Here is a 56533-nt window from a genome sequence, read left to right on the forward strand (position 1 = left end):
GTGGTCGTTCTTCTACTTCAGCGACGACACCCGCGGTTACAAGCCCGTGGACACCACGGTCGCGATCAAGCAGATCGACACCGACAACGTCAAGAGTGCCCGCATCGACGACCGCGAGCAGCAGCTGCGGCTGGACCTGAAGGCGGCGAACGGCGATACCGAAGGCAAGGACAAGGTCATCACCAAGTACCCGACCGGGTACGGGGTGCCGCTGCTGGAGAAGCTGAACGGCAAGGGCGCCACCGTCAACACGACGGTGAACCAGGGCAGCATCCTGGGATCGCTGCTGCTGTACCTGCTGCCGGTGATCCTGCTGGTGGTGCTGTTCTTCGCCTTCAGCCGTATGCAGTCCGGCGGCCGGGGCATGGGCTTCGGTTTCGGTAAGTCCCGTGCCAAGCAGCTGTCCAAGGACATGCCCAAGACCACCTTCGCCGATGTCGCTGGGGTCGACGAGGCAGTCGAAGAGCTCTACGAGATCAAGGACTTCCTGCAGAACCCGTCGCGTTACCAGGCGCTCGGCGCCAAGATCCCGCGCGGCGTGCTGCTCTACGGTCCGCCCGGAACCGGTAAGACCCTGCTGGCCCGCGCGGTGGCAGGCGAGGCCGGCGTGCCCTTCTTCACCATTTCCGGTTCCGACTTCGTGGAAATGTTTGTGGGTGTTGGTGCTTCGCGTGTGCGCGACCTGTTCGAGCAGGCCAAGCAGAACAGCCCCTGCATCATCTTCGTCGACGAGATCGATGCCGTCGGGCGCCAGCGCGGCGCCGGCCTGGGCGGTGGGCACGACGAGCGCGAGCAGACGCTCAACCAGTTGTTGGTGGAGATGGACGGCTTCGGTGACCGGCAGGGCGTCATCTTGATCGCCGCCACCAACCGCCCCGACATCCTGGATCCGGCGCTTTTGCGCCCCGGCCGTTTCGACCGGCAGATCCCGGTATCGAGCCCCGACCTCGCGGGCCGCAAGGCCGTGCTCAAGGTCCACTCGGCGGGCAAGCCGTTCGGACCCGATGTCGATTTCGACGGACTGGCCAAGCGCACCGTGGGCATGTCGGGCGCCGACCTGGCCAATGTCATCAACGAGGCCGCGCTGCTCACCGCGCGCGAAAACGGCACCGTCATCACGGCCGCCGCGTTGGAAGAATCGGTCGACCGGGTGGTCGGCGGTCCCCGCCGCAAGGGCCGCATCATCAGCGAGCACGAGAAGAAGATCACCGCGTACCACGAGGCCGGACACACCCTCGCTGCCTGGGCCATGCCCGATATCGAGCGGGTGTACAAGGTGACCATCTTGGCGCGCGGACGCACCGGCGGGCACGCCATCGCGGTGCCCGAGGACGACAAGGGTCTGGCCACCAGGTCGGAGATGATCGCCCAGCTGGTGTTCGCCATGGGTGGGCGCGCCGCCGAAGAGCTTGTGTTCCGGGAGCCGACCACCGGCGCGGTATCCGATATCGAGCAGGCGACGAAGAAGGCCCGCGCCATGGTCACCGAGTTCGGCATGAGCGCCAAGCTCGGCGCCGTGCGGTACGGCACCGAGCACGGTGATCCGTTCCTCGGTCGAACCATGGGCACGCAGGCCGACTATTCGCATGAGGTCGCACGCGAAATCGATGAGGAGGTGCGCAACCTCATCGAAGCGGCACACACCGAGGCCTGGGCCATCCTCACCGAATATCGCGACGTGTTGGACACGTTGGCCGGTGCGTTGCTGGAGAAGGAAACCGTGGTCCGCAAGGAACTCGAGGAGATCTTCAAGGACGTTCAGCGCCGTCCGCGTTTGACGATGTTCGACGACTTCGGAGGCCGTATCCCGTCCGACAAGCCCCCGATCAAGACCCCGGGTGAGCTGGCCATCGAGCGCGGCGAGCCCTGGCCCCCGCCGGTTCCGGAGCCCGCGTTCAAGAAGGCCATCGCAGAGCAGGCGGGCGCCGCCGTACCCGCGAACGGCGTTCCTGCCGGTCCGCATGGGTCCGTACCCAATGGTCAAGGTGGACAACCTGTTCCGTCAGGTGTTCACCAGGGTCCGCCTCCGGGAACCAACTACGGTGCACCTGCCGGTTGGTACGCGCCGGGCTGGCCCCCGCCGGGTCAGGCCGCGTATCCGCCGCCGGGCTACCAGCCGTATCCGCCGCAGCCATACCCATATCCGGTGCCGACTCCGCATCAGCAGCCGGGCCCGGCTCCGGACGAGGGCAGCGAGAGCAAGAGCTGATATGAACTCGCCCGAGACGGCCGAGTACAACGGCCAGCAGACCGGCCACGTCTTCGACCAGGCGCGTGCTGAGGCAGCGGTGCGTGAGCTGCTCTACGCCGTTGGTGAAGACCCGGACCGGCACGGGCTGGTGGATACCCCGGCGCGTGTGGCGCGCGCCTACAAGGAGATATTCGCCGGGCTGTACACCGACCCGGACACGGTGCTGAACACCACCTTCGACGAACAGCACGATGAGCTGGTGCTGGTGAAGTCGATACCGATGTACTCCACGTGTGAACATCACCTGGTGTCGTTTCACGGCGTCGCGCACGTGGGATACATCCCCGGCGAGCACGGCCGGGTGACCGGATTGTCGAAAATCGCCCGGCTGGTTGACCTTTACGCAAAGCGGCCGCAGGTGCAGGAGCGGCTGACGGCGCAGATCGCCGACGCACTGGTGCGCAAGCTGGAACCGCGTGGAGCGATCGTCGTGATCGAGGCCGAGCATCTGTGCATGGCCATGCGTGGTGTCCGCAAGCCCGGGGCGACGACGACCACATCTGCGGTGCGGGGACAGTTCAAACGCGACGCGGCCTCGCGGGCGGAGGTTCTCGACCTGATGATGAGGGCATGATCGCCGGCGTGACGGATACTCCTGCTCTCACTCACATTCTGGGAGTCGTCAATGTCACCGACGACTCCTTCTCTGACGGTGGGCAATTCGTCAGGCAATCGGACGCGGTGGCGCACGGTTTGGCGCTCGCCTCCGCGGGCGCCGACATCATCGATGTCGGCGGTCAGTCGACTCGGCCGGGCGCGACGCCCATCAGGCAGAAGATCGAAATGCAACGGGTCATCCCGGTGATCAAAGAACTTGCCAGCCATGGGATCAACGTCAGTGTGGACACCATGCGAGCCGAGGTCGCGGCCGCCGCGGTGGAAGCGGGCGCGAACATGGTCAACGACGTCTCGGGTGGCCGTGCGGACCCGGAGATGGCACCGCTGCTCGCGGATCTGGGCCTGCCTTGGATTCTGATGCACTGGCGTTCAAAGGATTTCATCCACAAGCCAACCGCCAGAAACTACGGCGATGTGGTGGCGGATGTCTCGCGTGAGCTGATGGAGTCGGTGGAGGTGGCGGTGAAGGCCGGTGTCTCCCAGGACAAGATCATTCTCGACCCCGGTTTGGGTTTCGCCAAGACCGCACACCACAACTGGCTGCTTCTACAGGCGATCCCGGATCTGCAGGAGCTGGGATATCCGATTCTCATCGGCGCCTCACGGAAACGATTCCTCGGATCGCTGCTTACCGACCTCAAGGGCGTGGAACGACCGGCAGACGGGCGTGAAACGGCAACCGCCGTTATCACCGCACTCGGTGCACTGCACGAGGTATGGGGTGTGCGTGTCCACGACGTCACGGCATCCATGGATGCGCTGAAGGTGGTGCGTGCCTGGGAGACCGGCGGCATCGAGACCCTCGAAGAGGGCGAAGAAGAGAGCCAAGACACGCCGCGGGAGACGCGGACAGAGCCCGAGCCCGGGCCGGCGGTCGACCCCCAGCACGACGAGGTGACTACCGAGGTGACGGTGCGGACCCAGCGCCCCGAGCCCAGCAAGACCGCGGGTGGCAGGTGGCGCCGTGAGGTGGCGCAGCGCGGCGCCAAGGGCGGCAACAAATGACCGACCGCATCGAGCTGCGCGGCCTGAAAGTCTTTGGATATCACGGAGTGTTCGAGCACGAGCGTCGCGACGGCCAGGAATTCTCGGTGGATGTCACCGTTTGGATGGACCTCGACACCGCGGCGGCCACCGACCAGCTGGTCGACACGCTCGATTACGGAGAACTGGCTCAGCGGGCCGCCGCGATCGTGTCCGGGCCCCCACGCAATCTCATCGAGTCGGTCGCGGGTGCGATCGCCGATGACGTGATGACCGACGCGCGCGTGCATGCCGTGGAGGCAGTGGTACACAAGCCCAATGCGCCAATTCCATTGACGTTCAGCGACGTGGCGGTGGTTGCCCGCCGCTCCCGGCGATCTCGCGGTGGGGGATTGTCAGGGACGTCCCAGTGACCCGCGCGGTGCTGTCCATCGGATCCAATCTTGGTGACAGGCTCACGCACCTGCAATCGGTCGTGGACGCGCTGGGCTCGGACGTTGTCGGGATATCACCGGTGTACCGGACCGCCCCGTGGGGCCACGTCCCGCAGTCGGACTTCCTCAACGCCATCGTCATCGCCACGGGGCGCGAGCCGCAGGAGTGGCTTGAGCAGGCGCAGCGCCTGGAGCGGTCCGCGCAGCGCGTACGCCGGGAACGTTGGGGCCCGCGCACTCTGGACGTCGACGTGATCAGCTGCCGACCCGAGGCTCTCGCCGGAGCCGGCGCTCCCGAGATTCTTTCCGACGATGTGGTTCTCACCTTGCCGCATCCGCGTGCACATCAGCGCGCGTTCGTGCTGGTGCCCTGGCTGGCACTCGATCCAGAAGCGGTGCTGACGGTCGAGGGACGGGCGCGCAGGGTGGCAGACCTGATCGAGGAATTAGACCCCGCCGAACGCGACGGTGTGCGACGGGTGGATGACACGCTGACCGGTCCGGTGACCTAGTGGGCCCCACCAGGATCCGCGATCTGCTGGTCGCGGGCGCAGCCACCGCGATCCTCGGCTACTTCTTTGTGTTGGCGTCCTATGGTTCCCTGCCGCCGATCCCGTTGCTCGGCGGCGTCTCGCTGCTGGTTTTGGCGATCGCCGAAGGCGGCTGGGCGTTCTACATCCGCAACAAGGTCAACGACGGTCAGATCGGGGTCGGCACGGGGCGTATACCTGCCCTTCTGGTGGCGCGTTCGGTGGTGGTCGCGAAGGCGTCGGCGTGGCTTGGCACGTTGATGACCGGGTGGTGGATGGCGATGCTCGTCTACATCCTGCCGCGACGGGCACATTTGGCCGCCGCGGCGGCAGACACCTTCGGTGTGGTGATCGCGACCGGATGTGCGTTGGCGCTCGTGGTCGCCGGGCTGTGGCTTCAGCATTGCTGTAAGTCGCCACCGGACCCGCCCGCGACTCCCGCGCGATAGCACTCATGCACCTCGAATCGCCGATTCGAGGTCGGCCAGCACACTGCACTGTCCAGGTACAGTCACCTCCATGACCATGCCCACCCGAGCGGCGAAGCCCCGGCGTGGCAGCCGACGCCCTGGTTGGGCGTTGCTGACCGCGTTGCTGGTGCTGGCGATCGGGTCTGGGATTGCTTTGGTTTTCACCGATAAGGCCATCTATTTGCGCGTGGGCTTGTTGCTGGCGCTCTGGGCTGCCGTCATCGCGTCATTCGCCGCGCTGACCTACCGCCGGCAGAGCGATACCGATCAGGCCAAGGTTCGCGACCAGAAACTCGTGTACGACCTGCAGCTGGAGCGGGAAATCTCGGCGCGTCGGGAGTACGAGCTGACGGTTGAGAGCAGGTTGCGTCAGCAGCTGGCGGGGGAGATCGAGGCGCAGGCCGCCGATGAGATCGCGACCTTGCGGGCCGAGCTTGCCGCGTTGCGGACCAATCTGGAGATCCTGTTCAACACCGATCTGAGCGATCGGCCGGCCATCGAGCACGACCCGATCCGCGCGCTGGGGCCCTGGCCCGGCGCGGAGCCACAGCCGGTTCCGGAAGCAAGTGCTCCCGCGGCCGCGTTCACCCATTCGGTTCGGGAGAGCGAGCCCACCGCAGCATCCCAGTACCAGGACGTGACCGCGGTCGAGGAAGACAACCGGACATCGGAGTACCCGATCATCGATGTCGCCGAAGATCCCCATCACGTGGATGAGAATGAGGCGCCTCCGACACCGCCCTACCCGGCGCCTCCGTATTACGGGGCGGCGCAACCCCACGAGCCCGAGCCGTATCAGCAGCCGGTCTCGTCGGGCACGCATTGGCGTCCGCAACCCGAACCCCACGTGACACAGCCGCCGGTGCCGGCGCAGGAGCCCGAATCCCCCGCGGCCGCCGATTCGGTGCAGCCAGCGTATTGGGCTGCCAAACAAGAGGATTGGGACGCGGCGGCAGACGGTGAAGACTGGGATCCGGTACCTGCGCCCATGGCTCCGCCGGAACAGCCCGCCCCGCAGCCCGCGTGGAACACGGCCGCGCCGGACTGGAACGCGCCGCCGCCACCGGCGCCCCCCAGTTCCTGGGCACCGGCACCCGCGGAAGGCCAGTGGTTGCCGCCCGGAACCGCGGGCAGCAATTGGGCCTCCAACGAGCCTGTGCCACCGCCCCCGAGTCCCTACCAGGCCGAACCGGCCCCGGGACGCCACTCTGGAACAGCGTCACGGCATCAGGCGCCGGCCGCGCCGGACACCGGCGGCGGAGGACACTGGGCTCCGGAGCCGTCCTACCCGCCGCCCCCGCCGGCGCCAGAGCAGTCGGGTGGAGGACGTCGCAGGGCTCCCGAACCCGAGGAATCGGGCGGTAAGCGCAGGGCCCCGGAGCCGGAGGAATCCGAAGAGACCCGTGGTCGTCGCCGAGCCGAGGAGACGGGCGGGTTCTCGGTCGCCGACCTGCTGGGACGGATTCAGTCCGATCCTTCGGAATCGGCGGAGTCCGGCGGTGGTCGTCGTCGCAGGCGCGAGGACTGATTCAGCCGATTTCGTCATCGTGCGCGAAAGTGAGCAATCTAACGGTCGGCACCCCTGCCGGTAGCGCCGTGGTGGGATTACCCTGCTGATGACCGTCCGGTACCTGCACGGCAGGACTGGAACGTATCTAGTCTGCGAGGTGTCTCCTTCAGCATGTCTGAGGCTTTCAATGTCGAAGGCCACGCCGACGGACCGCTAGACGGCTTGCGGCCCGCCCGGCTGGCTGTCGGAATCATCTCTGCCGGTCGAGTCGGCACGGCCATGGGCGTCGCCCTGGAAGCGGCGGGCCACTTCGTGGTCGCGTGCAGCGCGGTGTCCGATGCTTCGCGACGGCGTGCCGAGGAGCGGCTGCCGGAAAGCCAGGTGCTGCCCGCCCAAGAGGTGGCCCCGCGTGCCGAGCTCTTGATCCTCTCCGTGCCGGATCACGAGCTGGCGGCGCTGGTCTCGGGGCTTGCCACCACTGGTTCGGTGCGACCCGGAACGATCGTGGTGCACAGTTCGGGTGCCAACGGCGTCGCGATCCTGGAACCGTTGACGTCGCTCGGATGTGTTCCGCTGGCCATCCATCCGGCCATGACCTTTGTCGGCGGCGACGAAGATATCGAACGACTTCCCAACTGTTGCTTTGGAATTACCGCGGCCGACGAGACGGGTTACGCCATCGGTACGGCACTGGTACTGGAGATCGGGGGCGAACCGGTACGCGTGCGCGAGGACGCTCGCACTCTCTACCACGCGGCGCTGGCGCACGGAAGCAACCATGTGGTGACGCTGGTGCTGGATGCGGTTGAAGCACTGCGCTCGGCACTCTGGGGACAGGAGTTGTTGGGACAGGAGATGATTGGTGACGGACCGGGCGGGCTGCCCGAGCGGGTCTTGGCGCCGTTGATACGCGCTGCCGTCACGAACGCGCTGGATCGCGGGCAGGCGGCGCTGACCGGCCCCGTGGCGCGGGGAGACGGCGCCGCCATCGAACGTCACCTCGGCGCACTCGCCGAGGCGGACCCGGCGTTGGCCGAGGCCTATCGCGCGGATGCGCGCAGAACCGCCCAGCGTGCCCACGCCCCCAAATCGGTTTTCGCCGCACTGGAACCCCGGACGAGATAAGGCACCGTGATGACGAGTTTGTATGGGCCCAAGGGCCCGCAGGGCTACCTTCGTGGAGAACTCACCGTCCACCACGATCCGGACACGATGTATGACGTATCGAAGGCATTGCGGCACACCGGCCGACGGATCGTGTTGGTGCCGACCATGGGTGCGCTGCATGAGGGCCATCTGACGTTGGTCCGGCATGCCCGTAAGGTGCCGGGCGCCGTGGTTGTGGTGTCCATCTTCGTCAACCCCCTGCAGTTCGGCCCCGGCGAGGACCTCGACGCGTACCCGCGGACGCTGGACTCCGACGTCGAGAAGCTGCGTGACGAGGGCGTGGAGCTGGTGTTCGCGCCCACCGCCGAGGCGATGTATCCCCATGGGCAGCGCACCACCGTGCAGCCCGGGCCGCTCGGGGCCGAGCTTGAGGGTGCTTCACGGCCAACGCATTTCGCCGGAATGCTGACCGTGGTGCTCAAACTCTTACAGATTGTGGCGCCCGACCGGGCATATTTCGGGGAGAAGGACTACCAGCAGCTGGTGCTCATCCGGCAGATGGTCGCCGATCTCAACGTCAAGACCCGGATCGTGCCGGTGCCTATCGTCCGCGAGGCGGACGGGCTGGCCATGTCCTCGCGAAATGTGTATCTGAGCGATGAGCACCGCGAGCAGGCCGGTGCCTTGTCGGCAGCTCTTCTTGCCGGAATCTATTCGGCCTCAGGGGGTTCGGAAGCGGCTCTGGATGCGGCCCGCGCTGTGCTCGACGAGGTGCCCGCAATCGAGGTGGACTATCTGGAGGTGCGCGGCACCGATCTCGGTCCTGCCCCCGCGCATGGACCCGGCCGCATGCTGGTGGCGGCCAGGCTGGGGACCACCCGGCTGTTGGACAACGTTCCCATCGAGATCGGACCGGCGGGGCCGTCGGAGCCCGATCACGAACTACCCTGGCGAAATTAACTGGAGGACCTGATGTTCCGCACGATGATGAAGTCGAAGATCCATCGCGCCACGGTGACGCACGCCGATCTGCACTACGTCGGCTCGGTCACCATCGACCCCGACCTCATGGAGGCCGCAGACCTGCTGGAGGGTGAGCAGGTCACCATCGTCGACATCGACAACGGGGCTCGACTGGAGACCTACGCGATCACCGGTACGCGCGGCAGCGGCGTCATAGGAATCAACGGCGCCGCAGCGCATCTGGTGCACCCGGGAGACCTGGTGATCATCATCGCCTACGGCGTGATGAGCGACCAGGAGGCCCGCGCCTTCAAGCCCCGGGTGGTGTTCGTCGATTCGGACAACAAGCAGGTCGAGCTGGGCGAGCACTCCGATGATCCGGCTTACGTGCCCGACAACTTCGGCCTGGTGTCGCCCCGCGGTCTGGTGTAGCCGTGCTGCTGGCAATCGACGTACGCAACACCCATACAGTGCTCGGATTGGTTTCCGGGACGGGGGAGCACGCCAAGGTGGTTCAGCATTGGCGGATTCGTACGGAACCCGAGATCACCGCCGACGAACTGGCGCTCACCATCGACGGACTGATCGGCGATGACAGTGAGACCCTCACCGGGGTCGCGGCGCTCTCCACCGTACCGTCGGTGCTGCACGAGATGCGGGGGATGTTCGACCAGTACTGGTCCGCGGTTCCGCAAGTCCTCATCGAACCGGGTGTGCGCACGGGTCTGCCGCTGCTGGTGGACAACCCGAAAGAGGTGGGCGCCGACCGGATCGTCAATTGCCTTGCCGCTCATCATAGGTTCGGTTCGGCGTGCATCGTGGTGGACTTCGGGTCCTCGATCTGTGTAGATGTGGTGTCGGCCAAGGGCGAATTCCTCGGAGGGGCGATCGCGCCGGGCGTGCAGGTGTCCTCGGATGCCGCCGCCGCGCGCAGCGCCGCCCTGCGCCGGGTCGAGCTGACCCGTCCGCGCTCGGTCGTCGGCAAGAACACGGTCGAGTGCATGCAGTCCGGAGCGGTCTTCGGGTTCGCCGGACTGGTGGACGGGCTGGTGGAGCGGGTGCGGCGAGACATCGACGGTTTCGGTGGCGCCGGCGTCACGGTGGTGGCCACGGGCCACACCGCGCCGCTGATCCTGCCCGAGACTCACACCGTCGACCGTTACGAGGAACACCTCACACTCGACGGTCTGCGGCTGGTGTACGAGCGCAACCGTGCTGACCAGCGCGGCAAGGCACGTACGGCGAAATAGATACCCACACGTCGGAATCGACAGCGCAGTCACGGCGCAGCACTACCGCTAAGCTGCCGAGACGTGACTGATCCTGACGCGCAGACCAGCTTGCCGGAACAATTTCGCATCCGGCAGGCCAAGCGCGAGAAGCTGCTCGCCGAAGGCATCCAGCCGTATCCGGTGGAGGTTCCCCGAACCCATAGCCTCAAGCAGATTCGCGAGGCGTACGCGGATTTGGAGACCGACACCGGCACCGGTGATCAGGTGGGCGTTTCGGGCCGTGTCATCTTCTCCCGCAACACCGGCAAGCTCTGTTTCGCGACGCTGCAGGAGGGGGACGGCACTTCCCTGCAGGTGATGATCAGTCTGGCGGGTGTCGGTGAACAGTCACTCGCCGACTGGAAGACCGATGTCGACCTCGGCGACATCATATTCGTGCACGGAGAGGTCATCAGCTCGCGGCGCGGTGAGTTGAGCGTCATGGCGGACAGCTGGCAGATGGCATCCAAGTCCCTGCGCCCGCTTCCCGTTGCTCACAAGGAGATGTCCGAAGAGACCAGAGTGCGCCAGCGATACGTGGATCTCATCGTGCGGCCGGAGGCCCGTCAGATCGCGCGTCAGCGTGTCGCGGTGATGCGCGCTATTCGTGACGCTCTGCATCGGCGCGGTTTCTCAGAGCTGGAGACGCCGATCCTGCAGACCCTCGCCGGAGGTGCTGCGGCGCGCCCGTTCATTACGCATTCCAACGCGCTCGATATCGACCTGTATCTGCGTATTGCACCGGAACTTTTCCTGAAAAGGGCGCTTGTCGGCGGCTTCGACAAGATTTTTGAACTGAACCGCGTTTTTCGAAATGAAGGTGCGGATTCCACACATTCACCCGAATTCGTGATGTTGGAAACATATGAGACCTACGGCACATACGACACCGCCGCAACAATGATCCGTGAGCTCATCCAGGAGGTAGCGGACGACGCAATGGGCAGCAGGCAGGTGACGTTGCCCGATGGATCGTCCTATGACCTGGACGGAGAGTGGACGACGGTGGAAATGTATCCGTCGTTGTCGGCGGCTCTTGGTGAGGAGATCACGCCTGATACGCCGGTTGCCGCGCTATGGAAGATCGCGGATCGGGTGGGCGCGGAGATTCCCACCGATCGCGGTTACGGACACGGAAAACTCATTGAAGAACTTTGGGAACACCAGGTCGGCGATAAAATGGACGCCCCGACTTTTGTCAGGGATTTCCCAGTGGAGACCTCACCGCTGACCCGTCAACACCGGAGCATCGCGGGTGTGACCGAGAAGTGGGATTTGTATGTTCGCGGCTTTGAATTGGCCACCGGGTACTCGGAGCTGACCGATCCGGTGATTCAGCGCGAAAGGTTTGTTGACCAGGCACGATTGGCGGCTGCCGGTGATGACGAGGCAATGAGTCTCGACGAGGATTTCCTTGGCGCGATGGAGCACGCGATGCCGCCGGCGGCAGGAACCGGGATGGGTATCGACCGGTTGTTGATGGCACTTACCGGGCTGGGAATTCGCGAAACGATCCTGTTCCCGATTGTTCGGCCCACACTTTGATCTGCACGTCCGAATTTTGTCGAACTTTTCAACTATGAGTGTAGTGAAAGGCTTGCCTTGAGCCGAACACGCGCAGCCTTACGCGTATGTTGAACTTTGCGGCAATCCGTGGCATGTTTGAGATGGACCAACGGGGGTTCCGCTTTTGGAAGGACAAAAGGAATGGCTAAGAAGGTCACGGTCACGCTTGTCGACGACGTCGACGGCGAAGCTCCTGCCGACGAGACCGTTGAATTCGGTATTGACGGTGTGACTTACGAGATCGACCTTTCTTCTAAAAATGCGGAGAAGCTGCGCAACCAGCTCTCTACATGGGTCGAACACGCGCGCCGTGTCAGCGGTCGTCGTCGTGGGCGGGGGAGTTCGGGCTCGGGTCGCGGGCGTGCCAGCATCGATCGTGAGCAGAGCGCGGCGATCCGGGAGTGGGCACGCAAGAACGGACACAATGTGTCGTCGCGCGGCCGGATTCCCGCTGAAGTCGTCGACGCGTTCAACGCGGCCAACTAGTACTGCCGACTGGACCTCCCGGGCAATTTCGCTTACGGCGAAGCCGGGTCGATATCGGAAACGTTTTCACCGCATCTGGCGTTGTTCGGTTGCCTAACAAGCACCGCCGGGTGCGGTGATTTCGCGTACTGGGGCCATCTCCAGGTATGCGAACACCGCACCGACTACGGCTGACCACTAGAGTGGCGATTAGGTCCTAGTGCCAGCGGGGATGAGCCGTTTGGGGGAGAGCCCCGAGCGGCACGACGAACCGCTTGCGCAACGGCCGGACGAGGAAGCGAGGGAGACCGATGTTCGAGAGATTTACTGACCGCGCGAGGCGGGTGGTTGTGCTGGCCCAAGAAGAGGCCCGCATGCTCAACCACAACTACATCGGCACCGAGCACATCCTGCTGGGTCTGATCCACGAGGGCGAGGGCGTTGCCGCCAAGTCGCTGGAGTCGCTGGGCATTTCCCTGGAAGGGGTGCGCAGCCAGGTCGAGGAGATCATCGGCCAGGGCCAGCAGGCGCCGTCCGGGCACATTCCCTTCACGCCGCGCGCCAAGAAGGTTCTGGAGCTGAGCCTGCGCGAGGCGCTGCAGCTCGGCCACAACTACATCGGCACCGAGCACATCCTGCTGGGCCTCATCCGTGAGGGTGAAGGCGTCGCGGCTCAGGTGCTGGTCAAGTTGGGCGCCGAGCTGACCCGCGTGCGTCAGCAGGTCATTCAGCTGCTGAGCGGCTACCAGGGCAAGGAGACCGCCGAGTCCGGCACGGGTGGCCGTGGCGGCGAGGCGGGCACCCCGTCGACCTCGCTGGTGCTCGACCAGTTCGGCCGTAACCTGACGGCCGCCGCCATGGAAGGCAAGCTCGATCCGGTCATCGGCCGTGAGAAGGAAATCGAGCGGGTCATGCAGGTGCTGAGCCGTCGCACCAAGAACAACCCGGTGCTGATCGGCGAGCCCGGTGTCGGTAAGACCGCCGTCGTGGAGGGCCTGGCGCAGGCCATCGTGCATGGCGAGGTTCCGGAGACCCTGAAGAACAAGCAGCTGTACACCCTGGACCTGGGGTCCCTGGTGGCCGGCAGCCGCTACCGCGGTGACTTCGAGGAGCGCCTCAAGAAGGTGCTCAAGGAGATCAACACCCGCGGCGACATCATCCTGTTCATCGACGAGCTACACACACTGGTCGGTGCGGGCGCGGCCGAGGGCGCGATCGACGCGGCCTCGATCCTCAAGCCGAAGCTGGCCCGTGGCGAGCTGCAGACGATCGGTGCGACCACCCTCGACGAGTACCGCAAGTACATCGAGAAGGATGCCGCCCTGGAGCGCCGTTTCCAGCCGGTACAGGTAGGCGAGCCGACCGTCGAGCACACCATCGAGATCCTCAAGGGTCTGCGCGACCGCTACGAGGCACACCACCGGGTCTCCATCACCGACGGCGCGCTGGTCGCGGCGGCCACTCTGGCCGACCGGTACATCAACGACAGGTTCTTGCCCGACAAGGCGATCGACCTGATCGACGAGGCCGGTGCCCGCATGCGCATCCGCCGGATGACCGCTCCGCCAGACCTGCGCGAGTTCGACGAGAAGATCGCCGACGCGCGCCGGGAGAAGGAATCGGCCATCGACGCCCAGGACTTCGAGAAGGCCGCGCGGCTGCGTGACTCCGAGAAGCAGCTGGTGGCACAGCGTGCCGATCGCGAAAAGCAGTGGCGTTCAGGTGATCTCGATGTCGTGGCCGAGGTCGACGACGAGCAGATCGCCGAGGTGCTGGGCAACTGGACCGGTATCCCCGTGTTCAAGCTGACCGAGGAGGAAACCACTCGGCTGCTGCGCATGGAAGAGGAGCTGCATAAGCGGATCATCGGTCAGGAGGATGCCGTCAAGGCCGTCTCCAAGGCCATCCGCCGCACCCGCGCCGGTCTGAAGGACCCGCGGCGCCCTTCGGGCTCGTTCATCTTCGCCGGCCCGTCCGGTGTCGGTAAGACCGAGCTGTCCAAGGCGCTGGCCAACTTCCTGTTCGGCGACGACGACGCGCTCATCCAGATCGACATGGGCGAGTTCCACGACCGCTTCACCGCCTCAAGGCTTTTCGGTGCTCCTCCGGGATACGTCGGCTACGAGGAGGGCGGACAGCTCACCGAGAAGGTGCGTCGCAAGCCGTTCAGTGTCGTGTTGTTCGACGAGATCGAGAAGGCTCACCAGGAGATCTACAACACCCTGTTGCAGGTCCTGGAGGACGGACGTCTCACCGACGGTCAGGGCCGCACAGTCGATTTCAAGAACACGGTGCTGATCTTCACCTCGAACCTGGGTACGTCGGATATCTCGAAGGCCGTCGGCCTCGGGTTCTCCGAGGGCGGCAGCGGCTCGAATTACGAGCGGATGAAGCAGAAGGTCCACGACGAGCTCAAGAAGCACTTCCGGCCCGAGTTCCTCAACCGCATCGACGACATCATCGTCTTCGAGCAGTTGACGCAGGAGCAGATCATCGAGATGGTCGACCTGATGATCGGCCGGGTGGGCAAGCAGCTCAAGACCAAGGACATGGCCATGGAGCTCACCGACAAGGCCAAGGCGCTGTTGGCCAAGCGCGGGTTCGACCCCGTGCTGGGTGCTCGCCCGCTGCGTCGGACGATCCAGCGCGAGATCGAGGACGCACTCTCGGAGAAGATCCTCTTCAACGAGGTCGGCCCCGGCGAGCTGGTCACCGTCGACGTCGAGAACTGGGACGGCGAGGGCGCCGGCGAGGACGCGAAGTTCACCTTCGCGGGTCGTCCGAAGCCCGCGCTGGTCACCGGTGACGAGCCCGCCGCCGACCTGGCGGCCTCGGCCTCGGAGTAGATCTGATCGAGCGCCCGGCTGTCGCATTACGCGGCGGCCGGGCGTTCGGCGTTTCCGGAGGAGCCCTCCGCGCCGATACGCCGTGTTCGTCTCTGTGTCTCGCGCGATGCGTCGAAAACCGTAGTCTTGCCGCGGCGGCAGCAGGCTCAGAACCCCTTGCCGCGCAGATAGTCGGCAACCGTGACGATGGCGTCAGGGTTGCGCGGGCCCTCGACGAGGGCCGCATACGGCAGCACGATGAAGTTCCCGTCGCGCACCGCCTGGGTGTGTTTCATCAGCGGTTGCGCCTTGAGCAGGTTGATCTTGGCGTCGGCTGTGTTGTTGGGGCCCACCCCGTAGTCGCAGATGATGATCACCTGCGGGTCGCGCTGTGCGGCGGTCTCCCATGCGGTGGTGGTCCAGCTGTCGTCCAGGTCTGAGAAGACGTTGCGGCCGCCGGCCTTCTCGATGATCTGCTGCGGTGCGGCATTCCTTCCCGCGGTGAACGGTTGGGCCTCCCCGCTGTCGTACAGAAACACCCGTGCCGGTGGCTGCCCGTGCGGGATGCGGGACTGCACGCCGTCGATCGTCGTGCGGTACCGGGCAATCAGATCCCGGGACCTGTCCTGGACACCGAAGATGGCTCCTAGGTTGGTGAGGTCTTCATACAGGGCATCGAGAGGCGGTTTGATGCCGCGGCGTACGGTTCCGGGCTGACGGCACGCTTCGGTCAGCTGGTAGGGCACCGCCCCGATGGACCGCACCCAATCCGGGGTCAGTCCCGAGGTTTCGTTGAATCCGTAACTCCACCCGGCGAACACAAGATCGGGGCGAGCGGCCTGCACGGCTTCGCGGGTGAATCCCTGACCCAAGTTGGTGGTCGACTCGAATTGCGCCTTCCATGGAGAGGTCGTGACGTCCCGATCCTGCCCAGGGTCGATGAAGTAGCCGGCCATCCGGTCTTGCAGACCCAAGGCGAACAAGAGCTCGGTGACTCCGGTGTCGTTACTGACGGCCCGGGTCACCGGCACCGGAACATCAAGAGGTGCAACACAATTTTCCACGGACACCCGCTGGGATCCCGGGCTCTGCGCCTCGATCGTCGCGCAGCTCGCCGAGAGCACCGACAGCGCGATCATCACACCGGTGAGTGTCTTCATTCCTTTTCCTGCCTTTCGGGATGAGCGTCGAAGATGACCTGCGGGACGCCGGTGCGTGGATGCGCGATGACATGGCAGCCGATGCCGAACCACCGCCCGATGGACTCGGTGGTGATGACCTCATGCGGTGATCCGGACAGCACCACCCGACCGTCGGTCATGACGTGGATCGTGTCGCAGTATTGTGCTGCGAGATTGAGGTCGTGTAGGGCTGCGATGACCGTAATCCCCAGTGTCCGAGCTGAACTGAGTATCGAGTACTGGTGGCGTACGTCCAGGTGGTTGGTCGGCTCGTCGAGCACCAGGACCCGCGGCTGCTGCGCAAGGGCACGGGCGATGAGAACTCGCTGGCGCTCGCCACCCGACAGTGAACTGAACCTGCGCCCGACGAGTGCCGTCACGTCCGCGGTTTCGGTGGCCCGCGCGCAGATCTGCCTGTCCAGATCGGAGGTGCCGCGCAGGGATGTGCCATGCGGCAACCGGCCGGTGGCGATCACCTCGGCGGCGGTGAAATCGAAATCCAGCGACATGTCCTGGGTCAGTGCGGCCACCCGACGGGCGTTCTCCCGCATGCTGATTGCCCGAACAGACACACCGTCGACCGCGACATCGCCGGTGGCAGGAGTGAGGGCGCGGTACAGACAACGCAGGGTCGTCGATTTGCCGCTGCCATTGGGCCCGACGATACCGACGAAACCACCGGCCGCGATCTCCAGATCGATATCGGAGACAATCCGTGTGCCTGCGATATCGACCGATACGCCTCGGTAGGTGATGTCCATCAGCCGACGGCTCCCGCCGACATCGCGCGGCGACGCATCAGTCCGACGAACACGGGCACCCCGACCGCCGCGGTGATCGCGCCGAGCGGAAGCTCCTGCGGCGGAATCGCGGTCCGTGCGATCAGATCGGCTGCCACCAGGAAGCACGCTCCCAACACCGGAGCCACGATCAACACCCGGCGATGGTCCGCGCCGACCAGCAGTCGTGCCGCGTGCGGAATGACCAAGCCCACGAATCCGATTGCTCCGCAGATGGATACAAAGCATCCGGTCATGGCGGCCGACAGCACGAACAGTGCCAACCGGAACCGTCCGGCGTGCAGGCCCAGCGACGCGCTCACCTCGTCACCCATGGCCAGGGCATTGAGCTGGCGCGCCAGCCCCGCGACGCAGACGATTCCGATCACTGTCGCGGCGAGCGCCACCGGCACCTTGTCCCAGGACGATGCGCCGAGGCTGCCGAGGAGCCAGAACATGACGCTGCGCGCTGCCTCGCCGTTGGGCGCCAAGAACACCAACACCGTTGTCACGGCCGACAAGCCATATCCCACCGCGGTGCCTACCAGCACCAGTCGCAGCGGCACCAAACCCTGCGGGGTACGCGCGATTTGGTAGACGAGGGCCGTCGCGGCCAGGGCGCCGAGCGATGCGGACAGCGACAGTGCGTAGGTGCCGAGGGTGCCGAGCACGCCGTAGACCACCACGGCGGTCGCACCGACGGAGGCTCCCGATGAGATCCCGAGAACGTACGGGTCGGCCAGCGCATTGCGGACCATCGCCTGGACGACCACACCCACCACACTGAGCCCTGCGCCGACGAGGATCGCCAGGATCACCCGCGGCAGTCTGGACTCGACAACGATCCGGTAGTCGGCGGCTTCGGTGGCCGGCACCGTTCCGCCGGTTGCTCCCACCCAGAGGAAATGCAGGCAGTCGCGCCAGGGCACGTCGGCGGTGCCGAAGGCGAGTGCGGTCACCGCTAGGAGGGCCAGCGCAGCCAGGCCCCCAAGGGTGGCGAGGACCACGGACCTTCCGTGCTGTGCTGCGGGCATCGACATTCCTGCGTCGTCGGATCGGCGGCACGGGATGTGGATACGCCTGACACGCACGCGTGGTCCACCAGCTGGTCCCTCGGCGCCGGCGAAGACCGCACCGGGTGGTGCGGCCGCGTTGGCAGGTCTTCGGACTCGTGGACAGGAGGCCCTGGTCGGGCCTCACCTACTGGCGGCTGCTTCCCGGGCGAGCCCAGTGCTTATCGTGCCGCTGTCGTTTCCACTTACCGCTGCGGGGCAGTTCCGGATTCACACCGGATTCCCTCTTGCGATCTCCGCAAGCGCTCCCAGGCGCCCTCGGAGAAACCAATGCGAGGCCAAAACTATCACTCGAACGCGCAGCCCAGCCGCATCGACTAAACTCAGCTCGTCCTTCGACAAGACGGGAACCTGGTGTGATTCCAGGACGGTCGCGCCACTGTGAGAGTCAGACCCCGCTGTCGACAAGAACAGATCGGGACGCGGAATCCCGTAAAGGAGCACCATGGCACACACGACGTCCGCCAGCCATCCGGTTGCGGTATCGATTCCCCAGGCTGCGCTGTGGTTGAGCGTGACCACTCTCTTCGGGCTGCTTGCCTACTACTTCATCGGCATCGATCAGGGTGCGGTGTCGATCTTCGGCAGCGATATGCACGTTCACGAGTTCGTGCATGACGCGCGCCACCTGCTGGGTTTCCCCTGCCACTGAGCAGCCGGGACTAGCGAATCTCATGGAAAAGTCAATAATCCTGCGCGGCTTGGGCTTCGGCGCACTGGGTGGGCTGCTGTCTTTCATCTTCGGGTGGATATTCGTCGAGCCCGTCATCAACAGGGCCATCTCCTACGAAGAAGGCAGGGGTGAGGCACAGGTCGCACTCGACGAGGCGGCAGGTATTCATGCCCATCACGAGGGCGCGGAATTGTTCAGCCGTTTCGCACAGGCCAACGCCGGGCTGGCCCTTGGTGTCATCGGCTTCGGAATAGCGATGGGCGCACTGTTCGCGGTGGCCTACGTGGTGGCGATCGGACGGGTGGGAAATCTCAGTCCGCGCGCACTGGCGCTTTCGGTCGCCGGCGGCCTGTTCCTGGTGCTGTACGTCGTGCCGTTCCTGAAGTTCCCGGCCAATCCGCCGGCGGCAAGTGCCGACGGCACCATCAAGGAACGCACCGGGTACTTCGTGCTGATGATCGTGGTCGCCGCCGTTGCGTTGGCGGTGGCGCTATGGGTGGGCCGGAAGCTCACCGAGCGAACAGACACCTGGACGGCCACACTCGTGGCCGCCGCGGTGTTCGTAGTGTTGGTCGGGCTCGTCATGGCGGTCACGCCAGGGTTCGTCGAGGCACCCCAGCCGCTGATCGACGCGGACGGGAAGATCGTCTACCCGGGGTTCCCGGCACACGACCTGTATCTGTTCCGGCTGTACTCGTTCACCACGCAGGCCATCATGTGGCTGACCATCGGGATCGGGTTCGCCACGGTGATCGGGCGCAAGCCGGTCAATGCCGAGGCGGCCATCAACGGCTAGCGCTCATCCCGAGTTGATGGTCTTCGCGCTGGCGCTCATCCCGAGTTGATGGTCTTCGCGCTGGCGCTCATCCCAGTTTCTTGAAGACGCCCTTGGCCAGGCCGATAACCCAGCCCGCGGCGCCCGGGCCGAACGCGCGGTCCCAATTCAACTGGAAGCTCACGACATACGGCTGGCGGTTGTGGTCTTCGGCGTACCAGCTGAATGTCAGATCGCCGGGCAGATTGCCGCCCTTGGCGCCGATGTAGCGCCAGTTTTCGCTGTGCAGATCGATACCGGGTTCCGCGGACAGAATGTCGCGGACGGGGGCAGCCGGTCCGACGGCGACCTTCTGCAAGGCCGCGTGTACCCGGCAGATGTCCTCGGCGCTGCCGTACCACTCGATGCCGTACTTCGAGGCGGGCGTGGTGGTCCGGTCGGGGTCCAGCTTGTAGTCGTGGGTATCTGCCTCGGCCAGCATCTGCTCGCGCTGCGCCGGTGTGGTGGCGTCCTTCCATTGCTGGCGGACATCGGGTATGCCCCAGCCGATGTTGAACAGCTCATGCATGGTGGGGAAGGGCGTCATCGACGCTGGGTCATGATGGCCGCCGTCGGCGAGGGCCTTTTCGATTGCGTGCCGTCCGAGGCGGTTGATCAGCATGTCGGTGCCCATGTTGTCGCTCACCGAGATCATCTTCTGGGCGGCGGTACGCACCGAGACCGTCGAGCCGGTCGGGAGTTTGTCCATGGAGCTGCCGAGTGCCTTGCCGCGATCGGTGACGGTCAGCTGGTCATCCCATTTGAGGGTGCCCGCGTTGATCGCGGTACCGGTGGCCAACAGCACGTAGAGCTTGAAAACCGAAGCGAGCGGCATGGATTCGGAGGTATTGGTGCCGGCGACCTGCTCGCATTGACCGTTGACGATCTTGGAGGCGCGGAAGGAGTACCGGCCACCGGATGCCGAGAGCGCGGTGTCGACATCGGACCAATCGGCGATCGTCGGGGGCTGCTGATAAGGGACCAGCCTGTCGACGTCGCCCTTGTCGTTGGTGCGCAGACCGATGTCCACGTTGGCGCCGTAGGGAGCTATCAGGTGCACGGTGGAGCTGTTCGCGGCGAGGTCCACCGAGCTGACCTTGTACGGCCGGTCGACCCACAGTTTGGTCATGATCTCGGTGTAGTCGTCGACCTTGTTGGCGGCGGCCAACGTCGCCACACCTTGCTTGCCGATGGGCCAGTTCGAGTTCAGCATGTCGATCAGCTGTTGCGAACGCAGGCCCGGAGGCGTGCTGGTATCCACGTCACCGTGCGGCACCTGCCGCAGCTTGATGCCACAACCAGACACGGCGACCGCGGCCACCGTGCACACTGAAAGCGCGCGCGTCATGCGCGCGCGTAGCGAACTCCCGTTCACGCCTTGGCGGCGGCCCCGGTCACGTCGAGCACAACCTCGAACTCCAGCAAGTGTGCGCCCTTGGCCACGGGCTTGGCCTGCTGGCCGGCATGTGCTTCGACCGCCGGACCGGTGGCCCAGGCCTGGAAGGCCTCCTCGGACTCCCATTGGGTGACCACGAAGTAGCGGTCTTCGCCCTTGACGGGGCGTAGCAGCTGAAAGCCCAGGAATCCGGGCTGGTTCTCGACTGCTCCGGCACGGTGAGCGAACCGCTTCTCCAGCTCCGGACCTGCACCCTCGGGGATCTCGATTGCGTTGATCTTCACCACGGACATGGCTTCAGGCTACCCGGCAGCCGGGCTTATGTTGACAGGGCGATGATGAGAGACATGGACCCTGACCGCCTGCGGAACGAAGGCGGTCTGTCGTCGGGTCCGCCGCTGGTGCTTGTGCACGGTCTGATGGGCCGCGGCAGCACGTGGTCGCGGCAGCTGCCCTGGTTGCGTCAGCTGGGGCGGGTGTACACCTACGATGCGCCTTGGCATCGGGGGCGTGACGTCCTTGATTCCCAACCGATTTCGACGGAGCGGTATGTCCAAGCTCTGGCGAGTGCGCTGGAAGGGCTAGACGAACCTGCCGTGCTCATCGGGCACTCCATGGGCGGGTTGCACTCGTGGTGTCTGGCGGCCGAGCATCCCGAGCTGGTGTCGGCCCTGGTGGTGGAGGATATGGCTCCCGATTTCGTCGGCGGGACCACCGGCCCGTGGGAACCGTGGTTGTATTCGTGGCCCGAGGTGTTCACTTCGGTCGACGATCTCATCGGCAGGTTTGGACCCGTTGCGGGACAGTACTTCTTGGAGGCATTCGACCGGGTTCCCGGTGGATGGCGCTTGCACGGACCTATCGACAAATGGATCGACACCGCCGCCGAATGGGGAGTCCGCGAATTCTGGGATCAGTGGCGTGCGGTGCGTTGCCCGTCGTTACTTCTGGAGGCGTCTGTCACTGTGGCGCCGACGGGCCAGATGCGCAAGATGGCCGAGATAGGCTGGAAGACAACCTATCTCCAGGTCGAAGGCGCCGGCCATCTGATTCACGACGACGCTCCGGAACGGTATCGATCCGCGGTCTCGGAGTTCATCGGGTCGGTCGTCGGATAGTGCCGCGAGCGGATGGCGTCCAGCTCGTGCAGCTGGCGCTCTAGATCTCGATCGTCGGCGAAGGTTCCACCCAACGGCGCGGCGACCCGGAACTGGTCCAGGTGAATGCGGAAGGTCTCGTGCCGGCGGGCGATCCAACTCAGTGCCATTGCCAGGGCGAACGGGGCCAACAGGACGAGGGCGGCGGTTAGGGTGGCCATGGCAAGAATTATTTCCTGATAAATATCATGCCAACAGTGGCGGAATTGACTCCCTTCGATAATATTCAGCCATGTTGCGCACGGTCGCGGCACTGGTCCTCGATCGGGTTGCCGTTTTCGAGTTCGGTGTCATCTGCGAGGTCTTTGGCCTGGACCGCACTCGCGACGGCGTTCCCAACTTCGACTTCCGGGTCTGTGGAGTGGAGGCCGGAGTGCCGCTGCGGACCACGGTCGGAGCAGAATTGATCCCCAGTCGGGGCCTGGACGGGCTGGCGGATGCCGATCTGGTGGCGCTTCCCGCGCGGCCGCTTGGCCACGGCTATCCACCGGAGGCCCTGGAAGCGGTACGGGCCGCGTGGGAGCGTGGAGCCACGGTGCTCACCGTTTGCTCGGGAGTCTTCATCGCGGGCGCCGCAGGGCTGCTCGATGGCCGCCGCTGCACCACGCACTGGATGTACACCGACGAGCTGGCGCGCAGGTATCCGACGGCCACGGTGGATCGCGACGTGTTGTTCGTCGACGACGGTGACCTCATCACCAGTGCGGGTACCGCCGCGGGAATCGATGCCTGCCTGCATCTGGTGCGCCGCGAATTGGGTAGTGAGATCACCAACAAGATCGCGCGGCGCATGGTGGTGCCTCCGCAGCGTGCCGGTGGTCAGCGTCAATTCATTCCGCAACCGGTGCCCGACGTGGACACCAATGGCTTTGGCGGACTGTTCGATTGGTTGGTCGAGAACATCGATCGGACCCATACCGTCGCGGATCTTGCTGAGCGCGTGCATATGTCGACCCGTACGTTCGCACGCAAGTTCAGCGATCAGACCGGGGTGACGCCGATGCGCTGGATCATCGACCAGCGGGTGCTCCTGGCCCGGCGCCTGTTGGAGGAGACGGATCTGGATATCGACAGCGTCGCGGCGCGCAGCGGCTTCGGCACGGCGATCCTGTTGCGCCATCACTTCCGGCGCGGCGTCGGGATAACGCCCACCGACTATCGCAAGACCTTCGCGATGTCGGCGGGTTAGCCGCCCTCGCCGGCCAAGGCGAAACGGCCGTCCGCTGTCTGTTCGACCAATCCGTCGACCAGCAGCGAATCCAGCGCCCGGTCGCGCTGCGCGACATCGGAGAGCCACACCACGTCGAGCTGCGCCCGCGTCACCGGAATATCGCTGCCGCGCAACACGTCCAAGAGTCGGCCGCGCACCTGGCGATCGGTACCGGCGTACTTCTGCACCGGCCGTGCCGGTGCATCCAACTCGGGTCGCCCCGCCTCGTGCCACGCGCAGGAGCTCAACGGACAGATCGGGCATTGTGGCGCCCGGGCGGTGCACACCAGCGCGCCTAGCTCCATGAGTGCTGCCGAGAACCGGGCGCCGTTCTCCACCGGCAGCAGCGCCTCGGCGTCTCGCAGATCCCGTGCCGATGGTGCCGAGTCGGCGACGCCATGCACTACTCGGGCGATTACCCGGCGAACATTGGTGTCCACGACGGGAACTCGCTGTCCATATCCGAAACAGGCGATGGCGCGCGCCGTGTACGCACCGACACCGGGCAGTGTCAGGAGTGTCTCCACGTCGTCGGGCACCCGGTCACCGTAATCTCGGGCCAGCACCGTCGCGCACTCATGCAATCGCATGGCACGTCGCGGATAGCCGAGCTTGCCCCACGCGCGTAATACTTCTGCCACAGAGGTTTTCGCCATCGCCGACGGAACCGGCCAGCGAGCTACCCATTCACGCCACACCGGCTCCACCCGGGACACCGGGGTCTGCTGAAGCATCACCTCGCTGATGAGGATGTGCCACGGTGTCGCCTCGGGGTGGCGCCACGGCAGATCCCTTTCGGCGATGTCGAACCAGTTCAAAAGTTCGTCAGGGCACAATGGCGGGTATGTCGTCTGATCCGAAGTCCGCCTGGAAGGCACTCAAAGAGGGTAACCAGCGTTTTGTCGGTGGTTCTCCGCAGCATCCAAGTCAGAGCATTGCCCGGCGAGCCGAGCTGGCGAACGGTCAGAACCCGGATGTGCTGCTGTTCGGGTGTTCGGATTCTCGGGTGGCTGCTGAGATCATCTTTGACCAGGGCTTGGGCGACATGTTCATCGTGCGCACTGCCGGTCAGGTGATCGACTCCGCGGTGCTCGGTTCCATCGAGTACGCGGTGGCGGTCCTGGGCGTGCCGCTGATCGCGATCCTGGGCCACGACTCCTGCGGTGCGGTCGGGGCCACGGTATCGGCGCTGGATACCGGTGAGGTGCCCGGCGGGTACATCCGGGATCTGGTGGTGCGGGTGATGCCTTCGATCCTGAGCGGCCGCAAGGATGGCTTGTCGCGGATCGACGAGTTCGAGGCGCGCCACGTCGAGGAGACCGGCACCAAGTTGTTGCAGCGCTCCCAGGTGGTCGCCGACGCGGTCAAGTCCAAGAAGCTGGCCATTGTGTATCTGACCTACAAACTCGCCGACGGACGCGTCGTTCTGCACGGCCACGTCGGCGATATCGGCGAGTAACGACCGTAAATCCCCAGTTCAGGGGCCATTCGGCAAACATCACATGGCATCTCGGTGTCGGTAATGGGAGAATTGGACCGAATGCAGATTTCTCTGGGGGAGGGATGGGTAGTTCAGTGTGTAGGTTGCTGCCACGCGGGGGTGGCGACAGATGAGCCGCGACAGTGGTCGCAGGCAGCCAAAGCACGCACTGCCCAAATCGAATAATCGCTGGTCAGTAAGCAAAACCGCCGCGGGTCGGGCCATCTTCGCACTGCTGGCCTGCGGCAGCCTGGTGGTAACCGGTGCCGGCTGGCAGGTGTTCTACAAGGCCTTCAGCCATGTCCCCACATCGGGAGCCGAGGCCGAGGGCGGCAAGTCGAGCGACGGCTCCATGAACATGCTGCTGATCGGTCTGGACTCGCGGAAGGATCAGGACGGAAACGACCTGCCGAAGGCGGTCCTGAGCCAGTTGCACGCGGGTGATTCGGATGCCGGTGGCTACAACACCAACACCCTGATCCTGGTGCACGTCGGCGCCGACAACAAGGTCACCGCGTTCTCGATCCCGCGTGACGACTGGGTTCCGGCGGAGAACATCCCCGGCTACAAGCACATCAAGATCAAGGAAGCCTATGGCCTGACCAAGGCCAACGAGGCGGACAAGCTCGTCAACGAGGGCATCACCGACCAGGCGACACTGGAGCAGCAGAGCCGCGAGGCCGGCCGCCGTGCCACCCTCAACGCCGTTCACCGGCTCACCGGCCAGCCCATCGACTACTTCGCCGAGGTCAACCTGGTCGGCTTCTACGATCTGGCCTCCGAGCTCGGCGGGGTCACCGTCTGCCTGAACAATGCCGTCTACGACAGCTATTCGGGGGCGAACTTCCAGGCCGGAGAGCAAACCCTCAACGCCTCACAGGCGCTCGCCTTCGTGCGTCAACGTCACGGTCTGGAAAACGGTGATCTCGACCGCACACACCGCCAGCAGGCGTTCCTGATCTCGGTGATGCAGCAGCTGCGCAGCGCGGGGACCCTCACCGACATCACCAAACTGAACGGGCTGATGAACGTCGTCCACAAGGACATCGTGTTGTCGAAGGGCTGGACCGAGAAGCAATTCCAGCGTCTTGGGCAGATCGCCGACGGCAACGTGAACTTCCAGACGCTGCCCGTGGTGCGGTACGACAACATAAACGGAGCCGACGTCAACATCGTCGATCCCGTCGCGATCCGGGCCAAGGTGGCCGCCGCCTTCAAGGGTGAGGATTCTGCGCCCGCCTCCGCCCCGGCGACGCCCACCAGCACCGTCGACGTTGTGAACGCCACCTCGACTTCCGGCCTGGCATCGACAATTTCGTCCGCGCTGGTGAGCCGCGGCTACACCAAGGGTGAGGTGCGTGATCCGCTGAGCGGCGAATCGACCAGCACCATCATCGATTACGGCGCCGGCGCCGATGCGGACGCCAAGGTCATGTCCACGATGCTGGGTATCGACGCGCAGCCCAGTGCGGATCCGATGTTGGCGCCCGGGCGGATTCGCGTCATGTTGGGTGACGGGTACTCCGCGCCGAGCGACGTCTTGAGTACCGAGGACAGCGGCACCGCGAGCTCGATGTCGAGCTCCTCGAGTTCGGGCTCCTCCGGCGACTACGCACCGCCGGACTCGGGCAAGCCGGTGGTCGGTAGCAGCGGTGTGCCCTGCGTGAACTAGGGCTTGCGCGCGCCCGACGGATCCTCGACTGGCACCTCAAATGGCCCCCAAATAGCACTGTGAAGTCTGCATAGCTCGCCGACACGCCGGGCGAGGTCGACGATCCCGTGGTGACCTGCGCTTACCGTTGAATCGTGATTGACATGCATCCTTCAGGCCCGCTGCCTTCTGAGATCTATTGGCGGCGCCGCGCCCTGGCGATCGGCGTGGTGGTGGTCGTGGTCGCCATCGTCGCGGCCGTGATCTTCGCGCTGGTCGGCGGCAGTGCCGGAGCCGACACGAAGGCTGCCGAGAAGCCTGCCGAATCTGCCCCGGCCGGTAAGCCGGTCATCTTGCCGCCCAACGAGATCAACAAGCCGGCTGACAAGCCCGTGGAAGCTCCGGTGCACGACGGGCCGCCCATCGCCAAGCCCGAGCTGGTGCCTCCGGTGGCGTTGAACCCCGGAGACGACTGCCCGGACGCGACACTCGCGGTGAAGGCCTCCACCGACAAGCCGAGCTACTTGGCCGGAGAGCAGCCCAAGTTCACCATGGTGGTCACGAATATCGGCCTGGTGCAATGCAAGCGGGATGTGGGCGCCGCAGTGCTCGCTGCGTCCGTTTTCAGCGTGGACAACAAGCGGATCTGGGCCAACCTGGACTGCGCCCCGTCACAGGAGTCGTCGATCAAGAGCTTCAACCCCGGCGAGCAGGTGACCACCGAGGTCACCTGGACCGGAATGGGTTCCGCGCCCAACTGCCCGCTGCCGCGTCCGGCTATCGGCCCGGGAACCTATTCGTTGGTGGTGCAGCTGGGTGATCTACGCAGTGCGCCAGTGCCATTCATCATCGGCGAGAAGCCTGCGGATGCGCCGCCGCCTGCCGCGCCGCCGGCCTAGCCGGTCTGTTCGGTAAGCGTCGACTCGGCCAGCCGGGATAGACCCTCCCGGATGTGTCGGGCCCACATCGCGCCGATGCCCTCCACCGATTGCAGGTCTGTCGCGCTGGCGGCCAGCAGTCCCTGTAGTGACCCGAAGGCCCTGACCAGTCTGTCGATGTGTGCGAACTGGAGCCGTGGGATGTGCGTCATGGCCCGGTAGCCGCGCGAACTCATCGCGGTGTCCTGTGCCTCGACGGTGGACGGGTATCCGAACGTCCGCGAGAGCACCGTCAGGTCCAGAAGATCAGTGTCGGAGAGTGCGTCCAGATCCTCGAGAGTCGATGCGATCTGTGCCTGCGACGGCGGCTCGGGGTTGGCGTGATAGTCCCGGACCAGCAGCTCGCGTTCAGTGTCGTTATCGCCGACAAGCTCACCGATCTGCAGTTTGAGCTGTCGGCCGTCGGTGCCAAGCTCGATGACGTCCAGTTCGATGTCCTGGCTGATCCGGCGCACGAGTTCGAGGCGCTGCGCGACGGTCATGACATCGCGCAGGGTCACGAAGTCCTCGATCTCCGCGGTGGACAACGACGAGGTCACCTCGTCCAGGCGGGTCTTGTAGCGCTCCAGCGTGGACACCGCCTGGTTGACGCGGGACATGACGGTCGCCGAGTCCATGACCACGTGGCGGATTCCTGCGGTGTAAACACTCACGATGTTCATCGAATGGCTCACCGAAACAACGGGGTAGTCCGTCTGGATGGCGGTGCGCTCCGCGGAACGATGCCGGGTGCCGGACTCGTCGGTCGGAATTGACGGGTCGGGCACCAGTTGCACATTGGCGCGCACGATGCGCGATCCGTCGGTGGACAGCACCACGGCTCCGTCCATCTTCGACAGCTCGCGAAGCCGGGTGGGGGCGAATGCGACATCCAATGAGAAGCCGCCGTCACAGATGCTCTCGACCTTGTCGTCGTAGCCGAGGACGATCAGAGCTCCGGTACGACCACGGAGTATGCGTTCCAGCCCGTCCCGCAGGGGTGTGCCCGGCGCCAATCGGGCCAGGGTTTCCCGCATTCGTGCGTTGGCTTCCGCGTTATCCATCGCGCCCCTCCTCTCCAGGCTCGGTTCGCCGCAGTTAGATTACGTGGTCATGTCGACGTGGACGTTGCCCGAGGGGCTAGAGCCGGTTAGCCGTGGTCCCGAAGCCCCCGCTGCGGGCCTGGAATTGAATCCGGGTTGGCCGCGCAGGTTCAGTTATCCGGGAGCCGATGAGGACCTTTGGGGGACACGGTTCTTTGCCGGTGATGGTGCCAGCGTGACGGGTCGATTCGAGGTGCTCCCGGAGCTTGAGGGCGGACCGGGTGTCATCCACGGTGGGGTGATGGCCGCTATTTTCGACGAGCTCCAGGGCGTCTTGGGCATCGTCACTCAATTGGTGGCTGTGACAGCGCATCTGGAGGTCGATTATCGCAAGCCGATCCCTGTCGGAGCGACGGTAGAGCTGGCCTCCTCGGTGGAGGGCCGGGCCGGGCGAAAGCTGTATACCACGGCGAGTGCACGGATCGACGGCGACCTGGTGGCCAGTTCGCAGGGCATTTTCGTGATCATCGATCCCGATGCGCACTATGGCGAGGGTGCTTCGCGGACGCTGGGCATCAGTCCGTAAGTCGTTGTGCCAGACGTAGGTTCGGGCGGGCCTCGGGCTCGGCTCGGCGGGCCTCGGACAGCACCTGCAGCGCCCTGCCCACATTCGGGCAACGCAGCAAGTGCATGCCGGCGGGGTGTAGGTCGTCGCCCTCGGGCGGAATCACCGCGTGGGTGTACCCGAGGCGCGCGGCCTCGGCGATGCGCTTGCCCACGGCGGCGGTGCGGCGGATGTCGCCGGCCAGTCCTACCTCGCCGATGAACACCATGTTGGCGGGCAGCGCTATGTCTGTGTAGGCGGAGGCCACCGCCATCAGAATGGCCAAGTCCGCCGATGGGTCGCTCATCCGCATACCACCGACGGTAGCCATGTAGATATCGTTGTTGCCCAGTGGAATTCGTCCGTGCCGCTCTAGCACGGCGGTGACCATGGCCGAGCGTGCGTGATCGAGCCCGCTGACCGCGCGCCGCGGTGAGGGGTTGGTCGAGGTGGTGACCAGTGACTGGACCTCGCCGAGTAGTGGGCGCTTACCGTCGAGGGTGACTGTCACCGCGGTCCCGGGTGCGGCTTTGTCGCGATGCTCGAGGAACAGCCCGGACGGGTCGGAGACACACTCGATTCCCTTGTCGCGCAACTGGAAACACCCGACCTCGTCGGCGGCGCCGAAGCGATTCTTGATACCGCGCACCATTCGCAATGCCGAGTGCTTGTCGCCCTCGAAATGCAACACCACATCGACCAGGTGTTCCAGTGACCGCGGCCCCGCGATCGCGCCGTCCTTGGTCACATGCCCGACCAACACCATCGCCACCCCCGACGACTTGGCCGCCATGGTCAGGGCCGTCGTCACCGCTCGCACCTGAGTGACGCCGCCGGTCACCCCGTCGGCGTCGGTTGTGGACATGGTCTGCACCGAATCGATAATCGCCAGTGTGGGTTTGACGGCTTCGATGTGTCCGAGCACGCTATGCAGATCCGACTCCGAGGCAAGATACACCTCGTCGTGAACGCACCCGGTGCGTTCGGCCCGCAGTCGAACCTGTGCGGCGGACTCCTCGCCGCTGATGTAGAGGGCTCGTCCGCCCGAGGCGGCCCACTGGTGGACCACCTTCAGTAGCAGCGTCGACTTCCCGACGCCGGGCTCGCCGGCGAGCAGGTTCACCGAGCCTGGAATGACGCCGCCGCCGAGCACCCGGTCGAGCTCGGATACACCCGTGGGCTGGTGCTTGGTGGCGTCGGTCGTAATTCTGGTGATGGGTACCGCCGCCGATGCGGGAGCAACCGCGCGTACCGCGCCGAGGCCGCCGATGGAGGACAGCACCGCCGTTTCGCTCACGCTGCCCCAGGTACCGCAATCGGGGCAGCGGCCCACCCATTTGGCGGTGGTGTGCTGGCATTCCGAACAGCGATACTGCGCGCGGGGTTTGGCCACACCGCGACGTTAGCCGTCGGGTGTGACAAAACCGGACATCGGGCCGAGGCGCCCTAGTCGGGCGGCAGCGGGACGATGCGGTCCTGGCAGTTCACGGTCTTCTCACCGTCATTGGACAGGACCGTCTGCCCGTCCACCAGAATCCGGCAGTGGATGTGCCCCGAGCTCCAGATCGCCGTCACCTGCTTGACGGTGTCCTTGTAGGGCCAGGCCACGGTTACCGACCACGGCAACTTGACGTCATTGACGGCCTGCGGCGTTCCGGAATAGTCGCCGTAACTGATGGTGCCTGCTTGTGGTGTCTTGCCCGCAGCCCAGACCAGGTAGGTCACCTTGGGGGGCGCGGCCTGCGCCGTTCCGGGAAGGAGCAGGCCGATCGCCGCCGTTGCCGCAGTGGCCGCTGCCAACGTTCGCTTCACGGTGTCCTCCTGGTTCAGGCTTTGCGCCGGAAGTTATCACGGAGGCGTGGGCAAATGGGGCGAATGGTCACACCGTCGGCGTCACTGAGCCCGACTGCAGGGGTCACCGTCCACCTTGGTCAAGATGCCGACGATGGAACCGGAGTTGCCGCGCTGGCAATGCTCGCGAGGCAGGCCGTCGGTGGCGTAGCTGCAGGTGGCCAGTTCCACACGATCGTCTTGGTCGACTACCTGCCCGTCGATGAGGATCTCGCAGAAGATGCGCGGGCCGTCGCCGGTGTTGTATCCGGTGACATTGATGAGGGGATGCTTGGTGTCGTCGGTCCAGGTGATGTCCTTGCCCCACGGCAACTGCGGATTCATCGCACCACGTCGGGCGCCATCGGCATCGTTGTAGCCGATGGTTGCCGCGACGAGAGGTCCGTACTCGGCCCACACCCGGTAGGTGACCGTGCGAGGCGCCGCATGCGCGGGCGGTGCGGTGAGCACCACGCTCATCATGACCACCGCCGCTGCGCAGGTGAAGAGCCGTTTCATGGGCGCAAGCTAGCACGAAAAAAGCGAGGGCCCGGTACGGCAGATCGCCGGCCCGGGCCCTCGCTACGAGACTGTGTTAGTGTTCGCCACCCTCATGGCCGCCACTGTTCTCGATGTGCTGGCGCGGTGCGCTCGGACCGGCGTCGATGGGCACCGTGACGGTGACCTCCCCGGCCTTTTCGAACGTGAAGGTGAATCGATACGTCAGGCCGTCCGCCAGATCCTTGGTCAGCTGCAGTTGGGCCTTGCCGTGCTTGATGGCCGGGTCAGAAGAGGCCTGCGCCTTGGCTTCTGGGGCCTTGGTCTCGGGGGCCACCGGAACAGCGGTCTCGGTCTCGGTGGCGACCTCGGGGGCCTTGGCTTCGGCGGCTGGCTCCTGACCCTCAGCTGCACCGACGAAGAGACGTCCGGTGGCGGGGATCTCGGTGTCTCCGGTCAGCGTCACCTTGCCGATGTCGTCGGGGGACGTGATGGTGGTGAGCTTGTCGTTGACATCGGCGGATTCATTCGTGATGACCAGAACCAGCTCGGCTTTCTGGCCGGCACGCTGCTTCACCGGGTCAGGGCTGCCGACCAGGTGCACGTTGCGCAGCGCCAGCTTGCCGAGGTTGGCGCTGCCGCCGTTGATCGCCGACGACTGGTTCGCGGTCTGCGAGATCTGTCCGGCACCGCAGCCGGTCAGGGCAGTCGCGAGAACAGCGGCACCAAGAAATGCGGTAGCGCGAGCGGTGCTGCGCTGGGACCGAGTGCGAAACACAGGCATCTCCCTGATTCGAAAGCGGCTCCGGACGTGTCCGAAATCCACCTGCGGCCGATATCTCCTATAGACAGTAGTAGGTGCCTTGTGCGGACGAAAACAGCGGGGCACTCGCGTCGTTCTCGGGATGATCCACGTGTGCGAAGGCCATCCGTATCCGGTGTCCCAGTTCGCCGCCTGGGAACCGATGTGACCTGGATTACCGCTCGTGAGGGCTGGTTTATGGCCGCGTCGGCGAGGCCTCCACAGGGTGCTGGATGCACGAAAACGTCACCCTGTCAACCCCGAGGGTTCACCTGCAATGCCCCTGACCTGCACCGTTGGTGGGCAGGTCGAGATACGCCGTGTTAGAATTGGGTATCGAAAGGGGCACGAAACAAGATGATATTTAAGGTCGGCGACACCGTTGTCTATCCACATCACGGTGCAGCGCTCATCGAGGCGATCGAGACCCGAACCATCAAAGGCGAGCAGAAAGAGTATCTCGTCCTGAAGGTTGCCCAGGGAGACCTCACGGTTCGTGTGCCTGCAGAAAATGCCGAATATGTCGGTGTCCGTGACGTGGTGGGCCGCGAGGGCCTGGACACGGTCTTCCAGGTACTGCGGGCGCCGCACACCGAAGAGCCGACCAACTGGTCTCGTCGATTCAAGGCCAACCAGGAGAAGCTGGCTTCCGGTGACGTGAAGAAGGTTGCCGAGGTCGTTCGCGATCTGTGGCGTCGTGAGCAGGAGCGCGGCCTGTCCGCCGGCGAGAAGCGCATGCTGGCCAAGGCCCGTCAGATCCTGGTCGGTGAGCTCGCGCTTGCCGAGAACACCAACGCCGCCAAGGCCGACACCATCCTCGACGAGGTGCTCGCAGCTGCCTCGTAGGACGGCGGCGATAGTTCCGGCCGCCGGTCTCGGTGTGCGGCTGGGTGCAGATGTTCCGAAAGCCTTCGTGACCGTCGGTGGCCGGACAATGCTTGAACGTTGTGTCGACGGCCTGCTCTCATCGGGGGCCGTTGACGACGTAGTCGTCGTAGTCGGGGCTGATCAGCTCGAGAGGGCCGCAGCCCTGGTGGGCGCCGCGGCCACCGTGGTGCCGGGTGGCGCCGAGCGCACCGATTCGGTGCGAGCCGGTCTGGCCGCCGTGGCTGCGGCCGACTGGATCTTGGTTCACGATGCCGCCCGTCCGTTGACCCCTCCGGACATGATCGCCCGCATCGTCGCAGAACTGCGTGAAGGGCGTGGGGCGGTCATCCCGGCTATCGCGGTAACCGACACCATCAAGTCGATCGATGCGCAGGGCACGGTGAGCGGTACGCCCGATCGCGCCAGTCTGCGTGCCGTGCAGACACCTCAAGGGTTTGCGGCCGACGTGCTCAGGCGTGCGTACGCGGCCGCCGGAGACGTCGCCACCGACGACGCCGCTCTTGTCGAGCAGATGGGCGAGGGCGTTCATGTGGTGGAGGGCGACCGGCTGGCCTTCAAGATCACCACGGCACTGGATATGACGCTGGCCGAGGCGATTCTGAGCACCAGGGAGGGTGACCGATGAGCGTATTGCCCCGAGTGGGTATCGGAACCGATGTGCACCCCATCGAGCAGGGCAAGCCCTGCTGGCTGCTCGGGCTGCTCTTTCCCGACGAGAACGGATGCGAAGGGCACTCGGATGGCGATGTCGCCGCCCACGCGCTGTGTGACGCGCTGCTTTCGGCCGCCGGGCTCGGCGATGTGGGGGCGGTGTTCGGCACGGGTAGGCCCGAATGGGCGAATGTCAGCGGCGCCAAGATGCTGACGCATGTGCGAGAGCTGCTGCACGACAACGGTTTCCAGATCGGCAATGCCGCGGTGCAGGTGATCGGTAATCGGCCGAAGGTCGGTCCGCGCCGCAGCGAGGCCCAGCAGCTGTTGTCTGGTCTTGTCGGGGCGCCGGTGTCGGTGTCGGCGACGACGACCGACGGGTTGGGCCTGACCGGGCGGGGCGAGGGGTTGGCCGCGGTGGCAACGGCGCTCGTCGTCCGATGAGCAGCTAGTGCGAAGAGAATCAGGCACAGCGCTGTAAGCTCGCTGGTCGTGACCGGTCACGCTCCGCTTAGGCTTTACGACACCCGTGTGGGTGCCGTGCGTGACTTCGTGCCGCTGCAGCCCGGGTCCGTTTCCATCTACCTGTGCGGGGCGACCGTGCAGGGTCTGCCCCATATCGGGCATGTGCGCAGCGGCGTGGCTTTCGACGTATTGCGCCGCTGGCTCAGTGCCCGCGCCTATGACGTCCTGTTCGTCCGGAACGTCACCGATATCGACGACAAGATCCTCACCAAGGCCGCCGACGCGGGCCGGCCCTGGTGGGAATGGGCCGCCACGTACGAGCGCGCCTTCGACGAGGCTTACGACGCCCTCGGCGTGCTGCCGCCTTCGGTCTCCCCTCGCGCGACGGGGCACATCACCCAGATGATCGAGCTGATCGAGCGGCTCATCGACACCGGGCATGCCTACGCCAGCGGCGGCGACGTCTACTTCGATGTGTTGAGCTACCCGGAGTATGGGCAGCTGTCCGGGCACAAGATCGACGACGTGCATCAAGGCGAGGGTGTGGCCACCGGAAAACGCGATCCGCGCGATTTCACCCTATGGAAGGGGGCCAAGCCCGGCGAGCCGTCTTGGCCCACTCCGTGGGGGCCGGGACGTCCGGGTTGGCACACCGAATGCGTCGCGATGTGCGAGGCCTACCTGGGGCCGGAGTTCGATATCCATGCCGGCGGAATGGATCTGGTCTTTCCGCATCACGAAAACGAGATCGCGCAGGGCCGTGCCGCCGGTGACGGCTTCGCCAGGTATTGGCTGCACAACGGCTGGGTCACCATGGGTGGCGAGAAGATGAGCAAGTCGCTGGGCAACGTGTTGTCCATTCCGGCTGTGCTGCAACGTGTCCGGGCCGTCGAGCTGCGCTACTACCTCGGCAGCGCGCACTACCGCTCGATGCTCGAATACTCCGAGACCGCGCTCGCCGACGCGGTCAAGGCGTACTGTGGCATCGAGGACTTCCTGCACCGGGTGCGTGTCCGGGTCGGCGAGGTGCCGGTGGGCACCTGGACTCCCGCATTCGCGGCTGCGCTCGATGACGACCTGTCGGTGCCGATCGCGCTCGCCGAGGTGCATTCGACGCGCGCCAACGGCAATCGGGCGCTGGATGCCGGCGACCACGAGGGAGCGCTTTCGGCGGCCTCGAGCATCCGCGCCATGATGTCGATTCTCGGATGCGATCCGCTCAACGAGCGCTGGGAAACGCGCGATGAGACATCTGCCGCGCTGAACGCCGTCGACGTGCTGGTGACCGCGGAGCTGCAGCGGCGAGAAACGGCACGGACAGAAAAGAACTGGGCCCTGGCAGACGAGATCAGGGACCGGCTCAAAAGGGCGGGTCTGGAGATCACCGATACCGCCGACGGCCCACAATGGACCCTTACCAGTAGCGACGAAGAGCAGTAGCAATGGCAGGTAATTCTCAGCGCCGAGGCGCGGTACGTAAGCCCGGTACCAAGAAGGGCCCCACCGTCGGTTCCGGCGGTGTGCGCCGCCGCGGCCTGGAGGGCAAGGGCGCGACGCCTCCGGCAGAGCAGCGGACCAAGCATCCGGCGGCCAAACGTGCCGCTGTCCAACGAAAGGTCGCCGACGCCAAGCAGCGTCGCCTCAAGCAGGGCGACGAATCCGAGATGGTGTTGGGCCGCAATCCGGTGCTGGAATGCTTGCGTACCGGCGTGCCGGCGACCGCGCTGTACGTGGCCGTCGGTGCCGATAACGACGAGCGGCTGACCGAGTCGGTGTCGTTGGCTGCCGACGCCGGGATCGCGATTCTGGAGGTGCCGCGCCCCGATCTGGACCGTATGAGCACCAACGGATTGCATCAGGGTCTGGCGCTGCAGGTTCCGCCGTACAAGTACGCGCATCCCGATGATCTGCTGGCTCGGGCCCGCGCAGAGGCACAGCCCGCGCTGCTGGTTGCACTGGACAACATCTCCGATCCGCGCAATTTGGGCGCCATCGTGCGCTCAGTGGCGGCCTTCGGCGGGCATGGCGTCGTCATTCCGCAGCGCCGCAGCGCGTCGGTGACCGCGGTCGCGTGGCGCACCAGTGCGGGCGCGGCGGCGCGTCTTCCCGTCGCGCGCGCCACGAATCTGACGCGCACCCTGAAGGATTGGCAAGACAAGGGCCTTACGATTGTCGGCCTCGATGCCGGTGGCGATACCGAGCTCGACGATCTGGACGGCGCGGGCGATATCGCCGTGGTCGTCGGTTCGGAAGGCAAGGGACTGTCTCAGCTGGTCCGCAAGACCTGCGACGCCGTGGTCTCGATCCCGATGGCCGGGCCGGTGGAATCGTTGAACGCCTCGGTGGCCGCGGGTGTCGTACTCGCGGACATCGCTCGCCAGCGCCGCTAGTCCTCCCAGTTCTCCGCGCCGAGATGACATTCATGTAGGTGTCTTCTGGTGTTTCTCTCGCATGGATGTCATCTCGGGCACAATGTGCAGCCATGAAGCGCCTTGTTCTCGTTCTTGCCGCCACTTTGTCCCTGGCATCCTGTGGCAATAAGGAAGCGACATCCTTCGACCTGCAGGCGCATCGGGGTGGACGTGGTGAAACCACCGAGGAATCCTTGCGTGCCTTCACCAAATCTCTTGAGCTCGGGGTCAGCACTCTCGAACTCGACATCGTCATCTCCAAGGACCGCAAACCGATGGTCTGGCACGACCCGGTGATCGAACCCACGAAGTGTTCCGACACCGGACCGGTGACACCCGGCGACCCGCAGTTTCCCTACGTCGGAAAGCTGGTGAAGGACCTGACTTCCGAGCAGCTGCACACCCTGGACTGCGGCAAGCTGCTCAAGGACTTCCCTCAAGCAGAGGTGGTCAAGAATGACAAGATCGCGCTGCTGTCAGATGTTTTCGCTCTCGCCGACTCCTACCACGCCGATGTGCGGTACAACATCGAGACCAAGGTGGAGGCAGCCGAGCCGCAGAAATCCGCGGAGCCGCAGGTGTTTGTCGACATCATCCTGGATGCGGTCCGGGCGGCGGGCAAGACCGACAAGGTGGAAATCCAGAGCTTCGATTGGCGCACGCTGCCGATGACCAAGCGGGCCGAACCCGGCATCCCGCTAGTGGCGCTCTGGGACGAAACCACTTGGTACCCAGGCTCTCCGTGGTTGGGCGGCGTGGACCCCGCCCTCGTCAAGGATCCGATCGACGGGGCCAAGCAGATAGGTGCCACCATCTTGTCGCCCGGATACACGGTGCCCTATGGAGGTAAGGTGGGCGACCCGGGTTTCACGTTGGTTGCCGACAAGAAATTCATCGACAAGGCCCACTCTTTGGGGCTCAAGGTCATTCCCTGGACCATCAATGACGCCGAAACCATGAAGGCGCAGATCGACGCCGGTGCTGACGGGATAATCAGCGACTACCCGACCACGCTGCGGAAGGTCGTGGCGGAGAAGGGCCTGCCGCTGCCGCCCGCCTATCACCGCTAGACGAACGGGGCCAGCTCGATTCCATCGGCGAGCAGTGCCGTGCGCACCGCTTGGGCGATCGTCACCGCGCCCGGTGAATCGCCGTGCACGCATAGCGATTCAGCCGTGCGGCTGAGAGCGGGAACACGCGCTGCCACCGCGGCGGGGTCATGCAACACCGCTCCCGGTTCGCCGCGCGGCACCAGGGTGCCATCCTCGCGGTAGGCCCGGTCGGCGAAGGCCTCGGCGACCACCCGCAGCCCCAATTCACGTGCGCGGTCGCCGAATGCACTATGCGGCAGCGTCAGCACCGGGAAATCGGCGTTGACATCCCGCACTGCGCGCGCGACTGCGTCAGCCTGCGCTTCGTGGTGCACGATGGTGTTGTACAGCGCCCCATGCGGTTTCACATAGGTCACCGACGATCCGACGGTGCGAGCCAGCGCGTCGAGCGCACCGATCTGATACACGATGTCGGCATACAGATCGTCCGCGGCGATGTCGATGAACCGGCGCCCGAATCCCGCGAGATCGCGATAGCCCACCTGCGCGCCGATGCGGATACCGCGCGCGGCAGCGGCGTGGCAGGTGCGATGCAGTGTCGCGGGGTCGCCCGCGTGGAAGCCGCAGGCGAGGTTGGCGCTGGTGACCACGTCGAGCATGGCCTCGTCGTCACCGAGGCGCCACACACCGAAACCCTCGCCCAGGTCGGCGTTCAGGTCGATACTGGTCATGGTTGATGTTCTTCGCGCCAGCGGCTCATCACCCTGCGAGCCTAGCTCGCTCAAGCGTGCCGGTACCGTCCGATGACGCGGCAGAGCAGATAGATCGCGACGGCGATCATGGTGACGAACACCGAGATCGGCACTCCGGGCGCCAGCGACAGCACGATGCCGCCGACCGCGGCGATCTCGGCGAAGACGATCGACAAGCCGATGGCGCGTGCGGGGGACGAGGTGATCCGTGCCGCGGCCGCCGCCGGAGTGATGAGCAGCGACATCACCAGCAGTGCCCCGACGATCTGCACGCCCTGTGCGGCGGTGAGGCCGACGAGAGCGGCGAACACGATCCCCAAGGTACGCACCGGGACTCCGCGCGCCTCGGCGACGTCGGGATCGACGGTGGCGAACAGCATCGGCCGGTAGGTGACGGCCAGCACGGCGCCTACCACCACACTCACCACCACGAGCATCAGCAGCCCGCTGTACCCGACGCCGACGATCTGTCCGGTGAGCAGAGCGAAGTTGGTGCCGGTGCGCCCGGGGTACAGGTGGATGAACAACACCGCCAATCCGAGCCCGAAGGCCATGACGACACCGATCGACGAGTCGCGATCCTTGGTCCGCTGTCCGAGGACACCGAAAAGGATTGCCGCCATCACGCTTCCGAGTAATGCGCCGGTCCCGATGTTGGCCCCGGCCAGCAGCGCTGCCGCGGCACCGGTCAGCGACAGCTCACTGGAACCGTGCACGGCGAAGGACATCTGCCGCATCACCACGAACGGTCCGATGAGTCCCGACAGCAGGCCCAGCAGTACGGCGGCAAGGATGGCCTGTTGCACGAAGTCGCGGCCCAGCAGATCGGCGGTGAGTGAGAGGTTGAAGAAGTTACTCATGGGCGTGCTCGGCACATTCATTGGTCTCGCCCACGACCACGTACTGTCCACGTACCTTCACGACGTCGATCTGGGTGCGGTACAGCTCGGACAATGTCTCGGACGTCATCACCTCGTCGACGGTGCCGATTCGGAAGCGCCCGTCCACCAGGTACAGGATCCGGTCCACATACGGCAGGATCGGATTGATCTCGTGCGTCACGAACAGCACGGCTGTCTGTGCGTTACGCCGGCGCTTGTCGATCAGAGCGCAAATCTGTTGTGCACTTGCCGGATCCAAGTTCAACAGTGGCTCATCACAGAGCAGGAGCGCGGGATCTCCCGCCAGGGCCTGCGCGATGCGCACCCGCTGCAGCTCGCCGCCGGACAGCGACGAGATCGCCTTGGTGGCCAGATGACTCGCGTCGACCTGCTGTAGCGCGAGATCGATCGTGGCGCGCCGGCTCGCGCGGTGGGCGGGGTTGAATGCCGCCAAACCCCAACGATGCCCGTCTATTCCGAGACCCACGAGATCTTCCGCGCGCAGGATCAGCGCATTGTCGGCGAGTCGGTGCTGGGGGACGTAGCCGAGGTCACCGCTGATGCTCATGGTGCCTCGGGTGAGCGGTACCTGACCCAGCAGCAGGCGCAGCAGCGAGGTCTTGCCGGAACCGTTGGGGCCCAACACCGCGATGAATTCGCCGGGCTCGACCGTGAGATCCAGGTCCTCCCACAGGGTGCGTCCACCACGATTCAGCGATGCGCTGCGCAGCGTCGCAGTACTCATTCGGCCATTATCTCAGGGCGGTGGCGAGCTGCTCGGTGGTGTGCCGTTGCCAGGTGATGTAGTCGGTGCCGTCGGGCAGGGTCTCGGTCACCGTCACCACGGGAATGCCGTGGGATTCGGCGGCCTGCTTGATCCGGTTGGTGACCGATCCGGCCGTTTGCGGGTTGAATAGCAGGGCCGCAATCTGTTTGGTGTTGATCAGGTCCAACGCGGTGGCGACGTCCGCGGGCGAGGGGTCCTGGCCCTGCTCGGCCGCCTCGGCGAAGTCGTGGGGTGTGCGATCCACCAGCGCGCAATGGGAGACCAGGTGACTGGCCACGGGTTCGGTCGCCAGGATTGCCTTGCCACGGTCCTTGTCGGCGACCTCATCTTGCAGCTTTGCTATGGAATCGACTTGCTGTCCAAATGTTTTGGCATTGGCTTGGTAGGCATCGGCGTTGTTCGGATCCGCCTTGGCAAGGTCATCTGCGGTGCGATTGGCCACCTGCTCGGCGGTGCGCAGGCTGTAGAACACGTGCTCGTTCTTGTCGGACGAGTCCGCGGGAAGAAGCTGGTAGGCGTTGACCCGAGGCTGGCCGTCCTTGAGGAGCTTGTCGATGAACGGGTCGTAGCCGTCACCGTTGTACACGACCAGGGTGGCGTCCTGTACCTGTGCGGCCGCCGCCGGGGTCACCTCGAATGAATGCGGATCGGTGTTGGCGCCACTGACCAATGCGGTCACCGTGGCGTGATCACCGGCGACGGCCTTGGCCACCGACGCCCAGGCGTCGGTCGAGGCCACCACAGCGGGCTGACCGGCGCCCTGGGTGCTCTGGCTGCAGCCGGCCAGAGCCAGTGTTCCGATGGTTGCGACCGACACAGCCAACCCAGCAACGCGAGCAAGCACAGCATACCTCCAGTCGCCCAATAATGAAAACGGTTTTCATTATGGCCGATGGGGTGGCAAGAGTGCAAAACGTGTCAGCGTTCGCTGAGCCTTGAGGCCACGCGCAACGCCGGTAGCAGCAGTGATCGCGTTGTGTACCGCCCGGCCACGGTCATCGCCTGAGGCACCGCACCAGGGACGACGCTGCTCACCAGTGCACCTCGGGGAAGACTTCGGCTCGGTGTCACGAGCTTGGCGGTGGCGTGCGGGGTGAGCTGCCTGCACCCCCGGCCAGCGCGGCGAAATCACCAGTTAGGACAGCAGCGCCGCGCAGCGCAGCAGCCCGATGTGGCTGTATGCCTGCGGGTGGTTACCCAGTGAGCGTTCGGCCACCGGGTCGTACTCCTCGGAGAGCAGACCGGTGGGGCCGGTGGCCTTAACCAGCTGGTCGAACAGCAGCTCGGCCTGTGACCGTGCGCCGATGAGTAGGTATGCCTCGACCAGCCAGGCTGCACACAGATGGAAGCCGCCCTCGCCGCCGGGCAGGCCATCGTCGCGGTGATACCGGTAAACGGTTGCACCGCTGCGCAGTTCGGCTTCGGTGGCGATCACCGTCGCGGTGAATCGGGGATCGGCGGGGTCGATCAATCCGGACAGTCCGATGTACAGCGTGGCGGCGTCCAGGTCGGTGCCGTCGTAGGCCGCCGTGTAGGAGTTGACCGATTGGTTCCAGCCCTTTTCCACCACCTCGGCGGAGATCTCGTCGCGCAGCGCGGCCCAGGACGACGGTGCTTCGTATCCGAACTCCGCGGCCAACTTCACCGCGCGGTCCACGGTCACCCAGCACATCACCTTGGAGTACACGTGATGACGCGGATTGCCGCGGATTTCCCAGATGCCGTGGTCGGGTTCGTACCACCGGCGCTCGACGGCAAGAACCATGTCGGAGACCAGGTTCCAATCGGCGGCCGTCAGCGGATCGGCGTGCCCGAGACGCTTGCGCGCGTGGGACAGATCGTGGATCAGTTCCACCACGGGTCCGAAGACGTCCAGTTGAACTTGTGAATTGGCGGCGTTGCCGACGCGTACCGGGCGCGAGCCGGCATAGCCGGGTAGCGAGTCGATCACGGCTTCGGGCGGCAGCACCGTCCCGGCCAACGTGTAGAGCGGATGCAGGCGATCGGGGCCGGGTAGGTGTTCCAGCACTCGGTGCAGCCAGCCCAGCAGCCCCTCGGCCTCGACGAGCGATCCCAACGCCACCAGTGCCGACGCGGTCATCGAGGCATCGCGCAGCCAGCAGTACCGGTAATCCCAGTTGCGAATGCCGCCGATGTCTTCCGGCAGCGATGTAGTGGCCGCGGCCAGGATCGCGCCCGATTCGGCGTGCACCAGTCCGCGCAGCGTCAGCGCCGAGCGCTTCATCAGTCCGGGCTTGCGGTCCGGCAGCGTCAGGGTCTGGGCCCAGTTGCGCCAGTAGGATTCCGCGCGTTCGCGCAGCTCGGATTCGGGAATCGGGTTCTCGCCGAGATCCTCGGTACCGCAGCGCAGTTCGAGAACTATCGGCCGGTTGGAGCGGCTGATGGTCGCGGTCGCGCTCTGTTCATCGGCGGAGATGGTCCACGTCACGCCCGGCGCGCGCAGCACGATCGGATCGTTGGTGCCCAGCACGCGCAGGCCGTCGCTCTCGGCCACCAGCTGCACTGGGGTCTGTCCGAACTCGGGGCGGGGGGCGAAGGTGACCACCGCGTCGGCCTCGCCGGTAACGACGCGAATCAGGTCGGTGCGCCCGGGGATCTCGTCGTGCGCCAGATAATCGGTGACTTGTAAACTGGCCCAACGTGTTTCGACAGTCATGGTGCTGTCAATGTATTTCTGGCCGAGTGGTAGCGCGGATCGTGCGGGACCGATCGTGAAGTGCCCGGCCTCGTCCCCGCCGAGCAGGTGGGCGAAGACCGCCGCCGAATCGGGTTCCGGGTGACACATCCAGGTGATGCCACCGGTGGGGTTCACCAGCGCGATGGTGCGCGAGTTGGCCAGCATGGTGAGCCGCTCGATGGGTGTCGCGTGCCCGCCGAGCAGCCAGGTGCGGCGCTCTTCTAGTAGAAAGGCCAGTGCGGTACCCACCGATTCGGTGTCCGGGATCCGGTACTGCGCGAGTGTTTCGCCACCGCCGACCTTGACGCCCACATCGGGGCCGTGTAGACGCTTGAACGCCTTTTCGTCGGTGACGTCGTCGCCGAAGAACACCGCGGCGGTTGCCCCCTCCTGGTGGCGCAAGATATCGAGGGCTTGCCCCTTGTCGGTGGGTATGACGGCGAATTCGAGAACCTTCTTGCCCTCGGTGACCTGCGCGCCCCAACCGTTCGCCACCGAAAGCGCCTGACTGAGCGCGGCATCGGCGTCCTCATCGGAGGCGTTGCGAACGTGTAGCGCGACACTCGCGGGTTTGAGCTCGATGGCCACGCCGGCGTACTCGGCGGCGATGGCCGACAGCTTGTTGGCAATGGTCTTCAGCAGTGCCTTGGCGTCTCCGTCGATGGCGTGGACGAAGCCGGCGTCGAACTCCGAACCGTGGCTTCCGACCAGATGCACCTCGGCGGGCAGACGCGACAGCGTCGCCAGGTCTCGCAGCGCACGCCCGGAGATCAATGCCGAGGTCGTCGAGGGCAGTCCCGCCAATGCCCGCAGTGCCGTAGTCGATTCGGGATGCGGGCGCGCGTCATCGGGATTGTTGACCAGCGGGGCGATTGTTCCGTCGTAGTCGGACGCCACCAGCAGTCGAGGGGTACGGGCGACCTCGGAAAGAGCCCGGCGCAGTTCCACGGGCAGATCTTGGGCACTCACCACGGGTCCCGAGTCTACGTCCGCTACCAAGGCGGGGCTGGTTAGGCAAAGCCTCGCAGGGTTAGGTAATGCCGAGCAGCAATCGGACGGTGCGATCGAGCCGGTGGCTCACGTCGGTTGCCGAGGCGCGGCGCGTCAACCAGGCAATCATGTTGGAGGTCCAGACGTCTGAGATGACCCGGGCGATGTGGAATTGCGCGTCGGAGGGGTCGTCGTCGCCGGCCATGGCGCGGGCGAAGATTCCGTCCATCAGCCGGCCCACGTGATCAACCTCACCGGCGGCCGATGCGTCGGCGAAGACCAGTGCGCGTGTCATCGCTTCGGTGAGCAAGGGGTTGCGCTGCATGTTGCGGTTCAGCCGGGTGATCGCCGTGTGTAGACGTTCGTAGGGAGTGCTGCCGCTGACGGCGTTGCGATCGGACTTCGCATCGATCTGTTCGAACTCGCGCTCCAATGCCGACACCAGTAGGTGCACCTTGGATGGGAAGTATCGGTACAGGGTGCCGACGGCGACGTCGGCGCGCTCGGCGACGGTGCGCATCTGCACCGCTTCATAGCCGCCCTTGGAGGCGATGGCCAAGGTGGCGTCCAGGATGCGCTTGCGGCGCTCGCGCTGTGCGGTCGAGCCGAGGTCGTCATCGGACAGCGCGGAAACGGCGGCAGGCTGATTCGTCGCGTCGGTGTCACCGCTGTCCGCCTGCGCGGTTTCCGATGCGCTAGATGTCCGAGGCGTTGCCATTGCGTCTGTACTCCCTGCGTTCAATCTCGCGCGTGCACGCGCGAGGGTTTCAGCGCACGACTATACGGATGCCCATCGGTCGATTCAGGTCTCCCTGGCTCGCCGGTAGCGCTCTGTACAGCCTGAATGCGTTCCTACTACACTGAACCCAATCACGATATTAGAACACGTTCTAGTCTGATTGTGACGAAAAACAAACCAAGGAGAATCTGTGTCCGACGTCCAGGAAGCCGCGCGCGATGCGGTCCGTCAATGGGCCAAGAGCGCGGCGGTCATCGAGTCGGTCCGGAAGATGGAATCCGACCCGCACGGATGGGGCCCCGCCTACGCGGGCCTGGCTGAGCTGGGCATTTTCGGTGTCGCGGTGCCGGAGGCGGCCGGTGGATCGGGCGCCGGATTCGATGACATGATCGCCATGGTCGACGAAGCCGCGGCGTCCCTGGTCCCGGGGCCGGTCGCCACCAGTGCGTTGGCCGCGGTGGCGCTCGCCAGCGCCGAACCGACGGGATCGATACCGGACGTGGTCGCGGCGTTGGCGGCCGGCGAGCGCACGGCCGGGCTGGCCCTCACCGGGGACCTGACCGTCGCCGACGGGCTTGCCTCGGGCGTGTTGCCTGCGGTGCTGGGCGGTACCGCCGACGGCGTGCTGTTGGCCGCGGGGCCGGGCGGTTGGGTGCTTGTCGATTGCGTGGCCGCCGGCGTGGCGGTGGACACCAAGAAGGCGACGGACTTCTCGCGTCCGTGGGCTGCGGTCACCCTGAACGGTGCGGCGGTGCATCCGGTGAACCTGCCTGCCGCCGTGATCGCAGACCTCGCGGCCGTGACGCTCTCGGCCGAGGCGGTGGGTGTGGCGCGGTGGGCGCTGCAGACCGCGGTCGAGTACGCCAAGGTGCGCGAGCAGTTCGGCAAGCAGATCGGCAGCTTCCAGGCCATCAAGCACATGTGCGCGGAGATGCTGTGCCGCGTCGAACAGGCTGACGTCGCAGTTTGGGATGCCGCCGGCTGTGCACAGGACCTTGTTGCCAATGGGGTTGACTCCCAGCAGCTTTCGCTTGCCGCGGCGGTGGCTGCGGCAGTGTCCCTCGATGCGGCCGTGGCCAACACCAAGGACTGCATCCAGATTCTCGGTGGCATCGGATTCACCTGGGAGCATGATGCGCATCTGTACCTGCGGCGCGCGTACGCGCTGCAGTCGTTCCTGGGCAAGCCCGCGGGGTGGCGGCGCAAGGCCGCGTCGTTGACGGTCTCAGGTACTCGCCGCTCCCTGACCATCGACCTCGGTGAGGTGGAGGCGCAACGCACCCAGGTTGCGGCGACGGCTGCGGAAATTGCCTCGGCACCAACGGATGAGCTCCAGGTCCGGTTGGCCGAGACGGGCTTCCTGGCACCGCATTGGCCCGCGCCGTACGGGTTGGGTGCAGGTGCTGCGCAACAGTTGCTGATCGATCAGGAGCTGCACGCGGCGGGTGTCGTACGTCCCGATCTGGTCATTGGATGGTGGGCGGCGCCCACCATCCTGGAGCACGGGACACCCGAGCAGATAGAGCAATTCGTCGCACCCACCCTGCGCGGTGACATCGAATGGTGCCAGCTGTTCTCCGAGCCAGGTGCCGGTAGCGACCTTGCGTCGTTGCGTACCAAGGCGACTCGGGTCGACGGCGGTTGGAGACTCGACGGGCAGAAGGTGTGGAACTCCAAGGCACAGATCGCGGATTGGGCGATCTGCTTGGCCCGCACCAATCCCGATGTGCCCAAGCACAAGGGCATCACCTACTTCCTGCTCGACATGAAGACCCCCGGGATCACCGTGCGGCCGCTGCGCGAGATCACCGGCGAGGAGATGTTCAACGAGGTCTTCCTGGACGGCGTCGTGGTTCCCGACGAGAATGTGGTCGGCTCGGTCGACGACGGGTGGCGCCTTGCCCGCACCACACTGGCCAACGAGCGGGTGGCGATGGCGGGCGGCGGCACCCTCGATGAAGCCATGGAATCGCTGCTCGCACTGATCGGTGACACCGAACTGGATGCGGCGCAACTGGATACGCTCGGATTCTTCGTGTGCTCGGCGCAGACGGGTGCGCTGCTGGATCTGCGGACCGCGCTGCGCGCCATCGGCGGCCAGGACCCTGGCGCCGCGTCGAGTGTGCGCAAGCTGGTGGGCGTGCGGCATCGGCAGGGACTCTCCGAGCACATCCTCGACTACGTGGACACTCATGGTGCGGTGGAGTCGCACGAGATGTGGTTGTTCATGCGGGACCGTTGTCTGTCGATTGCCGGAGGTACCACCCAGATCCTGCTCAGTGTGGCGGGGGAGCGGCTACTCGGCTTGCCGCGTTAGCGACCATGTGCCGAGAGTAACCACACGCACGCGACCCGGTGGATTTGTGTGTGTGCGGTTACGTTCGATGAAATCTTGCGTGCGGCTAGCTGAACCGGGCCTGCGCGCAGGCATCCGGCGAAATCACGCTACGGCCACCGATACTGGCCTCGACGTGGCTGCACACGATGTAGTCGGCGTCGAGCTTGGGCTGCCCCGTAGCCCAATCGGTGGGCTGGGTGGTGCCGGTGATCCGGAAGCGGTCGGTGTCGCCTCCGCCGAAGTAGACGGTGGTGAGCAGCCAGGTGCTACCGCCGTTGTGCTCCACGGTGTTCGGGTTGTCGGCCCACTGCACCCATAGGTAGTTCATCCGGTCCGAGGTGCGCAGTTCAGTGGTCTGTTTGGCCCACAGATCGCCCCCGAATCCCTCGATCCCGTTGGGAGTGCGCAGGTTGAAGCTCGCGGTGTAGTAGCACTGCCGCTCGGCCCTGCGGCAGTCGGCGGTGGTGTGCACCTCGAGCTGGCGCCCCTCGTCGACGGGAGTGCTGACATCGGTCGTCTTGACCTCGGCTGCGGCGGCACCCGGGAAAGCCAGGGAAGTGACCACCAGCGATGCGGCGGCCAGCGCCGATTTCAGGGACATCATGATGCCGGAATCGTATCGGCCCGGCCGTGCGGTGGCACCGAGATCTTTTTTCTGGATCCTGCGTTCACTCATCGAAGGTGACGTTGACGTCGTCGGTCTCCGGAACCGCCTGGCACGCCAGGATGTACCCATCGTCGATGTCATTCTGCGACAGCGCGTCGTTGACCAGCATGCGGACCTTGCCGTCCTTGAGAATGCAGGCGCACGTCATGCAGTGGCCCTCGCGGCAGGAGAACGGCGCGTCCAGGCCCTTGGCGAGCAGCACGTCGAGCAGCACGGTGCTGCGCGGCCAGCTGACGGTATGGGTCTCGCCGTCCAGTTCCACGGTGGCGGTGGCAGGGGGTTCATCGTCCTCGGAGGGCTCGGCGAGGACGACCTCCGCGAACGGGTCACTTTCCAGAGAGCGGAAGACCTCGACGTGCACGCGATCGCCGGGCATGCCGTTGCCCTTGAGCGCGGCCTCGGAGGCATCCATGAAGGGGCCGGGACCGCAGATGAAGGCCTCGTGTCCTGCGAATGGTGCGGTCAGGGTGGCCAGCGACTGCTGTGACGGCAGCCCCTGCACCGATTCGAGCCAGTGGATGACGGTGAGCCGATCGGGATACTTCGACGCGAGTTCGCGCAGTGCCGCCCCGAAGATCACCGACTGCTCGTCGCGGTTGGCGTATACGAGCACCACCTTGCCGTTGCCCTGGGAGAGCGCGGATTTGCAGATCGCCATCATCGGGGTGATACCGCTGCCGCCGGCCAGCAGGAGGAAATCACGATCGAGCTCTTTGGGGATGAAGACTCCCGACGGCGCCAGCACGTGCATGTGCATCCCGGCATGGGCGTTATCGCAGATCCAGTTGGACCCGTACCCGTCGGCGGTGCGCTTGATCGTGACCGTCAATCGGTCGTCGACGTGCGGGGAGCTGGACAGCGAGTAGCAGCGCGCCACGGATCCGGTGCGATCGGATGGAATACGCAGCGTGAGGTACTGGCCGGGCGCGTACGCGAACTTATCGGCGGAGTCCTCGGGGATCTCGAAGACCAGGGAGCGGGAGTCGGCGGTCTCGTCGATCACCTCGGCGATTCGAACCTCGAGGACGTGCTTCCCCAGGACTGGATCTTCTTCGCGCGAGGCGCTCATCGCGTGGACCGTCCTGTCACGTGATTTCCTCCATTAGTCATCGTCGGCGAATGGCCGAACTAGAACAGGTTACAGAATTGACCTTTGGCCCTACAACACCGTCGCTGCTTCGTTCCAGATGAGCCCGCCTTCCCGGGGGCGGAGAGGCGGTGTCGACACAGATCGAAACGTGTTCTAGTCTCAGCAGTGAACGCGCGCTGTCACCGAGGGTGTACAGCGGGTGTCGCGAACTACTAGCCCTAGTTTGTGCCGACTGATGCTAACGACAGCAGTGGAGGAAATGCAGTGACGACGACCGAACAGCGGGACGAAGTTCAGGCGGTTCTCGCAGGAATTGACGACCTGCTGCCGATCCTGCGCAAGCGCGCGCAGGAGACCGAAGATCTGCGGCGCCTGCCCGACGCCACGGTCTCCGAACTGCAGGAGATCGGCTTCTTCAAGCTGCTGCAGCCGTCGCAGTGGGGTGGATACGAGACCGCTCCCACCACCTTCTACGAGGCGGTGCGCCGTTTGGGCAGTGCCTGCGGTTCGACCGGCTGGGTCGCCTCGATCATCGGCGTGCACAACTGGCACCTGGCGCTGTTCGACCAGAAGGCGCAGGACGAGGTCTGGGGTGACGACACCAACGTGCGGGTGTCCTCCTCGTATGCCCCCATGGGCGCCGGTGTGGTGACCGAGGCAGGTGACGGTTACCTCGTCAACGGCTCGTGGAACTGGTCCTCGGGCTGTGATCACGCCACCTGGGCGTTCCTCGGCGGCCCCGTCATCAAGGACGGTCGTCCTGTCGACTTTGGTAGCTTCCTCATCCCGCGCACCGAGTACCGCATCGACGACGTGTGGAATGTGGTCGGCCTGCGCGGCACCGGCAGCAACACCGTCGTGGTCAAGGACGTCTTCGTGCCCAAGCACCGGTTTCTGTCGTACAAGAAGATGAACGACCAGACCGCAGGCGGGTACGAGACCAACACCGCGCCCGTCTACAAGATGCCTTGGGGCACAATGCACCCCACCACCATCACAGCGCCCATCATGGGTATGGCCTACGGTGCCTACGACGCACACGTCGAGGCTCAGGGTAAGCGGGTGCGGGCCGCCTACGCCGGCGAGAAGGCCAAGGACGACCCGTTCACCAAGGTGCGGGTGGCCGAGGCCGCGAGCGACATCGACGCGGGTTGGCGCCAGCTGATCGGGAATGTGGGCGACGAGTACAAGCTGATCGCGGCCGGCCAGGAGGTTCCGTACGAGCTGCGTGCCGCCGCGCGTCGCGACCAGGTGCGTGCCACCGGTCGGGCGATCGCGTCGATCGACCTGCTGTTCGAGAACTCCGGCGCCACTGCGCTGTCGAACGATGCTCCGGTCCAGCGCTTCTGGCGTGACGCGCACGCCGGACGGGTGCATGCGGCCAACGACGCCGAGCGGGCCTACCAGATCTGGGGCAACCACGCCTTCGAGCTGCCCGCCACCGACACGATGGTTTAACGCCGGTACTTAGGAGGACTGTCGAAATGGACGCCATCCGCTCATTGGGCTACATGCGCATCGAGGCCACCAATATGGCGGCCTGGCGCGAGTACGGGCTCAAGATCCTCGGCATGGTCGAGGGCAAGGGCACTGTCGACGGTGCGTTGTACCTGCGTATGGACGACTTCCCCGCGCGCCTGGTGATCTTCCCCGGTGAACACGACAGGCTGTCGGTCACCGGTTGGGAGGCCGCCAACGCCGCCGGGCTGCAACAGGTTCGCGAGTCGCTGGAAGCCAACGGCACTCCGTACAAGGAGGGCACCGCGCAGGAGAAGGCCGAGCGCCGTGTGGACGAGCTGATCATCTTCGAGGATCCGTCGGGCAACATCCAAGAGGTGTTCCACGGTGTGGCCCTGGAGCACCGCCGGGTGGTCAGCCCGTACGGGCACAAGTTCGTTACCGAGGATCAGGGCCTGGGGCACGTGGTGCTCTCGACCAAGAACGATGCCGAATCGCTGCACTTCTACCGAGATGTGCTGGGGTTCAAGCTGCGTGACTCCATGCGGCTACCGCCACAGATGGTGGGACGTCCGGCCGACGGTGAGCCGGCGTGGTTGCGCTTCTTCGGTTGCAACCCGCGCCACCACAGTCTGGCGTTCCTGCCGATGCCGACTCCCAGTGGCATCGTGCACCTGATGGTCGAGGTGGAGAACTCCGACGATGTGGGCCTGTGCCTGGACCGCGCGTTGCGCCGCAAGGTGCCGATGTCGGCCAGCCTGGGTCGGCACGTCAACGACCTGATGCTGTCCTTCTACATGAAGACACCAGGCGGATTCGACGTCGAATTCGGTTGCGAGGGAAGACAGGTCGAAGACGAATCCTGGATCGCACGGGAGAGCACCGCGGTCAGTCTGTGGGGCCACGACTTCACCATCGGTGCGAAGCTGAACCAGTGACCGATCTAGGGATTGACCCGCGGGCGTTCCGGAATGTGCTGGGACAGTTCTGTACCGGCGTCACCATCATCACCACGACCCATGAGGACGCACCGGTGGGCTTTGCCTGCCAGTCGTTCGCCGCGCTGTCGCTGGAGCCGCCGCTGGTGCTGTTCTGTCCGACCAAGCAATCGCGATCCTGGGCGGCCATCGAGGCATCCGGCAAGTTCTGCGTGAACGTGCTGGCCGAGGAGCAGCGTGAGGTCTCGGCCCGATTCGGTTCACGAGAGCCGGACAAATTCGCCGGAATTGATTGGCGTCCATCGGGTCTCGGTTCACCGATCATCAATGGCTCGCTGGCGCATATCGACTGTGAAGTCGCAAACGTCCACGACGGCGGGGACCACTGGGTGGTCTTCGGATCGGTCAAGGAACTCAGCGAGATCCCGGAGAAGCCGGCCGCTACTCGTCCGTTGCTGTTCTACCGCGGGCAATACACCGGTATCGAGCCCGACAAGACCACGCCCGCCGATTGGCGTAACGATCTGGAGGCGTTCCTCACCGCTACCACCGAGGACACCTGGCTGTAACCGATGCGGTGAGCGGTTCCCCTGCGGGAGTGTCTGATCCGGCGTAATCTCACAGATCCACGGGGCATCTCGGTGAGGGCGGATCATGGCGTTGTACGCGTATCGGTGTGTGAGCTGCGGTGACGCTTCACGCAATTTTCCGATGGCCACCGCTCCAGACGAGGTGCCGTGCGCCGGATGTACAGAACCGGCGCGACGGGTTTTCGGCATCGCCGGAATGTGTCGTGGCCCCTCGTCACGTAGGGATCTGCTCGATTCCACCCATCGCAGCGCCAGTGAGCCGCGCGTGGTTTCTGCGTTGCCCGGTGCGCGCCGGCCGGTGACTGTGACGTCAAATCCGTTGCATCGCAAGTTACCCCGCCCCTAGTCGGAAGGTTCGCTATGCCCGAGGTGTTGTTCCCGCTGGATTCGAGCAAGAAGTTCACCGAGCAACAAATCGTCGGGCACAACAGATGGCACCCGGATATTCCACCGGCGGCTGTGGTGAAGCCGGGCACCTCGTTTCGGGTGCATTGCCGGGAATGGTTCGACGGCGCCATTCACAACGACGACTCCGCCGACGACATCCGAGATGCCCCGCTGACCACGGTGCACGCGCTGTCTGGACCCTTCTCGGTCGAAGGGGCGCAGCCGGGCGACCTGCTGATCGTCGACATCCTGGATGTGGGACCCATCCCGCAGGAAGACTCCGGCCCGTTGGCAGGTCAGGGCTGGGGCTATACCGGCATCTTCCCGACGGTGAACGGCGGCGGATTCCTTACTGAACAGTTTCCCGATGCGTACAAGGCGATTTGGGACTTCTCGGGCCAAACCGCGACGTCGAGACACATTCCGGGTGTCAGCTTCACCGGGATCGTGCACCCCGGGTTGATGGGAACGGCACCGTCCGCCGAATTGTTGGCGCGATGGAATGCGCGCGAAGGCGCGTTGATCGCTACCGACCCCAACCGTGTTCCGGCGCTGGCACTTCCGCCGGAACCCAGGGATGCGGTGCTGGGCACGCTCACCGGAGAGAACTTCGACAGGGCAGCGGCCGAGGCCGCACGGACTGCTCCGCCGCGGGAGAACGGGGGCAATCAGGACATCAAAAATCTGACCAAGGGCAGCAGGGTGTTCTATCCGGTGTTCGTACCGGGCGGCAAGCTCTCGGTGGGGGACTTGCACTTCTCCCAAGGAGACGGCGAGATCACCTTCTGCGGAGCCATCGAGATGGGCGGTTTCATCGATCTGCATGTCGACGTGCTCAAGGGCGGCATGGAGACCTACGGGGTATCCGAGAATGCGATCTTCATGCCGGGCAACACCGATCCGCAGTATTCGCAATGGCTGGCATTCTCGGGCACCTCGGTCACTCTGGACGATGAGCAGCGGTACCTGGATTCACATTTGGCGTATCAGCGTGCCTGTCTGCATGCCATCGACTACCTGACCAAGTTCGGCTACAGCCCGGAACAGGCCTATCTGCTGTTGGGCGCCGCGCCCATCGAGGGCCGACTCTCCGGGGTGGTCGACATCCCGAATTCCTGTGCCACGGTATATATTCCGACCGCCATCTTCGACTTTCCGGTAACCCCCTCGGCGGCCGGGCCGGTGCGAATCGATGCCGGGCCCGGGGCGCCTCGTTCGGAAGCGCGCTGAGTACGCGCTAGCGCGGCTCCTGCTGGGTGGCACAGTGGATGCCGCCACCACCGGCGGCGATCCCGTCGATATCGAGCTGGATCACCCTGCGGCCAGGGAAGAGTCGTTCCAATGTGACCTTGGCTTCCGTGTCCGCCTCGGGGTCCCCGAACTGCGGGGCGATGACGCCGCCGTTGCACACGTAGAAGTTGATGTATCCGGCGGCGAAATCCTCTGATTCGAAGTCGTCGCGTCCCTGGGACGGTGCGTGCAGCACCTCGACCCGCAGGGTGCGCCCTGCGACATCGGTCGTGTTGCGCAGGATCTCCAGATGCTCGCGCGTCACGTCGTAGTCGAATGAGTCGGGGTCGTCGTCCAGCCCGGCGACGACGACACCGGGCCCGGCGAATCGTGCGTAGAAGTCGGTATGTCCGTCGGTGATGTCCATGCCCGCGATACCCGGAAGCCAGATGATCTTCCGCAGACCGAGCAGGCGTTGCAACTCGGATTCGACGTCTTTTTTGGAACGTCCCCGGTTGCGGTTGTTGTTCAGTACGCAGCTCTCGGTGATGATCGCCGTGCCCTGGCCGTCGACTTCGATACCGCCGCCCTCCAGGACGAGCTCGGTGTGTACGGCGGGGACTCCCACGCGCCTGGCCACCTCGGCCGCGACCCTTGCGTCAGAACCGTGTTCTTGTTTGTCACCCCAGCCGTTGAAGTTGAAATCAACGGCTGCCCTGCCGCTTTCGTTGTGCACGAATACCGGTCCGCTGTCGCGTATCCAAAGGTCGTCCAGCGGTACCGGTACCAACTCCACGTTGGTGCCTGTCAGTTGACGTGCCAGCTCGACCTCGTGCGGACGCACCAGCATCGACACCGGTTCGAATTGTGCGATGGCCTGGGCGATCGCGCCGAGATTCTGTTGGACCCGCCGGTTCAGCCGTCGCCCCCAGATGTCTTCGCTGGCACCGAAGGCCATCCACGTTCGCAGATGTGGTTCGCCCTCGTCGGGCATGCGCCAGGTTCTGCCGTCGCTCACCTGGTCATTATCGGGGTTCTCTTCCGGCAAGCCGGCGCAGGCGGCCAGCAGCATGCCGCCCACGGTCGCCGCACCGAGTGTGAAGACCTGTCTTCTGTGCACCCACACAGTGTCGGCCAATTTGAGCTATTGGGCGAGGCCAGATTTCGTGACACAACCGTTTCTGATAAGTGGCTGTGCGTTTGGGTCCAGCGTTGGTAGTAATCAAGATCACGCGAGAGTTCTTCCGAAACGAAGGGATCCGACGGTGATGAAGACGAGTACCAAATTGCTCGCCGAGTTCTTCGGCACGTTCTGGTTGGTTCTGGGCGGTTGTGGCAGCGCGATTTTCGCGGCCAAGAATGTCGCCGACGCAGGAGAGGGAAATACGGGCGCGATCCAGTTGGGCATCGGCTTCCTCGGTGTGGCGCTTGCGTTCGGGTTGACCGTCGTGACCATGGCCTACGCGGTAGGCCATATCTCGGGCGGGCATTTCAATCCGGCGGTCACGCTCGGGGCGGTGATCAGCGGGCGCCTGCCCGTCAGGGAACTGCCCGGGTATTGGGTGGCGCAGGTGCTCGGCGGATTGCTGGCGGGCGCCGCCCTGTGGTACATCGCGTGCGGCAAACCGGGATTCGAGGCCACCGGGAACATGGCGGCCAATGGTTACGGTGAGCACTCGCCGGACCACTACTCGTTGGCGGCCGTGCTGGTCACGGAGATCGTGCTCACCGCGGTGTTCATCGTGGTGATCCTCGGCGTCACCGATGTGGGTGCTCCCAAGGGTTTCGGCCCGCTGGCGATCGGCTTGTGCCTCACCCTGATTCACCTGATCTCGATTCCGATCAGCAATACCTCGGTGAACCCGGCACGGTCGACCGCCGTCGCCTTCTTCAACGGCGGCGCAGCGCCGGGACAGTTGTGGCTGTTCTGGGTGGCACCATTGGTCGGTGGTCTGGTCGGCGGCGTGCTGTACCCGTTCCTGTTCGACAACGGAAGGTTGGCACTGGATAGCGCACACGACTGAGCACGTCGCCGAACACGCTAGCCGTACCAACGCCTAGCGTGTTCGGCGTGCGTCGGCAGGTAGGCGCCGGGGCCGAAATAAGTGTCGTAGAAGCCGAGGTCGATGTTTTGTGCCTGCAGGTACATCAAGACGTGCACGGTGGGAACGGTGCCGGGGATCTTTCCGAATGTGTCATAGATGTACGAGGCTTCGACGGTGACGATCTCCTGGATCGCCTCGGCGGGCAGCGCGGCAGAGCGCACCTTGCGTGAATCAGCCCAGGCGCCTGGGGTATCGGGGTGGAAGGGGCCGCCGAGTCCGTACTTGCGCTCAATGTACTTTGCGACGCCGGCGGCGACCGTTGGCACATGAGGCGGGCTGAGGGTTTCGAAGAAGCCGGAAAGTCCGGTGGCGTTCGGGAACGGCCACCGGTCGTCGCTGTCCGACCGGAACCCGATACCGGGTGCGCGGGGGTCCCCCGATCCGCCGAGCACCGATAGTCGGTCCAGGCCGTCGAACATCCAGCCGCCCAGCCCGAGTGCCTGCAGGAGCAGTACCCCGTTATGTGTGGCAGTGGCCAGCTCGGCGCTGGCCTCGGTGAGTGTGTACTGCTCGACGAAGGACAGCGGAATCGGGTCGTCATAGTTGCGCAGGCTGCCGAACTTCTCGGTGCCGGGGATGCTTTGGTTGTTGACGTCGTCGTAGACCAGATAGCCGTTGGCGGCGAAAAAGGACAGGTTCGCGATGAGGTGCTCGGCCAGATCGGCCACCGGGAAGGCCAGCAGGCTGCCCGGATGGTTGCCGATCCAGATGTTGTGGCCCTCCATGTAGGGCTCTTCGCGCGGCAGCTCCAGGCGCTGGTCCGAGATCTGCTGGTAGGAGTCGGCGGTGTGGGTGATCCATTCCTCGATGGTTGCGAACTCCTGGGGAGGTTCGTCGCGAGTCGGCAGTAGGTAGATCCCGGTGTCGTCGGTGAAGAAGAGCTGGCTGGTGTGAAAACCTGCGGCGGAGGGAAAGGTGCGGCCGGTGGCGCTGCCGGAGTAGTTCGGGAATGCGGGGGCGTATCCGGGGTGATAGGTGATGCCGTAGTGCCACCCGGTGACCCCCGCGACCACCGAAAGGATCAGCGCCCGTTCAACTTCCGATATCGGAGTGGCAGGATGACTGCTGGTGTACGCGAGGGGGCCGTCGGGAATGCGACCGCCGAGGGGAAAGCGCCGGGACCGTCGTCCGGTGATAGCTGCCAGCAGCGGGAATTGTGCGACCTGGGCGAGGGCTTCGCGTTGGCGGTCGGATATTTGCAGCGGCATGACTCAACTCGACCACCGAGGGATAACCAGGTCAACCTTTTGGCTTCTCTCCTTTCAAAATATGGCACGAAGGGGGGCTTGCGGCAAGACCCCCACCATGGCGCAC

Annotated in this window: 55 protein-coding genes, 1 pseudogene and 1 riboswitch (1 of these 57 running past the window's edge); of the genes and pseudogenes, 34 read left to right on the forward strand and 22 right to left on the reverse strand. The window is 65.1% G+C overall.

What is annotated here, in order from left to right:
- The 14 genes from ftsH to clpC1 all read left to right on the forward strand — a co-directional run.
- Nucleotides 1-2209, forward strand: partial view of an ATP-dependent zinc metalloprotease FtsH gene (gene ftsH / locus MYCSP_RS02275; protein WP_070912423.1) — the 3' portion only. It extends 59 nt beyond the left edge of the window; only the last 2209 of its 2268 coding nucleotides appear in the window; its start codon lies beyond the left edge, outside the window; it ends in the stop codon at nucleotides 2207-2209.
- Between the two features lies 1 nt (nucleotide 2210).
- A complete protein-coding gene (folE, locus tag MYCSP_RS02280) occupies nucleotides 2211-2825 on the forward strand; it encodes a GTP cyclohydrolase I FolE (protein ID WP_083017437.1) in 615 nt (204 codons plus the stop codon).
- Nucleotides 2822-3874: a dihydropteroate synthase gene (gene folP, locus MYCSP_RS02285; protein ID WP_070912425.1), complete on the forward strand. Its 1053-nt coding sequence runs from the start codon at nucleotides 2822-2824 to the stop codon at nucleotides 3872-3874. The genes folE and folP overlap by 4 nt, the downstream gene beginning before the upstream one ends.
- A complete protein-coding gene (folB, locus tag MYCSP_RS02290; RefSeq protein ID WP_088413115.1) occupies nucleotides 3871-4266 on the forward strand; it encodes a dihydroneopterin aldolase in 396 nt (131 codons plus the stop codon). The genes folP and folB overlap by 4 nt, the downstream gene beginning before the upstream one ends.
- A complete protein-coding gene (gene folK / locus MYCSP_RS02295; RefSeq protein ID WP_083017442.1) occupies nucleotides 4263-4799 on the forward strand; it encodes a 2-amino-4-hydroxy-6-hydroxymethyldihydropteridine diphosphokinase in 537 nt (178 codons plus the stop codon). The genes folB and folK overlap by 4 nt, the downstream gene beginning before the upstream one ends.
- Nucleotides 4799-5266, forward strand: coding sequence for a DUF3180 domain-containing protein (locus MYCSP_RS02300; protein ID WP_070912428.1), 468 nt, complete (start codon nucleotides 4799-4801; stop codon nucleotides 5264-5266). Before folK ends, MYCSP_RS02300 begins: the two co-directional genes overlap by 1 nt.
- A 70-nt stretch (nucleotides 5267-5336) precedes the next feature.
- A complete protein-coding gene (locus tag MYCSP_RS02305) occupies nucleotides 5337-6815 on the forward strand; it encodes a DUF6779 domain-containing protein (protein ID WP_088413116.1) in 1479 nt (492 codons plus the stop codon).
- 153 nt (nucleotides 6816-6968) lie between these two features.
- Nucleotides 6969-7922: a Rossmann-like and DUF2520 domain-containing protein gene (locus tag MYCSP_RS02310; RefSeq protein WP_088413117.1), complete on the forward strand. Its 954-nt coding sequence runs from the start codon at nucleotides 6969-6971 to the stop codon at nucleotides 7920-7922.
- 9 nt (nucleotides 7923-7931) lie between these two features.
- The gene (gene panC / locus MYCSP_RS02315; RefSeq protein WP_070912431.1) at nucleotides 7932-8864 is read left to right on the forward strand and encodes a pantoate--beta-alanine ligase; all 933 of its coding nucleotides are present in this window, start codon (nucleotides 7932-7934) and stop codon (nucleotides 8862-8864) included.
- 12 nt (nucleotides 8865-8876) lie between these two features.
- Nucleotides 8877-9299, forward strand: a complete 423-nt coding sequence (gene panD, locus MYCSP_RS02320) for an aspartate 1-decarboxylase (protein ID WP_070912432.1) — start codon at nucleotides 8877-8879, stop codon at nucleotides 9297-9299.
- A gap of 2 nt (nucleotides 9300-9301) precedes the next feature.
- On the forward strand, nucleotides 9302-10117 hold the full coding sequence (locus MYCSP_RS02325) for a type III pantothenate kinase (RefSeq protein WP_070912433.1): 816 nt from the start codon (nucleotides 9302-9304) through the stop codon (nucleotides 10115-10117).
- A 63-nt stretch (nucleotides 10118-10180) separates the two neighbouring features.
- Complete coding sequence (lysS, locus tag MYCSP_RS02330; RefSeq protein WP_083017450.1) at nucleotides 10181-11683, forward strand: lysine--tRNA ligase; 1503 nt, start codon at nucleotides 10181-10183, stop codon at nucleotides 11681-11683.
- A 162-nt stretch (nucleotides 11684-11845) separates the two neighbouring features.
- Nucleotides 11846-12190 (forward strand): histone-like nucleoid-structuring protein Lsr2, encoded by a 345-nt coding sequence (gene lsr2 / locus MYCSP_RS02335; protein ID WP_070912435.1) that lies wholly within the window; start codon nucleotides 11846-11848, stop codon nucleotides 12188-12190.
- 290 nt (nucleotides 12191-12480) lie between these two features.
- The gene (gene clpC1 / locus MYCSP_RS02340; protein WP_070912436.1) at nucleotides 12481-15015 is read left to right on the forward strand and encodes an ATP-dependent protease ATP-binding subunit ClpC; all 2535 of its coding nucleotides are present in this window, start codon (nucleotides 12481-12483) and stop codon (nucleotides 15013-15015) included.
- A gap of 146 nt (nucleotides 15016-15161) precedes the next feature.
- Here clpC1 and MYCSP_RS02345 read toward each other — a convergent pair whose 3' ends face one another.
- Genes MYCSP_RS02345 through MYCSP_RS02355 form a run of 3 tightly spaced genes read right to left on the reverse strand, consistent with a single transcriptional unit; the run spans nucleotide 15162 to nucleotide 17994 of the window.
- On the reverse strand, nucleotides 15162-16154 hold the full coding sequence (locus MYCSP_RS02345) for an ABC transporter substrate-binding protein (RefSeq protein WP_070912437.1): 993 nt from the start codon (nucleotides 16152-16154) through the stop codon (nucleotides 15162-15164).
- On the reverse strand, nucleotides 16151-16936 hold the full coding sequence (locus tag MYCSP_RS02350) for an ABC transporter ATP-binding protein (protein ID WP_083017453.1): 786 nt from the start codon (nucleotides 16934-16936) through the stop codon (nucleotides 16151-16153). Before MYCSP_RS02350 ends, MYCSP_RS02345 begins: the two co-directional genes overlap by 4 nt.
- Entirely contained in the window at nucleotides 16936-17994 is a 1059-nt protein-coding gene (locus MYCSP_RS02355; protein WP_083017455.1) for a FecCD family ABC transporter permease, read from the reverse strand. The genes MYCSP_RS02350 and MYCSP_RS02355 overlap by 1 nt, the downstream gene beginning before the upstream one ends.
- A 97-nt stretch (nucleotides 17995-18091) precedes the next feature.
- Nucleotides 18092-18314: riboswitch (cobalamin riboswitch) on the reverse strand.
- Between the two features lie 158 nt (nucleotides 18315-18472).
- Here MYCSP_RS02355 and MYCSP_RS02360 point away from each other — a divergent pair.
- Together MYCSP_RS02360 and MYCSP_RS02365 are read left to right on the forward strand one after the other, a co-directional pair.
- Nucleotides 18473-18679, forward strand: a complete 207-nt coding sequence (locus MYCSP_RS02360) for a CbtB domain-containing protein (RefSeq protein WP_030095805.1) — start codon at nucleotides 18473-18475, stop codon at nucleotides 18677-18679.
- A 22-nt stretch (nucleotides 18680-18701) separates the two neighbouring features.
- Nucleotides 18702-19496 carry a CbtA family protein gene (locus tag MYCSP_RS02365; protein ID WP_083017456.1) on the forward strand — a complete coding sequence of 265 codons (795 nt, stop codon included), beginning with the start codon at nucleotides 18702-18704 and terminating at the stop codon, nucleotides 19494-19496.
- Between the two features lie 67 nt (nucleotides 19497-19563).
- Here the strand turns inward: MYCSP_RS02365 and MYCSP_RS02370 are convergent, their stop codons facing one another.
- Both MYCSP_RS02370 and mhuD read right to left on the reverse strand, forming a co-directional pair.
- Nucleotides 19564-20862, reverse strand: coding sequence for a serine hydrolase (locus tag MYCSP_RS02370; protein ID WP_070912441.1), 1299 nt, complete (start codon nucleotides 20860-20862; stop codon nucleotides 19564-19566).
- Nucleotides 20863-20885: 23 nt separating this feature from the next.
- Nucleotides 20886-21203, reverse strand: coding sequence for a mycobilin-forming heme oxygenase MhuD (mhuD, locus tag MYCSP_RS02375; RefSeq protein WP_046252406.1), 318 nt, complete (start codon nucleotides 21201-21203; stop codon nucleotides 20886-20888).
- Between the two features lie 54 nt (nucleotides 21204-21257).
- On the opposite strand from mhuD, the gene MYCSP_RS02380 reads away from it, so the two are divergent.
- Nucleotides 21258-22028, forward strand: a complete 771-nt coding sequence (locus MYCSP_RS02380; RefSeq protein ID WP_083017458.1) for an alpha/beta fold hydrolase — start codon at nucleotides 21258-21260, stop codon at nucleotides 22026-22028.
- Here the strand turns inward: MYCSP_RS02380 and MYCSP_RS02385 are convergent.
- Nucleotides 22028-22228, reverse strand: a pseudogene (locus MYCSP_RS02385) (hypothetical protein); the annotation flags it as partial. The gene MYCSP_RS02380 and the pseudogene MYCSP_RS02385 overlap by 1 nt on opposite strands.
- A gap of 71 nt (nucleotides 22229-22299) precedes the next feature.
- Here MYCSP_RS02385 and MYCSP_RS02390 point away from each other — a divergent pair.
- Entirely contained in the window at nucleotides 22300-23256 is a 957-nt protein-coding gene (locus MYCSP_RS02390) for a helix-turn-helix domain-containing protein (RefSeq protein ID WP_088413119.1), read from the forward strand.
- On the opposite strand, the gene MYCSP_RS02395 is transcribed toward MYCSP_RS02390, so the two are convergent.
- Nucleotides 23253-24095 carry an HhH-GPD family protein gene (locus MYCSP_RS02395; RefSeq protein WP_083017464.1) on the reverse strand — a complete coding sequence of 281 codons (843 nt, stop codon included), beginning with the start codon at nucleotides 24093-24095 and terminating at the stop codon, nucleotides 23253-23255. The genes MYCSP_RS02390 and MYCSP_RS02395 overlap by 4 nt on opposite strands.
- Before the next feature lie 26 nt (nucleotides 24096-24121).
- On the opposite strand from MYCSP_RS02395, the gene MYCSP_RS02400 reads away from it, so the two are divergent.
- From MYCSP_RS02400 to MYCSP_RS02410, 3 genes are all read left to right on the forward strand, one after another.
- The gene (locus tag MYCSP_RS02400) at nucleotides 24122-24736 is read left to right on the forward strand and encodes a carbonic anhydrase (RefSeq protein ID WP_088413120.1); all 615 of its coding nucleotides are present in this window, start codon (nucleotides 24122-24124) and stop codon (nucleotides 24734-24736) included.
- Between the two features lie 151 nt (nucleotides 24737-24887).
- Nucleotides 24888-26429, forward strand: a complete 1542-nt coding sequence (locus MYCSP_RS02405; protein ID WP_070913520.1) for an LCP family protein — start codon at nucleotides 24888-24890, stop codon at nucleotides 26427-26429.
- Between the two features lie 137 nt (nucleotides 26430-26566).
- Nucleotides 26567-27307: a hypothetical protein gene (locus tag MYCSP_RS02410; RefSeq protein ID WP_083017735.1), complete on the forward strand. Its 741-nt coding sequence runs from the start codon at nucleotides 26567-26569 to the stop codon at nucleotides 27305-27307.
- On the opposite strand, the gene disA is transcribed toward MYCSP_RS02410, so the two are convergent.
- Nucleotides 27304-28389 carry a DNA integrity scanning diadenylate cyclase DisA gene (disA, locus tag MYCSP_RS02415; protein ID WP_083017621.1) on the reverse strand — a complete coding sequence of 362 codons (1086 nt, stop codon included), beginning with the start codon at nucleotides 28387-28389 and terminating at the stop codon, nucleotides 27304-27306. The genes MYCSP_RS02410 and disA overlap by 4 nt on opposite strands.
- Before the next feature lie 49 nt (nucleotides 28390-28438).
- Between disA and MYCSP_RS02420 the strand changes: the two genes are divergently transcribed.
- On the forward strand, nucleotides 28439-28954 hold the full coding sequence (locus MYCSP_RS02420; protein ID WP_088413122.1) for a PaaI family thioesterase: 516 nt from the start codon (nucleotides 28439-28441) through the stop codon (nucleotides 28952-28954).
- Here MYCSP_RS02420 and radA read toward each other — a convergent pair.
- The 4 genes from radA to MYCSP_RS02440 form a co-directional block, all read right to left on the reverse strand.
- Nucleotides 28944-30365, reverse strand: a complete 1422-nt coding sequence (gene radA / locus MYCSP_RS02425; RefSeq protein ID WP_083017624.1) for a DNA repair protein RadA — start codon at nucleotides 30363-30365, stop codon at nucleotides 28944-28946. The two genes, MYCSP_RS02420 and radA, sit on opposite strands and share 11 nt — an antisense overlap.
- 53 nt (nucleotides 30366-30418) lie before the next feature.
- A complete protein-coding gene (locus MYCSP_RS02430) occupies nucleotides 30419-30784 on the reverse strand; it encodes an MmpS family transport accessory protein (RefSeq protein ID WP_083017627.1) in 366 nt (121 codons plus the stop codon).
- A gap of 81 nt (nucleotides 30785-30865) precedes the next feature.
- A complete protein-coding gene (locus MYCSP_RS02435) occupies nucleotides 30866-31321 on the reverse strand; it encodes an MmpS family transport accessory protein (protein ID WP_083017629.1) in 456 nt (151 codons plus the stop codon).
- 76 nt (nucleotides 31322-31397) lie between these two features.
- Nucleotides 31398-32078 carry a hypothetical protein gene (locus MYCSP_RS02440; RefSeq protein WP_083017739.1) on the reverse strand — a complete coding sequence of 227 codons (681 nt, stop codon included), beginning with the start codon at nucleotides 32076-32078 and terminating at the stop codon, nucleotides 31398-31400.
- A gap of 381 nt (nucleotides 32079-32459) precedes the next feature.
- On the opposite strand from MYCSP_RS02440, the gene MYCSP_RS02445 reads away from it, so the two are divergent.
- The 6 genes from MYCSP_RS02445 (at nucleotide 32460) to MYCSP_RS02470 (ending at nucleotide 37587) form a co-directional block, all read left to right on the forward strand.
- Nucleotides 32460-32948 (forward strand): CarD family transcriptional regulator, encoded by a 489-nt coding sequence (locus tag MYCSP_RS02445; RefSeq protein WP_005064991.1) that lies wholly within the window; start codon nucleotides 32460-32462, stop codon nucleotides 32946-32948.
- Nucleotides 32938-33615 carry a 2-C-methyl-D-erythritol 4-phosphate cytidylyltransferase gene (gene ispD / locus MYCSP_RS02450; protein WP_167346524.1) on the forward strand — a complete coding sequence of 226 codons (678 nt, stop codon included), beginning with the start codon at nucleotides 32938-32940 and terminating at the stop codon, nucleotides 33613-33615. Before MYCSP_RS02445 ends, ispD begins: the two co-directional genes overlap by 11 nt.
- On the forward strand, nucleotides 33612-34085 hold the full coding sequence (gene ispF / locus MYCSP_RS02455) for a 2-C-methyl-D-erythritol 2,4-cyclodiphosphate synthase (protein ID WP_083017631.1): 474 nt from the start codon (nucleotides 33612-33614) through the stop codon (nucleotides 34083-34085). Before ispD ends, ispF begins: the two co-directional genes overlap by 4 nt.
- Before the next feature lie 48 nt (nucleotides 34086-34133).
- Nucleotides 34134-35546, forward strand: coding sequence for a cysteine--tRNA ligase (cysS, locus tag MYCSP_RS02460; protein ID WP_083017633.1), 1413 nt, complete (start codon nucleotides 34134-34136; stop codon nucleotides 35544-35546).
- A gap of 2 nt (nucleotides 35547-35548) precedes the next feature.
- Nucleotides 35549-36496: a 23S rRNA (guanosine(2251)-2'-O)-methyltransferase RlmB gene (gene rlmB, locus MYCSP_RS02465; RefSeq protein WP_070913509.1), complete on the forward strand. Its 948-nt coding sequence runs from the start codon at nucleotides 35549-35551 to the stop codon at nucleotides 36494-36496.
- A 92-nt stretch (nucleotides 36497-36588) separates the two neighbouring features.
- Nucleotides 36589-37587 carry a glycerophosphodiester phosphodiesterase family protein gene (locus MYCSP_RS02470; protein WP_083017635.1) on the forward strand — a complete coding sequence of 333 codons (999 nt, stop codon included), beginning with the start codon at nucleotides 36589-36591 and terminating at the stop codon, nucleotides 37585-37587.
- On the opposite strand, the gene MYCSP_RS02475 is transcribed toward MYCSP_RS02470, so the two are convergent.
- From MYCSP_RS02475 to kstR, 6 genes are all read right to left on the reverse strand, one after another.
- Nucleotides 37584-38300: a LamB/YcsF family protein gene (locus MYCSP_RS02475; RefSeq protein WP_083017637.1), complete on the reverse strand. Its 717-nt coding sequence runs from the start codon at nucleotides 38298-38300 to the stop codon at nucleotides 37584-37586. The genes MYCSP_RS02470 and MYCSP_RS02475 overlap by 4 nt on opposite strands.
- A 50-nt stretch (nucleotides 38301-38350) precedes the next feature.
- The gene (locus tag MYCSP_RS02480) at nucleotides 38351-39181 is read right to left on the reverse strand and encodes a metal ABC transporter permease (protein ID WP_083017639.1); all 831 of its coding nucleotides are present in this window, start codon (nucleotides 39179-39181) and stop codon (nucleotides 38351-38353) included.
- Nucleotides 39174-39947, reverse strand: a complete 774-nt coding sequence (locus tag MYCSP_RS02485; protein WP_083017641.1) for a metal ABC transporter ATP-binding protein — start codon at nucleotides 39945-39947, stop codon at nucleotides 39174-39176. Before MYCSP_RS02485 ends, MYCSP_RS02480 begins: the two co-directional genes overlap by 8 nt.
- 7 nt (nucleotides 39948-39954) lie before the next feature.
- Nucleotides 39955-40806 carry a metal ABC transporter solute-binding protein, Zn/Mn family gene (locus MYCSP_RS02490; RefSeq protein WP_407661582.1) on the reverse strand — a complete coding sequence of 284 codons (852 nt, stop codon included), beginning with the start codon at nucleotides 40804-40806 and terminating at the stop codon, nucleotides 39955-39957.
- 318 nt (nucleotides 40807-41124) lie between these two features.
- Nucleotides 41125-43656, reverse strand: a complete 2532-nt coding sequence (gene otsB, locus MYCSP_RS02495; RefSeq protein WP_083017743.1) for a trehalose-phosphatase — start codon at nucleotides 43654-43656, stop codon at nucleotides 41125-41127.
- A 61-nt stretch (nucleotides 43657-43717) separates the two neighbouring features.
- On the reverse strand, nucleotides 43718-44395 hold the full coding sequence (gene kstR / locus MYCSP_RS02500; protein WP_070913503.1) for a cholesterol catabolism transcriptional regulator KstR: 678 nt from the start codon (nucleotides 44393-44395) through the stop codon (nucleotides 43718-43720).
- A 211-nt stretch (nucleotides 44396-44606) separates the two neighbouring features.
- Between kstR and MYCSP_RS02505 the strand changes: the two genes are divergently transcribed.
- Nucleotides 44607-46733, forward strand: a complete 2127-nt coding sequence (locus MYCSP_RS02505; RefSeq protein ID WP_083017645.1) for an acyl-CoA dehydrogenase — start codon at nucleotides 44607-44609, stop codon at nucleotides 46731-46733.
- An 85-nt stretch (nucleotides 46734-46818) separates the two neighbouring features.
- On the opposite strand, the gene MYCSP_RS02510 is transcribed toward MYCSP_RS02505, so the two are convergent.
- Both MYCSP_RS02510 and MYCSP_RS02515 read right to left on the reverse strand, forming a co-directional pair.
- Nucleotides 46819-47430 (reverse strand): hypothetical protein, encoded by a 612-nt coding sequence (locus MYCSP_RS02510; protein WP_322788569.1) that lies wholly within the window; start codon nucleotides 47428-47430, stop codon nucleotides 46819-46821.
- Nucleotides 47423-48490, reverse strand: a complete 1068-nt coding sequence (locus MYCSP_RS02515) for a ferredoxin--NADP reductase (protein ID WP_070913501.1) — start codon at nucleotides 48488-48490, stop codon at nucleotides 47423-47425. Before MYCSP_RS02515 ends, MYCSP_RS02510 begins: the two co-directional genes overlap by 8 nt.
- Before the next feature lie 285 nt (nucleotides 48491-48775).
- Between MYCSP_RS02515 and hsaA the strand changes: the two genes are divergently transcribed.
- The 4 genes from hsaA (at nucleotide 48776) to fmdA (ending at nucleotide 53114) form a co-directional block, all read left to right on the forward strand.
- Nucleotides 48776-49969, forward strand: coding sequence for a 3-hydroxy-9,10-secoandrosta-1,3,5(10)-triene-9,17-dione monooxygenase oxygenase subunit (hsaA, locus tag MYCSP_RS02520; protein WP_083017647.1), 1194 nt, complete (start codon nucleotides 48776-48778; stop codon nucleotides 49967-49969).
- 26 nt (nucleotides 49970-49995) lie between these two features.
- On the forward strand, nucleotides 49996-50907 hold the full coding sequence (hsaC, locus tag MYCSP_RS02525; RefSeq protein ID WP_083017649.1) for an iron-dependent extradiol dioxygenase HsaC: 912 nt from the start codon (nucleotides 49996-49998) through the stop codon (nucleotides 50905-50907).
- The gene (gene hsaB, locus MYCSP_RS02530) at nucleotides 50904-51476 is read left to right on the forward strand and encodes a 3-hydroxy-9,10-secoandrosta-1,3,5(10)-triene-9,17-dione monooxygenase reductase subunit (protein ID WP_083017651.1); all 573 of its coding nucleotides are present in this window, start codon (nucleotides 50904-50906) and stop codon (nucleotides 51474-51476) included. Before hsaC ends, hsaB begins: the two co-directional genes overlap by 4 nt.
- Nucleotides 51477-51857: 381 nt before the next feature.
- Nucleotides 51858-53114, forward strand: a complete 1257-nt coding sequence (fmdA, locus tag MYCSP_RS02540; protein WP_083017654.1) for a formamidase — start codon at nucleotides 51858-51860, stop codon at nucleotides 53112-53114.
- 7 nt (nucleotides 53115-53121) lie between these two features.
- On the opposite strand, the gene MYCSP_RS02545 is transcribed toward fmdA, so the two are convergent.
- The gene (locus MYCSP_RS02545) at nucleotides 53122-54234 is read right to left on the reverse strand and encodes an agmatine deiminase family protein (RefSeq protein ID WP_083017747.1); all 1113 of its coding nucleotides are present in this window, start codon (nucleotides 54232-54234) and stop codon (nucleotides 53122-53124) included.
- Between the two features lie 145 nt (nucleotides 54235-54379).
- On the opposite strand from MYCSP_RS02545, the gene aqpZ reads away from it, so the two are divergent.
- Nucleotides 54380-55138, forward strand: a complete 759-nt coding sequence (gene aqpZ, locus MYCSP_RS02550; protein ID WP_083017656.1) for an aquaporin Z — start codon at nucleotides 54380-54382, stop codon at nucleotides 55136-55138.
- A 17-nt stretch (nucleotides 55139-55155) separates the two neighbouring features.
- Here aqpZ and MYCSP_RS02555 read toward each other — a convergent pair whose 3' ends face one another.
- On the reverse strand, nucleotides 55156-56427 hold the full coding sequence (locus tag MYCSP_RS02555) for a hypothetical protein (RefSeq protein WP_088413125.1): 1272 nt from the start codon (nucleotides 56425-56427) through the stop codon (nucleotides 55156-55158).
- Nucleotides 56428-56533: the final 106 nt, after the last annotated feature.

The organism is Mycobacteroides saopaulense (assembly GCF_001456355.1).
Classification (GTDB): domain Bacteria; phylum Actinomycetota; class Actinomycetes; order Mycobacteriales; family Mycobacteriaceae; genus Mycobacterium; species Mycobacterium saopaulense.

Bases quoted from the DNA above. Each gene is read 5' to 3' on its own strand.
- MYCSP_RS02470 (WP_083017635.1), top strand. From the start codon at position 36,589: ATGAAGCGCCTTGTTCTCGTTCTTGCCGCCACTTTGTCCCTGGCATCC.
- MYCSP_RS02345 (WP_070912437.1), bottom strand. From the start codon at position 16,154: ATGAAGACACTCACCGGTGTGATGATCGCGCTGTCGGTGCTCTCGGCG.
- MYCSP_RS02475 (WP_083017637.1), bottom strand. From the start codon at position 38,300: ATGACCAGTATCGACCTGAACGCCGACCTGGGCGAGGGTTTCGGTGTG.
- MYCSP_RS02555 (WP_088413125.1), bottom strand. From the start codon at position 56,427: ATGCCGCTGCAAATATCCGACCGCCAACGCGAAGCCCTCGCCCAGGTC.
- MYCSP_RS02515 (WP_070913501.1), bottom strand. From the start codon at position 48,490: ATGAGCGCCTCGCGCGAAGAAGATCCAGTCCTGGGGAAGCACGTCCTC.
- folP (WP_070912425.1), top strand. From the start codon at position 2,822: ATGATCGCCGGCGTGACGGATACTCCTGCTCTCACTCACATTCTGGGA.
- panC (WP_070912431.1), top strand. From the start codon at position 7,932: ATGACGAGTTTGTATGGGCCCAAGGGCCCGCAGGGCTACCTTCGTGGA.
- folB (WP_088413115.1), top strand. From the start codon at position 3,871: ATGACCGACCGCATCGAGCTGCGCGGCCTGAAAGTCTTTGGATATCAC.
- fmdA (WP_083017654.1), top strand. From the start codon at position 51,858: ATGCCCGAGGTGTTGTTCCCGCTGGATTCGAGCAAGAAGTTCACCGAG.
- disA (WP_083017621.1), bottom strand. From the start codon at position 28,389: ATGGATAACGCGGAAGCCAACGCACGAATGCGGGAAACCCTGGCCCGA.
- MYCSP_RS02350 (WP_083017453.1), bottom strand. From the start codon at position 16,936: ATGGACATCACCTACCGAGGCGTATCGGTCGATATCGCAGGCACACGG.
- MYCSP_RS02400 (WP_088413120.1), top strand. From the start codon at position 24,122: ATGTCGTCTGATCCGAAGTCCGCCTGGAAGGCACTCAAAGAGGGTAAC.
- MYCSP_RS02420 (WP_088413122.1), top strand. From the start codon at position 28,439: ATGTCGACGTGGACGTTGCCCGAGGGGCTAGAGCCGGTTAGCCGTGGT.
- hsaC (WP_083017649.1), top strand. From the start codon at position 49,996: ATGGACGCCATCCGCTCATTGGGCTACATGCGCATCGAGGCCACCAAT.
- ispF (WP_083017631.1), top strand. From the start codon at position 33,612: ATGAGCGTATTGCCCCGAGTGGGTATCGGAACCGATGTGCACCCCATC.
- folE (WP_083017437.1), top strand. From the start codon at position 2,211: ATGAACTCGCCCGAGACGGCCGAGTACAACGGCCAGCAGACCGGCCAC.
- MYCSP_RS02380 (WP_083017458.1), top strand. From the start codon at position 21,258: ATGGACCCTGACCGCCTGCGGAACGAAGGCGGTCTGTCGTCGGGTCCG.
- MYCSP_RS02485 (WP_083017641.1), bottom strand. From the start codon at position 39,947: ATGAGTACTGCGACGCTGCGCAGCGCATCGCTGAATCGTGGTGGACGC.
- MYCSP_RS02445 (WP_005064991.1), top strand. From the start codon at position 32,460: ATGATATTTAAGGTCGGCGACACCGTTGTCTATCCACATCACGGTGCA.
- mhuD (WP_046252406.1), bottom strand. From the start codon at position 21,203: ATGTCCGTGGTGAAGATCAACGCAATCGAGATCCCCGAGGGTGCAGGT.
- MYCSP_RS02365 (WP_083017456.1), top strand. From the start codon at position 18,702: ATGGAAAAGTCAATAATCCTGCGCGGCTTGGGCTTCGGCGCACTGGGT.
- clpC1 (WP_070912436.1), top strand. From the start codon at position 12,481: ATGTTCGAGAGATTTACTGACCGCGCGAGGCGGGTGGTTGTGCTGGCC.
- lsr2 (WP_070912435.1), top strand. From the start codon at position 11,846: ATGGCTAAGAAGGTCACGGTCACGCTTGTCGACGACGTCGACGGCGAA.
- MYCSP_RS02370 (WP_070912441.1), bottom strand. From the start codon at position 20,862: ATGACGCGCGCGCTTTCAGTGTGCACGGTGGCCGCGGTCGCCGTGTCT.
- MYCSP_RS02360 (WP_030095805.1), top strand. From the start codon at position 18,473: ATGGCACACACGACGTCCGCCAGCCATCCGGTTGCGGTATCGATTCCC.
- kstR (WP_070913503.1), bottom strand. From the start codon at position 44,395: ATGGCAACGCCTCGGACATCTAGCGCATCGGAAACCGCGCAGGCGGAC.
- panD (WP_070912432.1), top strand. From the start codon at position 8,877: ATGTTCCGCACGATGATGAAGTCGAAGATCCATCGCGCCACGGTGACG.
- MYCSP_RS02435 (WP_083017629.1), bottom strand. From the start codon at position 31,321: ATGAAACGGCTCTTCACCTGCGCAGCGGCGGTGGTCATGATGAGCGTG.
- MYCSP_RS02310 (WP_088413117.1), top strand. From the start codon at position 6,969: ATGTCTGAGGCTTTCAATGTCGAAGGCCACGCCGACGGACCGCTAGAC.
- MYCSP_RS02405 (WP_070913520.1), top strand. From the start codon at position 24,888: ATGAGCCGCGACAGTGGTCGCAGGCAGCCAAAGCACGCACTGCCCAAA.
- MYCSP_RS02355 (WP_083017455.1), bottom strand. From the start codon at position 17,994: ATGTCGATGCCCGCAGCACAGCACGGAAGGTCCGTGGTCCTCGCCACC.
- rlmB (WP_070913509.1), top strand. From the start codon at position 35,549: ATGGCAGGTAATTCTCAGCGCCGAGGCGCGGTACGTAAGCCCGGTACC.
- MYCSP_RS02480 (WP_083017639.1), bottom strand. From the start codon at position 39,181: ATGAGTAACTTCTTCAACCTCTCACTCACCGCCGATCTGCTGGGCCGC.
- MYCSP_RS02390 (WP_088413119.1), top strand. From the start codon at position 22,300: ATGTTGCGCACGGTCGCGGCACTGGTCCTCGATCGGGTTGCCGTTTTC.
- MYCSP_RS02305 (WP_088413116.1), top strand. From the start codon at position 5,337: ATGACCATGCCCACCCGAGCGGCGAAGCCCCGGCGTGGCAGCCGACGC.
- MYCSP_RS02510 (WP_322788569.1), bottom strand. From the start codon at position 47,430: ATGAGTGAACGCAGGATCCAGAAAAAAGATCTCGGTGCCACCGCACGG.